We start from the raw sequence: 57671 nt of genomic DNA, 5'->3' as shown, positions 1-57671 counted from the left end.
AGTCGTCGCTCACCCGGGCCGGCGTCGCAGCCGCACTCGAGCGGGACGGTCGCCGAGTCACCGTGTTCGCCCCCGGCACCCACCCCACCGACGCCCTGTCCGCCACCAGCTACCGCCCCACTGACGTCATCGTGGTCGACCAGTGCGAGGAGGCCCTCGCCCTCGACCCTGGCTCACCCGAGCGTGTCGAGTTCTTCGACCGGCTCGCCGCCTTCCAGCGCGGGGCAGTCACCGGCCCGGCCCCACGGGAGGGTGGCGCGCTCGTCCTCTCGATCCGCGCGGATCGGCTCGGCGAGCTGTCCGCCCACCCGGAGTTCGCCCGACTCATCCAGCCCGGGCTCTACCTGCTCGGCGCCATGACCGAGCCCGACCTGCGGCTGGCCATCGAGGGACCTGCCGCCCAGGCAGGGTTGCGGCTCGAGCCCGGCCTCGTCGACCTGCTCGTCCGCGAGGTCCAGGGAGAGCCGGCGGCCCTGCCCCTGCTGTCGCACGTCCTGCGCCAGACGTGGAAGCTGCGCGAGGGCAACACCCTCACCGTCGCCGGCTACAGCGCCACCGGCGGGATCCGCGAGGCGATCTCGCAGTCCGCCGAAGGCCTCTTCCGAGATCTCACGTCTCGCCAGCAGGGTGTCCTGCGTGACCTCATGGTGCGGCTCGTCGCACCCGACGACCTCGGCGAGCCCGTCCGACAGCGGGTCCCCCGCCGTTCGGTCGCGACCGACGAGGACCACACCCTGCTGATCGAGCGACTGGTCGGTGCCCGCCTGCTCAGCACCGACGGGGACACCGTGGAGATCGCCCACGAGGCGTTGGCGGTGGCCTGGCCGCGGCTGCGGTCGTGGCTGGACGACGACGTCGACGGGCTCCGGATCATGCGCCACCTCTCCGTCGCGGCGACCAGCTGGGACGACCTCGGCCGCCCCGACAGCGAGCTGTACCGCGGCGTGCGGCAGGCGCGTGCGGCGGAGTGGCACGAACGCGCCGACGCCACACTCACGGACACCGAGCGCGACTTCCTCCACGACTCCGCCGCGCTGGCCGAGAAGGAACAGCAGGCCACGCAGGCCCAGGTGCGACGGGAGCACCGGCTCAACCAACGCCTGCGCCTGGGACTGGCCGGTGTCGCCGCTCTCCTGGCTGTCTCGATCGTCGCCGGGGCGCTCGCCTTCACCGCAGCCGACCGCGCCGACCAGGCGGCGGCCGTGGCAGCAGAACAGGCTCGCGCAGCAGACGCCCGCCGCCTCGGAGCCGAGGCGCTGCGGTCCGAAGCCCTCGACCGGTCCCTGTTGCTCGCCGCCGCCGGCGTCTCGCTGGACGACTCGGTGGACACCCGCAACTCCCTGCTCGCCACCCTTGGCAGGGCGCCATCGCTGGTCGCCAGCGCCCGCAGCGCAGCGCAGATCGTGAGCCTGGGGGTCAACACGGCCACAGGTCACGTGGCAACCATCGCGCTCGGGGACACCGGTCTCGAGCTGCGGGACGGCCGAACCCTGCGATCGGTGTCGCTCCCGGAGAAGCTGCTGGGCGCCTCCGTCTTCGCCAGCCCGGACGGGCGGAGGTACGCCATGACCGTCCGCAACGAGCTGGTCGAGGAGCAAGCCGAGCCACCCGTCCTCCTGCTGGACGCCGACGGAGCCAGGTCGCCGGTGCAGCTGGGCGGCTTCCCGCCCCGGTACTTCGTCTTCGACAACCAGGGCTTCGGCCCGATCAGCCGTGACAACCTGGAGTTCAGCGCCAACAGCCGCTGGCTCGCGGTGGCCATGCGAGACCTCGACGGTCGCAAGCCCGACACCACCGTCGTCTGGGACCTGAGGTCGCCCCGTCGACCCGTGGCGACGGTGCAGCTGGGCGAGGTGCGGGCGCCGACCGTGAGCCCCGACGGCCGCACGCTCTACTCCGTGAGCACTGGTGAACGGCGCCTGCTCGTGACCGACCTGCCCAGTGGCAGGACGCGCCGGACCCTCGCGGCCAAGGACCTCGGCGTACGACACCTCGACGACATCCTGGCGCAGAGCCGGGATGCCCGGACGATGGCGATCGGAGCCGGAGTCGAAGCGGTGCTGCTGGACACCGCGACGTTGAAGCCGAAGGCCTATCTGTCCGGGCAGGGTGCGACGACCGGTCTGGCCTTCTCCCCCGACGGCACCCGGCTGGCTGCAAGTGGGGACCACCTGACGGTCTGGGACCTCAGCGCCAAGGACCCCGTGCGGCTCCTCGTCCAGGAGGGCCAGATGGACCACCCCGCCTTCAGCCGGGATGGGAAGACGCTCTACACGAGGACCTACGCCGGTCTGGTCCAGGAGTGGGACCTCGCCGGTGACCGACGGTTCCTCGCGGCCCGACCCGGCGATCCCCTCGGCTGGAGCGAACCAGCGGCCAGGATCTCGCCTGATGGCAGCAAGATCGGCTACGTAGCCCTCAAACCCGAGTTCCGCGTTCGCGACGTGGCCACCGGCAAGCTCGGTCCCGTGGTGCCGGGGGGCATGGCACAGGGGCGCTACCTCGACATCGCCTGGCACCCGGACAGCAGCACCCTCAACATCACCTCCGGCGACCCGCTCGTCCGGACGTGGAACGGCGCCACCGGCCAGCTCATCGCCGAGCGACGGCTGGCGCCCGCGCCCTCCACCGAGGGCGCCGCGATCGCCTTCTTCAGCCTCGACGGCAAGTACCTCCTCGTCGGCACCACGAAAGGCCGGCTGCACGTCCTCGACGCCCGAACTCTGGTCCCGGCGCGGGACCCGATCCAGGTGTACGAGGACAAGGCGGGAGAGGTCGGCGTGTTCTCACCCAGTGGGGACCGCCACACGGCCTACCTGCCTGACCGCATCGTCGACTACGTCTCCGGGACGGTCCGACCCATGCCTGACCTCGGCGTCGAGGTGAACGCCGTGTTCGCGTCTCCCGACGGGAGACGGCTGGTCGTCGACACGGGCGCCACCGGAGTCGGGCTCCTCGACACGGCCACGATGCACTGGATCTCGCGGCCCAGCGCCGCCGAGGTCGGCCTGGTGGGGTGGTTTGCGCAGTTCAGCGACGACGGGTCACTCTTCGCCAGCGTGAACGAGGACCGGCTGAGCCACTGGGACGGCCGCACCGGCACCTACCTCGGCACCATGACGGTCGACTACGACGGGTTCCCCGCCTTCTCCAAGGACGACAGGCAGCTCGTCTTCGCAGGCATCACCGGCTCCGTCCTGACCTGGCAGCTCGACCACCGGTCGTGGGTCGCGGCGGCCTGTCGGCTGGCCGGTCGCGACCTGACCCATCAGGAGTGGCGCACCTACCTGCCGGGCCGCCCGTACCGTCCTGTCTGCGCGTCCTGATCGAGGTCGCGCAGCGCCTGCCGCAGGACCTCCTCGGCCGAGACACCCTCTGAGCGCGCCTCGGCGACGAGGGCGAGCAGCCGCGCCGCGAGGTCGCCCTGCGCGTCGCCCACGGCAGTGAGGTCGCCACCGGTCCGCTCCCAGCGCGCCAGCACCTTGTCGGCGGCGAGCAGGCTGGGCAACGACCTGGGTATGCCGTGGAGCAGCCCCTGGTGCCCGTCCTCACCGCCACCGTGCGGCGCCTTCTCGGCGCGCTCGGCGGCCTTGATCTGCTCCCAGGCCTGCTCCACCTCCGCGGGGGTCGAGGCGGAGCCGCCGGCGAAGACGTGGGGATGCCGGCGGACCAGCTTCTCGATGATCGCGCCTGCCACGTCGTCGACGTCGAAGGGCTGGGTGTCGTGCTCCTGCCCCACACGAGCCTGGAAGACCACCTGGAGCAACACGTCCCCGAGCTCCTCGCGGATGTGGTCACGGTCGCCGGACTCGATCGCCTCGGCTGCTTCGTGGCTCTCCTCGATGAGGTACTTCACCAGCGACTCGTGGGTCTGCTCGGCATCCCAGGGGCAGCCCCCGGGCGACCGGAGCCGGTCCATGACGGCCACGAGGTCGAGCAGCCGCGAGCCCGGCACGTCCCAGGACGCCACGAGCACCTCCACCTCGGGCGGTGACCCCAGCCGGGAGACCTCCGAGGCGATCGCGTCGGTGAGCCCAGGGTCGCCGTCCGCCGAGGACACCCAGACCACGTCGACCTCCGCTGCCTGGTCCATGAGGGTGCGCGCCAGCTCCGGCGGGGCGACGTCACCGAGGTGACGCACCGGCATACCGGCCTCGGACACGGCGTCCGCCAGCGGCTCGGTGTCGTCGCGCGCGAGGATCTGGTCGGCGGCGTCCAGGGCCCGCCACGCGGCTCGGGTGAAGAGGCCGGCTGCGATCCGCGGGCTGCCGACCAGCAGGGTCAGCCGACCCGGCACCTCGGGCTCAGCCCGCGGGGGTGGTGGCAGGTGCGGCCGGCTGAGCCGGCTCGGCCTTGATCCAGTTGGGCTGGCTCACGCCGAAGCTGACCTCCTTGGAGTCGAAGGTGCCGTAGCGCGGGTTGAGCGTCACCTTCGCCTTGGAGGCGAGCTCGACGACCTTGCCCTGCTCGACGCTGGTGAGCTGCTGGGAGGACAGGCTGGACTTCACGAGCTCGAGGGTGGCCGGCACCGGGTCCTCGATGTTCGCGATGGCGGCCCTGGCCGCCGAGTCGGACAGGCCCTTGCCGGACTCCTCGGCGACCTGGTTGATGAACGAGGCCATCACCAGGCTCGAGAGCGCACTGGCCGTGTTGAGACTCGAGTCGGGGTAGGCCTTGGTGATCTGGGTGGTGGCGTCCTGGACCTCCTGCTCGCTGATCCGGTGTCCGTTGACGACCGCCGCGGTGTCGGCGGTGGCACAGCCGGCCACAGCCAGCACCCCCACCACGACTGCCGTCACGATCGACCCACGCAGCGCACTCAATGCCTTCACGGACTACATCCTTCACTCGGTACAACGTGGTGGGGCGTACGGCGTTCTCTTGGTACCGCGTCTTTCGCCGTGCAACTTCTCTCGTGGAACGGGTGACTCAGCGGGCCGAGACCGCGCCCTGACCGGTGCCGACCCGGGCTGCGTCGGCGACGCTGCCCAGCAGCACGCCCCGGATGAGGTCGCTGGCCCACTGCAAGACTGCCGTGTCGCGCAGCGGTTGGCCACCCACCCGAGCCGTCGTCGGCTTCGGCACCAGAATGGTATGTAGCGCGTCCTTGACGAGCGACTTCGGGTAGAGCCGCTGCAGCCGCAGCTGCGCCGACTCGGGGAGGTCGACCGGCCCGAACCGGACGAAGTTGCCCTGCACCGAGATGTCCGCGACGCCTGCCTGGCGGGCGACCGTGCGCAGCCGAGCGACCTCCATCAGGTTGCGGACCGGCTCGGGCAGCGGGCCGTAGCGGTCGACCAGCTCGGCCTCGATGTCGGCCAGCGCCTGCTCGTCGAGGACGCTGGCGAGCTTCTTGTAGGCCTCGAGGCGCAGCCGCTCCCCCGGCACGTACTCGTGCGGCAGGTGGGCATCGACAGGGAGCTCGATCTTGATCTCGCCGGGTGCCGTCTCACCGTCTCCGCGGAAGTCCGCCACCGCTTCGCCCACGAGGCGGACGTAGAGGTCGAAGCCGACCCCGGCGATGTGGCCGGACTGCTCGCCGCCGAGCAGGTTGCCGGCGCCGCGGATCTCGAGGTCCTTCATGGCGATCTGGATGCCGGCACCGAGGTCGGTGTGGCTCGCCATGGTCTGCAGCCGGTCGTGGGCCGTCTCGGTCATCGGCTTCTCGGGCGGGTAGAGGAAGTAGCAGTAGGCCCTCTCGCGGCCTCGGCCGACCCGGCCGCGGAGCTGGTGCAGCTGGGAGAGCCCCAGCACATCGGAGCGCTCGACGATCAGTGTGTTGGCGTTGGAGATGTCGAGGCCGGTCTCGACGATCGTCGTGCAGACCAGCACGTCGAACTTCTTGTCCCAGAAGTCGAGGACGACCTGCTCCAGCTTGTGCTCGCCCATCTTGCCGTGGGCGGTGGCCACCCTGGCCTCGGGGACGAGCTCGCGGACCCGACTTGCGGCGCGCTCGATGGTCGACACCTTGTTGTGGACGAGGAAGACCTGCCCCTCACGCAGCAGCTCGCGCCGGATCGCGGCCACGATCTGCTTCTCGTCGTAGGCGCCGACATAGGTCAGGACCGGGTGCCGCTCCTCGGGAGGCGTTGCGAGCGTTGACATCTCACGTATGCCGGTCACGGCCATCTCGAGGGTGCGCGGGATCGGGGTGGCCGACATGGCGAGCACGTCGACGGCGGTCCGCAGGGTCTTGAGCTGTTCCTTGTGCTCGACGCCGAAGCGCTGCTCCTCGTCGATGACCACCAGCCCGAGGTCCTTGTATCGGATCGTGCCGCCGAGCAGCCGGTGCGTGCCGATGACCAGGTCGACACTGCCGTCCGCGAGGCCGGCGATGGTCTCGCGGGCCTCCTTGTCGCTCTGGAAGCGGGACAGCGGCCGCACCACGACCGGGAACTGCTGGTAGCGCTCGGTGAAGGTCTGCAGGTGCTGCTGGACGAGCAGGGTGGTCGGCACCAGCACCGCCACCTGCTTGCCGTCCTGGATCGCCTTGAACGCGGCGCGCACGGCGATCTCGGTCTTGCCGTAGCCCACGTCGCCGCAGATGAGCCGGTCCATGGGCACGGTGCGCTCCATGTCGGACTTGACCTCGTCGATCGAGCTGAGCTGGTCAGGGGTCTCGACATAGGAGAAGGCGTCCTCGAGCTCACGCTGCCAGGGGGTGTCCGGCGCGAAGGCATGGCCCTTCGTGGCCATCCGGGCCGAGTAGAGCTGGATCAGCTCGGCCGCGATCTGCTTGACGTACTTGCGCGCCCTGCCCTTGGTCTTGGCCCAGTCGCTCCCGCCCATCTTGTTGAGCGTCGGCATCTCGCCACCGACGTAGCGGGTCACCTGGTCGAGCTGGTCGGTGGGCACGAAGAGCCGGTCTCCCGGTTGTCCGCGCTTGCCGGGGGCGTACTCGATGAGGAGGTACTCACGGGTCGCGGCGCCGACGGTGCGCTGCACCATCTCGACGAACTTCCCGACACCGTGCTGCTCGTGGACGACGTAGTCGCCGGGCTTGAGCTGGAGCGGGTCGACCTGGTTGCGCCGCCTCGAGGGCATCTTGCGCATGTCCTTCGTGGACCCGCCCTGCCCGGGCGTGCCCGTGAGGTCGGTCTCGGTGATGAGGGCGAACTTGCTTGCAGGAGAAAGGAACCCGCTGCCGACGCTGCCGGTGGTCAGGTGCACGACACCGTCGCCGAGGTCGCTGAGGTCGGCGTCGAGACGGGCGGCGACCGACTCGTCGGCCAGCACCTCGGCGACGCGGCGGGCCAGGCCGGGCCCCTCGGTGACGACCACGACCCGCCAGCCGTCGGTGACCCAGCGCTGGAGGTCGGCGACGGCCTCCGGAGTGCTGCCGCGATACCGCGGAGCCTCCTCCAGGCCGGTGTTGACGACCACGGAGTCGCCCTCGGCGAGCTCCTCGTCGGCGACGAACGGGCCGAGGTCCCACCACGGCATACCGGAGCCCTGGGCGTGGGCACGGAGGTCGGCCAGGCTCCAGAACGACGCGGTGCCGAGGATCCCCTGGAGGTCGATCGGCACGGTGTTGCCGACGGCGGCGTTGGCCCAGCCGGCCTCGAGGAACTCCTGGCTCGTGGCGACGAGGTCGTGGGCCCGCGTGCGCACGCGTTCGGGGTCGCACAGGACCACGGCGGTGCCTTCACGCAGGGTGTCGAGGACGCTCTCCATGCCGTCCACGAGGGCCGGCGCCAGCGACTCCATGCCCTCGACGGCGATGCCCTCGGCGAGCTTGGCCAGCAGGTCGACCGCGCCGGGCAGCTGGTCCATCAGCGCGGCCGCGCGAGCGCGCACCGAGTCGGTGAGCAGCACCTCGCGGCAGGGCGGCGCCCACAGTCCGTGCTCGGCGACCTCGAGGCTGCGCTGGTCGGCGACCTTGAACCAGCGGATCTCCTCGACCGTGTCGCCCCAGAACTCGACCCGCACCGGGTGGTCCTCGGTCGGCGGGAAGACGTCGAGGATGCCGCCCCGCACCGCGAACTCGCCGCGCCGCTCCACGAGGTCGGTGCGGGTGTAGGCCGCGGCCGCGAGGTGCTCGACGACCTCCTCCAGGGGCGCGTCGTCGCCGGCCCTGAGGGCCACCGGGGCGAGGTCACCGAGGCCCTGGGACACCGGTTGCAGGACGGCCCGCACGGGGGCCACGACGACGTCGAGCGGGCCGTAGGTCGGATCGGAGGGGTCCGGGTGCTTGAGCCGGCGCAGCACGGCGAGCCGCTTGCCCACGGTGTCGCTGCGCGGACTGAGCCGCTCGTGGGGGAGGGTCTCCCAGGCCGGGAACTCGGCCACGCGGTCGCGGTCGAGGAAGCAGCCGAGAGCCGCGACGAGGTCCTCGGCCTCGCGCGTCGTCGCCGTCACCGCCAGGATCGGCCGACCGCTGTCACGCGCCAGCGCGGCGATGAGGGCCGGCCTGGCGCCGGCCGTGACGGCGAGGTCGGCAGCCGGTTCGCCCGCACGGGCGACCGCGAGGGCCCGACCGACGGCGGCATCGGCACCGAGGAGGTCGAGCAGCGGGGCGAGGGTCATGAAGGGGCTCCTGGAGACAGCTGGGTCCGGGCACGGCGGCTGCGTGGACAGCACGAAAGCCCCACAGCAAACGACGTGCGGGGGTCACCGCGAGTGGGGTGTCCACCACTCTAACCGCCGCCACCGACCGCCCCTCCCACGCACGGCGACGTGTGCCGGGTGGTCACCGCCCGGCACACGTCGCACGTGGCGCGGGGCCGGCGCGCCACCATCGTCCCCCGAGGGTGGCGCGGGCCCCGCTGGCTCTACCTCGTGTCACCCTCGCTGCGGTGACGTCCCGGTTCGCGAGGGGTGTCCTGGGTGTCCTCGGCCGCGTGGGCCCGCCGCACTCGCGCAGCGACGGTGATCGCCGCGGCCCCGGCTGCCGCCGTGGCCAGCCCGATCCCGGCGACACCGGCGGTGTCGCTGCCGGTGAAGGCCAGGGACGAAGCGGACTGCCCGTTGCCACGTCCTGCGGCCGAGCCTGACGAGAGTGAGCCTCCGGAGGAGCTCTCGCCCGAGCCCGAGCCCGGCGGCGCCCCGGACGCGGCCGAGGCCGAGTCCATCGAGACCACGGTCACGACAGGCACGAGCCACACCGCGCCCGCCGCTGCCGCAACACCCCTGAGGACGACTCTTCGGTCAGGTCCTCCACTGTCATTGTCTCCCTGCATGCCCTGCTCCTGCCTGCTTGGCACCGCAGGAGGGCGACGTCCTCGCGGACGCAGTCCTCCTGGGTAGGCCGATCGTAGGCGCCGGCATGGCACTCGCACAGGGTGCTTTTGGCTGACCACGCTCTACGACATCAGCCGTAGGACAACCGCCCTGAGGTCACCTAGCGTCATAAGTCATGGGGGCAGGAGGGCCGGACGCGTGAAGACCGTGGAGCTGTTGAACGCTCGGCTGTCCGCCCTGACCTTCACCGAGCTGCTCACGGAGTTCGACAGCGGTTTCGTGGTGTTCCACAACCTCGACACCCTGCGCAAGCTCCAGGACCACCGGGACTTCCGCGACGCGTGCGCGACTGCGCAGTACCAGCTGGCCGACGGACAGATCGTGGTGCTCGCCTCGCGGCTGCTGGGGAGCCCTGTCCCCGAACGGATCTCGGGCAGCGACTTCCTCGGCGCCTTCTGCCGGCACCACCGCGCGGACGACGACGTGCGTGTCTTCCTCCTCGGTGCCGCGCCGGGAGTCGCTGCCGAGGCCGCCCGCCGGATCAACGACCGCGCCGGCCGCGCTGTCGTGGTCGACTCGTTCTCCCCGGCCCAGGGCTTCGAGCGCGACGACTTGGCCAGCACCGAGGTCGTCGACCGCATCAACCGGTCGGGCGCCACGGTGCTCGCCGTGGCACTGGGCGCGCCACGCCAGGAGCTCTGGATCGCCGCCCACCGGGCACGGCTGCCCGAGGTGACCCGCTTCCTGCCCGTCGGGGCGACGCTCGACTTCGAAGCCGGACGGGTGCGTCGGGCCCCCGCGTGGGTCAGCCGGGCGGGGTTCGAGTGGCTCTACCGACTCGGCACCGAACCCCGACGGCTGTGGCGCCGCTACCTCCTCGAGGGCCCTCGAGTCCTGGTGCTGCTCTGCCGCCAACGCGTCGGCCGGTACCGCGACCCCTTCGCTGATCCACCGGACGCGCCAGCCACCGAGTCGTTCGCCGATCCGTTCGGGCCCGGGGATGCCCTTCACCGCACACGACACACCTCGAGGAGCAGCCATGCGTGAGCTGTCACAGATCATCCGGGACTCGGTCGCGGTGAAGGAGGCGATCCTGTCCGACCGGGAGCTCCTCGTCACCATCTCCGAGGTCTCCCAGATGCTCGCGGAGACCCTCGGCGCCGGTCGCAAGGCACTCTTCTGCGGCAACGGGGGCAGCGCCGCCGATGCCCAGCACCTGGCTGCGGAGTTCTCCGGGCGCTTCCTCTTCGACCGCCCCCCGCTCTACGCGGAGGCGCTGCACGTCAACACGTCCTACCTGACGGCCGTCGCCAACGACTACTCGTACGCGGACATCTACTCCCGGATGCTGCGCGGGTCCGGGCGGGAGGGCGACGTGCTCTTCGGGCTCACCACGTCGGGCAACTCGCCGAACATCCTCCAGGCGGCCCAGGTCGCTCGCGAGCTCGGAATGGTCGTCGTCGGCATGACCGGCAGGACCGGTGGCAAGCTCAAGGAGTACTGCAGCTACCTCATCAACGTGCCCTCCGAGACGACGGCCCACATCCAGGAAGCCCACATCACCATCGGCCACGCGATGTCGGAGTTCGTGGAGGAGACCTTGTTCTCCTCCTACAAGCCTCAGGTCGAGTCGTCCACGACCCACGTCGAGGCCTCCATGACCCAGGTCGAGGTCTGAGCGGCGCCATGCCCACCGAGGTGGAGACGGACAGCCGGCTGCTGCCGTTCCGGATGGACCGCACCTGGACGGTCTTCCTGGACCGTGACGGGGTGCTCAACCGTCGGGTCGAAGGCGACTACGTCCGCTCGGCTGACCAGTTCGAGCTCCTCCCCGGCGTCCCCGAGGCCGTGGCGGCGCTGTCGGGGGTCGCGGGACGAGTGGTCGTGGTGACCAACCAGCGCGGGATCGGCCTCGGCCTGATGACCGCGACAGACGTGGCGGTCGTGCACGACGAGCTGCGCCGCCAGGTGACGGCGGCGGGCGGACGGATCGACGCCGTGGTCGTCTGCCCCCACACGCTCGAGGACGGCTGCCGTTGCCGCAAGCCGGGACCGGGCCTGGTGGAGCAGGCCGCAGCGACCGACCCGGGCATCGACCTTCGCCGCGCCGTCGTGGTCGGCGACTCGGTCAGCGACATGGGGCTCGCGGCCGGCCTGGGACTGCCCGGCGTGTGGATCGGGGGTCCACCACCGGCGGACGCCACCGGTGCGGTCGCCGGCTTCGACGACCTCGCCTCGTTCGCCACGGCCGTGCTCGCCGCGTCCTTGCCCGCCACGGCCGTGCTCGCCACGTCCTTGCCCGCCACGGCCGCACACCCGGAGGAGGGGCTGCCATGAGGGTCAGGGCCCGCGCACCGCTGCGGCTCGGTCTCGCTGGTGGTGGCACCGACGTGTCGCCGTACTGCGACCTGCACGGTGGACTGGTGCTCAACGCCACGATCGACAAGTACGCCTACTCCTCCATCGATCCGGCCGAGGACGGCACCGTGACCTTCGTCGCGGCCGACCGTCAGGAGCGGGTCAGCATGGGCGCGGACGAGTTCTCGGCCGACGGCCCCATGGCCCTGCACCGCGGGGTCTACAACCGCGTCGTCAAGGAGTTCAACAGCGGCCAGCCCATCCCGCACACCCTCACGACGTACAGCGACGCCCCGCCCGGATCCGGTCTGGGGTCGTCGTCGACGCTGGTCGTGTCGATGGTCAAGGCCTACACAGAGCTGTTGAGCCTGCCGCTCGGGGAGTACGACATCGCGCGGCTGGCCTACGAGATCGAGCGGGTCGACTGCGGGCTGGCGGGCGGGCGCCAGGACCAGTACGCCGCGACCTTCGGCGGGTTCAACTTCATGGAGTTCCTGCCGGGCGAGCGGGTCATCATCAACCCGCTTCGCGTCAAGGGGTGGATCCTCAGCGAGCTCGAGGCCTCCCTCCTCCTGTACTTCGGAGGTGTCTCGCGGGAGTCCGCCGCGATCATCGACGAACAGGTCTCCAACGTCCGGCGCGGGGACCTGAGAGCGGTGGCAGCGATGCACGCGCTGAAGACGGAGGCCCTGGCGATGAAGGAGAGCCTGCTCAAGGGCGACTTCGACGGGCTCGTGGAGTCGATGCAGATCGGGTGGGATGCCAAGAAGCGCATGGCTCGCAGCATCACGAACCCTGCCATCGAGGAGGCCTACCTCCTCGCGGAGTCCGCAGGGATGCGCGCCGGCAAGATCTCGGGGGCCGGCGGTGGAGGCTTCATGATGATGCTCGTGGATCCAGTGCGTCGTATGGACGTCATCCGCGGCCTGCAACAGACCTCCGGCGAGGTCATGACGTGTCGCTTCACCAAGGCCGGCAGCGAGAGCTGGCGGCTGCCGTGACGCAGGCAGCGACCACCGGGGGGCCGACACCCGTTCGCCTGCCGCCGGCGGTCGTCCTCGCGGGTGGGCTGGGTACCCGCCTGCGCCCGGTCGTGGAGGACATGCCCAAGCCCATGGCCCCCGTCGGCGGCCGGCCGTTCCTGGCACTGGTCCTCGACGAGCTCGTGACGGCAGGGGTCCCGCTGGCGGTCCTGGCGGTCGGCTACCGCCACGAGGCGATCGTCGAGCACTTCGGCGACGAGTACCGCGGCATGCCTCTGGCGTACTCGGTGGAGGTCGAGCCCCTCGGCACCGGCGGCGCCGTGCGGGATGGCTGGCGGATGGCCGACGCCGACCAGGTCCTCGTCCTCAACGGCGACACCCTGCTCGGACTCTCCTTCACCGGGCTGGCCCAGACCCACGCCCACGTCGGAGCTGCCGTCACGATGGTGGTTCGGCACGTGGAGGACACCAGCCGTTACGGGGCGTTGGACCTGGTGGCCGGCAGGGTGTCGGGATTCCAGGAGAAGGGGCGTCCGGGGCCCGGCCACATCTACGGCGGCGTCAGCCTGCTCGGCGCGGCCTGCCACCCGCTGCTGGAGATCCCTGGGCCCTTCTCGCTCGAGAACGACGTCCTCGTGCGCTCCGTGGCGACCCTTCGCCCGGCTGCGCACCTGACCGACGGCTACTTCGTCGACATCGGGATCCCGGCCGACTACGCTCGGGCGCAACAGGACCTGGGGGGCCCAAGCCCGGTGAACCAGCCGGACACGTACGCCCTGGAGCGATTCTGATGCTCCGCCGCTCGAGCGCCACCAGCAGTGACCCCACGGTGGTCGACTGCTCGGTGCTCATCGTGTCCTACAACAACCCGGATGACCTGGCCCGGCTGCTGCAGAGCCTCGACACCGCCGCGGGTGACCTGTCCGTGGCAGTGACGGTGGTGGACAACGCGAGTACCTGCGACGTGGGCCCGATCGTCGCCGCCCATCCGGGAGTCGGTCTGATCCGCTCGGCCGCCAACCTCGGCTACTCAGGTGGTGTCAACCTGGCCGCTCGCGAGGCGCCCCGAGGTCGATGTGTGTTGGTGCTCAACCCGGACGTGGTGGTGACGGCCGGCTCGTTGGAGGCCCTGACCGAGGCGGCCCTGCGCTACGGGGCCGCGGTCCCGGTCATCCGCGGTTTCGATGGGCGCCGCGAGTGGTCGCTGCGACACGAGCCGAGCGTGCTGCGCGCCCTGGGCGAGGCGCTGCTCGGCGACCACCTCCCGGGACGCCCCGCGTGGCTGTCCGAGATCGAGCGCGGCTCCCAGGCCTACCTCGCAGACCGATCGGTCGACTGGGCCACCGGGGCCGCGGTCATGGTCAGCGAGGCGGCCGGCGATGCCGTGGGCGAATGGGACGCGCAGCGCTTCTTCCTCTACTCCGAGGAGACCGACTACTGTCGGCGCCTTCGCGAGGCGGGGTATGCCGTGCGGTTCGTTGCCGGGGCCGAGGTGGTCCATCGCGGTGGAGGTTCCGGAAGCTCCCCCGACCTTGCCGCCCTCCTGGCAGTGAACCGGGTGCGCTACTACCGCAAGTGGCACGGGCGCCCGGCGACGGCCGTCTTCGCGGTCGTCGTGGTCGTCCAGCACCTGCTGCGGGCCGCGCGCGCGGGCGACCGGCGCGCCCTGGCAGTCCTGACCTCGAAGCGGCGCAGGGGCACCCTTCCCGGTGCCGCCACGGCGCCCCGATGAGCGCCAGGGCGCTGGGGTCGGTGGTGATCCCCGCGCACAACGAGGTGTCACTGGTCGGGCGCGCACTCGCGGCCATCGAACCCGTGGCCCTGGCCGGGCACGTCGAGGTGACCGTGGCCTGCAACGGTTGCACGGACGGGACTCCCGAAGAGGCGCGGCGTTTCGGCTGGGCCACGGTCCTCGAGGTGCCCGTGGCTTCGAAGGTGGAGGCGCTACGGGCGGCGGACCGGGCCACGAGTGCCCTGCCCCGGGTCTACCTGGACGCCGACATCGTGCTCCCGGCAGAGGCATTGGCTCTGCTCCTGCGGACACTGCGCTCCGGCGAGTACCTCGCAGCCCGACCGCCGCTGAGCTACGACACCCGCGGGGCCGGCCCCGTCGTGCGGGCCTACTACCGTGCCCGCGAACGCGTGCCGCTGCTCACCACCTCCTTGTGGGGTGCGGGGGTCTACGGACTGAGCGAACGGGGCCGCGCACGGTTCGGTGAGTTCCCCGACGTCACGGCCGACGACCTCTTCGTCGCCCAGCTGTTCTCGTCCTCGGAGTTCGTCGTCCTCGAATGCCCCCCGGTCTCGGTCGTCACGCCCCAGCGCGTCACGGACCTGCTGAGGGTCCTGCGCCGGACGTACCGGGGACAGTCCGAACTGGGCGCTCGCGCTTCCGCAGCCGCGACCTCGTCGACCTCCACCACCCTGCGGCAGCTGTTCGGCACGGCGCAGAGCAGTCCGGCTGCCTTCGTGGACGCGGTCGTGTACGTCGCGCTCACGCTCCTCGGCCGTCTGGGTGCGCGTCTGGTGCGACGCGCCACCTGGGAGTCGGACCGAGCACCTGCAACGCACTGACATCCCCGCCGGAAGCCGTAGCGGCGCCCAGCGGGGATGTCAGTGACCGCGGCGGAGACGGGGGTGGGACGGCCGTCCCACCCCCAGTCACCGGTTCAGCAGGAGATGGTTCGGTGCTCGTAGCTGGCCAGCGTGACCGACGTCGTCCCACACGGGGTGGTCAGAGTTGCCGTCTGCGACGTCGTCGCCATGTTCACGATGACGGCACCGGACGTCTTGCCCAGCACCCGCACGTTGCCGTTCGTCGACGACGCGGTGGCGTCGGCCTGGTTCAGCAACGGCGCGACGGCCGCGATCTGGTCCGAGACGACGTCGACGCGCGCCTTCACCGCGGCTGCAGCCGAGTCGCGAAGCAGTGCATCCTCCCAGCCGCCACCCCCGCCGAAGTCGTGGATGAACAGCTCGATGCCATCTGCGCCGGACGCGAGCAGGGTCCAGACGGCGACCTCGTACTGAGCGGGGGTGATCCGCGTGGAGTCGAAGGGACGGGTGGTCTCAACGAATCCCCACAGGGGCTTGTCGTTCCCACACGCCGCCTTGAGGGCATCCATGCCCTCCGCGTAGCCGACGGCTCCAGGGCGTCCTTCCCACGGGTCGGTGAATCCGTAGTAGTCCACGGAGGCGATGTCAGCCGACGCGCAGTAGGCCCGCTTGTCCGCGGCAGTCACGGCCACGCCGTTGTTCCAGCCGTTGACGATGCCCTTGGAGAAGTTGACGTACGTGGGCCGGTTCGGGTCGCCCGCACGGGCGGCGGACGCCTTGCTCGCGAGCTGCGCGGGGGTCGTGCCGTTCATGTCGGGCTCGTCCGCGAGGATGTGCCCGCGCACCGTGCTGCCGTTGGGCTTGGCCTCCATGGCGGGAGCTCCCGTGTCCCAGTTGGCGAGGGCCTGCGCACCGGCGGCCCCGAACGCGTTGAGGACGTCCTGCGCGTGTCCCGGGTAGGCGCCGGCGTCGGTCGGCCACGACCAGACACCCACGTACGTGTTGACCCCGAGCGCCTTCCACTGCGACGTGGTGTCAGCCTGCCTCGTGGGGTCCTGCATCCACACGCCGATGGGGAACTGCGAGGCGCTGAACTGCGGTCCCTTGGACCACTTCTTGTAGTAGTCCAGGATGGGCGTAGGCCCGGAGGGGACCGGCACTGAAGCCGTTGCCGGGGCGGTCGGCGTCGTGGAGGACGACGTCGTCGTGGTGGTCGTCGACGGCGCAGTGCTCGTCGTCGAGGTCGCCGTCGTCGAGCTGGACGTCGTCGACGACGGGGTCGTGGTCGAGGACGTCGATGTCGTGCTCGTCGGCGCCGTGCTGGCCTTGCGAACGGCGTTGAAGCGCACGTCCGCGTAGTAGTTCGTGTTGTTGCTCGTCAGGGTCGGGAAGCCGCTTCCCGACTTGTACACCCCACGAAGCGCCTTGAGGTACGGCGTCTGGTAGGGACCGGGGGCGAAGTAGCCTGCGTCGGCGGCGGAGTGCCCCGACGTCGTGTACGAAACGGTGTACGTCGATCCGGCGCTCACGGTCAGCGCTCTCGGCAGCGCTGCCTGCTGCCAGCCCGACGCGGTCTCACCGGTGAAGGTGACGCTGGCGAGGCGCTTGCCGGCCGCGTCGTAGACGTTTCCGACGTGCGTCCCCGTGTTCGTGGCGGCCTTGTAGAAGCGCACGTGGGTGATCTTGCCGCCGACCCGGGGAACGATCACGGAGCCCAGCTCGAGGCTACCGACGGCCGCGCTGGCGGGAGTGGCCGGGACGGCCGACCCCCACAGCGTGACACTGGTCTGCGAGCTGACTCGTTTGCCGTTCACGGCCTCGACCGGGCTGGCGACCATCGCGGCGAGCGCGATCACGCTCATCACGGCGGTGAGGACGACAGCGACGGACTTGCGTGGCAGGGGTATGACTCGACTGTGGGGCATGCGATGGGAGGGCAAGGCGAACTCCTTGGCGTGGCCGGAGGTCGGGGGGGTCCGGGCCACAGACTGCTGCCATCTCGACAGGCACGGGCCGACGCCGCTCCTGCAGGGAGCCAAAAGTACGCCAGCCCTGCAGCTCCGGCGTACCCTGCCACACTCGCTGGGTCAATTTCCAGTTACTGCGGTTTCGTGTCTCAGAATTCGGGCCCAATGCCTTGTTTTGTGATGTTTTGCCCCAGAAAATTGTCCGTCATTTGTCCGAGGCGGACCAGGATTCATCCGCCCACGGGTGCCTCGAAAGCCTCGTCGGGCATTGGTCTCGGCTGACATACTGGCTCCGGGGTGAGCACCTCCCCCGAGAGGGGTGAAGGACATGGACGCCAGGGGATGTGGGCAATGAGGTACGCGCGGGGCGCCCGGAAGCTGTTCGACCTCGTCCAGGCTGAGCTGCGCAACCGTCCGTATGTCCCCGCGGGGCACTACTACTCGCCGCGCACGTCGGGCGAGGACATCGCCCGCGCGAAGGCCGGCCGACGGCCGCCAGTCGGGATCGACCTCAACGAGGACGCCCAGCTCGATCTCGCCCGGAGGCTGAAGTTCACCGTCCCACCGGTCCGGCGGTGGACTCCCGACGAGAACGACATGTACGGCCCCGCCGACGCCTCGGTCCTGCGGTCGCTGCTGTTGGACAGGCGACCGAAGAGGGTCGTGGAGATCGGGTCGGGATTCTCGACCGCGGTCATGCTCGATGTCGCGGAGCAGGAGCTGCCCGAGCTCACGGTCACCTGTGTGGAGCCGTATGCCGACCGGTTGCGTTCACGCCTGCGGCCCGGTGACTCAGAGCGCCTCACGTTGGTCGAGAAGCCGGTACAGACCATCAGCCCCGAGGACCTGGCTTCCATGGTGGGGCCTGGAGACATCTTCTTCATCGATTCCACGCACGTGGTCAAGGCCGGCTCCGACGTGGCTCACCTCTTCCTGCACACCCTGCCGCTCCTCGCCCCCGGCGTTCTCGTCCACGTGCACGACGTCTTCTGGCCGTTCGAGTACCCCGACGGTTGGCTCGACCACCGGCGCGACTGGACCGAGCTCTACCTGCTGCACGCGTTCCTGCTGCACAACGACGCGTGGCGGACGACCCTGTTCACCTCGTGGCTCTGGCAGGAACACCCCGAGCTCGCAGCTCCGACGACCCCACACGAGCGTCCGGGATCGTTCTGGTTCGAGCGGGTCTCCTGACGACCGCTCGGCCCTGAGGCGAGGTCAGCCCGGTAGGCCCAGACCAGTGCTCGGCTGCCGACCAGTGCTCGGCTGGACGACGCCAGCCAGGCTGGGGCTAGCGCCCGCCGCCACCGCCCTGGTCTCCGCCGCCACCGCGGCCGCCACCGCCCTGGTCTCCGCCGCCGCCTCCAGTGCGGGGCGCGCCCGAAGCCGCGTGGGCAGAGGCCATCGCCACCACCTGGACCACCGGCACCACCCAGGCCGTCGCGATCCCGACGCCGGCAGCCCGCAAGGTGGTGCGCCGGCTCACGGTGAAACTGCGCTGCTCTTCGGCTGACCGGTCCATCGAAATCCTCCGCTGCTTAGGGCCAAAACAAGGCGTGTGCCCACGATAGGGAAGGTTTGCCTGCGCCACAGTGGGCAAACGACCGAGATGAGGCTCAACCAGATGACGTAGCAACGACGTAGGGGGCCGGCGCTACAGTGACGTCAATGGATGCAGACGCAGTGCTGGCGACGACGCCCACCAGCTCGGCCATGGCCGTCGGTGACGAGCTGTCCGTCTTCGACACCCGCTCTGGACAGGCCGTGTCGTTGAACCGCACCGCGGCCGCGGTCTACCAGGAAATCGACGGCATCAGGCCCGTTCGAGACATCGTGACGCGCGTCGCCGCGACCTTCGGCCAGCCGGAGCACGACGTCGAGGCAGACATCCTGGCTGCCTTGGACGCCATGGCCGAGGCCGGCCTGCTGTCCGACGGCTGAGGCCCGTCACGGCGAGGCGCCCGTTGCCTCACCGCCCGCGCGCCCGGGCCTGCTCCACCACTGCGTCGACGAACTCGGCCACGCCCTGATCCCCACCGTCCGGGCGCAGCGGCGAGTCGACGTTCGTCGGGTCGAACAGACCGCTGTCCGGCGTGAGTGGACCACCCTCGCGCGTGCGCATCCACGACAACGACTTGCCGACGGCGCGCGCCATGCTCAGTCGCGGCGAGGCGCTGGTCGCCCGTGCCAGCAGGCGACCCACGGACCCGGTGTCCACGACCGCCTCCGGCGGCCAGACGCCGTCGACGCCGCCCACCACGACCCTCCACAGTGAGCGTCCCCCCACCTCGACGACGAGGCCAGCGGGCAGCTCGATGTCGAGCGTGCGACTGGCCCTGGTCAACATCAGCTGCGTGGCTGGCCCGGCATGCCAACGCCGCGCCCGCGCGGGCAGCAGCTCGACCTCTGGTTTCGTGAGGGCGGCCAGTCCGCCCCGGATGTCCGCGAACCACAGCAGGCGGTTGCCCCCGGACTGTGCCGCGTGCAGGGCGAGGTGGACGAGCGTGTCCAGCCGATCGAGGGTCAGCACCCTGGTGCCCTGCAGGTCGATGGCACGGCCCCGAGCCAACAGCTCGGCGACGGGAGGGCTCTGGTCCCTCTCGGGCCGGGCGTACCCCAAGGACCAGTGCAGGTCGACCGCCCCACCGGCGGGGCCGGTCAGGCGCAGCTCTTGGACGCCCTCACGCGAGAGAAGGGGCCAGTTCGCATCCACGAGCGTGAAGCCGCCACGTCCGAGCGACTCCAGCGCCGCCGGCAGCTGCCTGGGTCGCACGAGCAGGTCGAGGTCGACGTAGGCGCGGTGCAGTGGATTGGTGTGGCAGGTCCTGGCAACCGCGGGACCCTTCACCACGATGAAGTCGACGTCGGCGCTCCCCAGGGCCGCGGCCGCCTCTCGCAGGTTGGCCCCCACCTGCTGCTGGCGTGCAGCCACGCGGTGCACGGCGGCGTCGATGCCGGGCACCGTGATGCCGACAGCCGCTCCCGCCTCGCGCACCCAGCCCTCCACGCCGTGCGCGACAGCCGCGCCGCCGAGGTCAGGCGGGGGCGCCCCGCCAGAGCTCCAGGTGCTGCTTCGGCGCTCGGCTGGCCGTAGCGCGTCGACGAGCCAGCCGCGTACCTCGCGGCCCATTCTGGTCATGACAGCACCTCGTTGCGGTCTGCCTCCTCGTCAAGCGCTGCGGTGCGCCAGACCTGGTAGCGGCTCGACCAGGAGTGCGCCTCCAGGAACGCCTGGCGGTCCGCTTCAGGCTGCGGGGGCAGCTGCGCCGCACGTCGGATCCGGTCCGTCATGGACGCGCCGCACGGGACCAACAGGCAGCGCTCGCTGACGCCTCGCATCGGCTCGAGGTCCGACGCGACCACGGGGCGGCCGGATGCGAGGTACTCGTAGAGCTTCAAGGGGCTCATTGCCCGCGACATCGGGGTCTCCCGGTGCGGGATCAGGCAGACGTCGGCGACAGCCGCGATCGCGAGCACCTGGGGACGAGGCACGGCCGGCCGAATGTGGACGTTCGGCGCCGCGGCCAGGTCGGCGAAGCGTGCAGGGTCCGTCATCGGCCCCACGAGGAGGAAGGACCAGTCCCGCATCTCCGCGGCCGTCCTCGCGAGGCTCGCGACATCGACCCGCTCCTCGAGCGCACCGGCGTAGAACGCGATGGGACCCCGAATCTCACCGATCCACTGCGGAAGGGGCGGGAGCGCATGGAAGCTCTCGGGCGCGACCCCGTTGGGCACCACCCAGGACCGTGGCGCGCCGATGTGCTCGACCACTGCCCGGCTGACGCCGATGACCTTGACGTCCCGCTCGGCCATCTCTCGGTAGCTCCACGCATACAGGTCGCGTGACGGGGCGAGTGGCGGGTACTCCAGCCAGTCGTCCCAGGCGAAGTAGACGACGTCGCGCCAGTTTCGGCGGTCCGCCACAGCGGCATGAACGGGGTGACAGGTCACCAGCACGGACCGCGGCCCGCCACCACCACGGCGCACGAGCCAGTCGTCGAGATGCCGGTAGGCCTGGGCCGCCCCCAGGTCCACCCCGTCGCCCCGTGCCCAACGACGGGGATGCACGAGCGAGCGCCTAGCCATGGCCGGGAACCCCCGGTTCGGGGGCAACGCCCTCCGCTTCACGCGTCCGAGGTGGTTGCGCAGTGGGTCGGACACGACCACTGAGGGAACCGTGGAGTCATGCACGAGCTGGTGTGCCATCTGGTCGGCGGACCACGAGAAGTCACGGGCCGCCGCATCCGCCCACGTGTGGAAAGCCAGGGCGAACGTGACCGGGGGCGCGGGGGGGCCATTCACGAGGAGGCCGCCGGTGCCGCGGCACGGTGATCCGCCGAACCCACAGCGCTCAGGGCGGCATCCACCGCTGCCGCCTCCTCACGCGCTCGAGCCAGCCCCCACAACGCGCCGGCACATCCCACCAACAGGGCGAAGGTGAACAGGGTCTGTCGGAAGGAGAACTCGTCGAAGGCACCAGCGGACACCGCGATCGCCGCGATGGCGGCGGCCAGCGCCTGTCCGAGGCCTCGATCGTCGGGACGGGTCGACCGCTTCCTGTAGCCGCGGGCGATTCCCATGCCCACGACGAACAGCGCGCACAGCATCAGGGCCCCGAGCAGGCCGCCCTCGAGATAGGCGAGGACGTACTGGTTGTCGACGTAGAAGTAGGACGTCGGCGAAAAGGTCCCCAGGCCGCGTCCGAACAGTTCGTGACCGCTGATGAGCTGCGGGATGTGGGCGTAGTCCTCGGTCCTCGCCGAGATGCTGGAGTCCGCCGAACCAGCAAAGACGAAGTCGCGCAGCGTGCCGAGGAGACCGGGCACCGCCGCTCGGAACAAGCCAAGTCCCACCACGCCGAGGATGGCGGCGTTCAGCCGAGCACGCGGGCTCAGGTGAACGGCATACACGACGATGGCCACGGCCATGCCGAGGAGGCCGGACCGGGACACGGTCATCGGGGTGACGGTGACGATGGCGCCGAGTGACAGCCAGGAGATGACCCGACGCGACTTTCGCGCCTGCGTGAGGGCGAAGTGCATGGCGATGGGGGCGACTGCGCCCAGGGCGACGGCGTACTCGATCGGATGGGTGGCGGCAGCCTGGACCCGCACGAAGCCCGCCCGCGTGTCCACATGCCCCCCGATGTCGGAGGTGAGCCCCGGCAGGTGCATCAGCGAGCGGAAGTCCAGCCCCACGCTGAACTCCGCGATCCCGATGAGGGCGGACAGGCCGACGAGGACCACCAGGCGGAAGAGCACGTCGTGGACGGCCTCTCGCGTGGGCAGCCCGTCCACGGCGAGGAGCAGGATCCCCAGGGCAGCCGCCAACGGGAAGAGCTGCCGCATGGACCCCGCGCTCTCCTCGGGCAGCAAGACGCGCAGCGTCCCCGCGACGAGGGACACCAGGGACGTGATGGCCCAGCCGAACGCCAGCCAGCGGACCGGGTGCCCGACGCGCGCCGGGAGGAGACCGAGGACCCGGGCCGCCGCCCAGAGACCGAATGCGAACAGACCCAGCAGGACCGCGGGGTTTCCCACGGACTTCAGCGGGCCCACGAAGACGTAGCCGCCGGGAAGGAGGTACAGCGCTGCCAGCAAGGTGCTGAGTACCGTGACGGCGTCCCGCCGCGACAGTGACACGACACTCAGCAGGAGAGCGACAGAGATCATCCCGATGGCCACGATCGGGGCGCGCAGCAGCGGCGACGCCAAGAGGCCGACCAGCCCGAGGAGGGCGGTTGTCGTGGGCGCGGCCGCTCGGAGCCGACGAGCCACCCCGGCGCGTTGCACGGCTACCCGATCGTCTTGACCGGATCAGCGGCGAGTTCGCGCTCCGTATCAGCGGCGAGTTCGCGCTCCGGATCAGGGGCGAGTTCGCGCTCCGGGTCCCCGCGACGCACCACCGGACCGTTGGTCGAGTGAGGTGCCGGCCCATCCGGGGCGGCCGACGACGCCGCGCCGTTGGCGGGCGGGGCCGCAGGCTTGTCGGGCGGGGCCGCAGGCTTGTCGGGCGGGGCCGCCACCATGTCGAGGGGAGCAGCGGCGGGCTCGGTCCCGTCTTCAGGATCGGTGCGACGTGCCGCGCGGGTGCGCTTGCGTCGGGCGCTGATCCGGTCGACCACGAGGGACACCGCTGCGCCTGCCATGAGCCCCACCGCCGACACCGCCAACAGCAGCTTCACGCGCGACTGGGGCGGGACGACCACGACCTGGGTGGGCGACGTGACGAACGTCGTGTACTGGGATGCCCTGGGGGCGCCCGCGAGGGTCTGGATCTGCGCTGCCTTCTTGGGAGCTTCGGAGAGGACGAGGTTCACGACCTCCTCCACGCCGACCCGGCTCGGACCCCAGGTCTCGACCACGTAGGCAGAGGTGCCCTGTGACGGCAGGGCCACGGAGTACGACGAGTCCGTGTTCGGCCTGCCGGGGCCGTCTCCGCTGTTTCCCACCCCGCCGTACTCGAGCTGCGCCTGACCGGACATGAAGTAGGAGATCAACGACTCGCCGATCAGCGCTCCCCCGTTGGCCGCAAGGGGGTTCGCATTGCGGGGGTCCGGCTCGTTCGGCCGGATCGAGTCGCCGTTCTCGAAGACCAGCGCGTAGGTGGCGAACGCGTGGTAGCTCGGCTTCTGGGCCTGGACGAGCCCCATCCCTGCTCCCGCGGTCAAGCCGAGGACAGCCAGCATGATGTACCACCGCTTGAGGCACACTAGGACGACATCGAGAGAGTCCACGCTGCACCCCCCTGCCCTGTCGCCGGCCCGTTGGTCCATTCACCATAACCACGCCGCCTCGTGCAGGCCCAGCGTTTGCCCAGATCGATACCCCCGCATCCAGTCATGGTCAGGCCCGCCTCGCCCGCACGGACTGACGGATCCGGATGCGCCACTCGCCCACGATGACTCGACTCTGGCGGTCGCGCAGCAGCCACCTGCCGACGACACCCAGGCAGCGCAGGCGCGCGGTGGCGCCGAGCGGGGTCGTCAGCACGGCCCTCAGGTAGCCGATGGCAAGCCGGGTCTGGGTGAGCGGGAACACCCGACCCGCTGCGGGGTCGTAGTAGGCGGCCACCTGTTCGGGGGTGGTGCCGATCATCGATGACGCGGAGTGTCGGCGGTTGGAGAAGAGTCGTTGGGGCACCGAGATCCATGGCCCCCGGAGCGCCATCTCCACCAGCATGATCGTGTCCGCGCTCGGCGTGGAAGTCATGAGACCGGTCCGCAGGAGCACGTCCCGCCGCATCAGCCCGTACATCGGGTAACACATGTGCAGCAGGGTCTGGTCGGTCGAGCGCCCGAGCAGGCTGCGAAGCCGGGTGACCGGTGACGTGTTGTCGAAGGGCAGGTCTGTTCGGTAGTCCGAGACGACGGTTCCCTCGTCGTCGATGACGCGCGTGGCCGGCCAGGCGAGCACCATCGTCGGGTTCGCATCCAGGGCCTCCGCGCAGACTTCGATGCACCGCTCGTCGAGGAGGTCGTCATAGGCGAACCAGCGAAAGTACGGAGCCGTGGCCTCCCTGGCGACGAAGCTGTGGTTGAAGCCGGTCCCACGGTTCACCTCATGGCGGATGTAGCGGATCCGCTCGTCCCGCTCGGCGAAGCCCCGGCAGATGGCCGGTGTGTCGTCGTGGGACCCGTTGTCGCTGATGATGATCTCGAGGTCCCGGTGCGTCTGCTGGACGAGGCTGCGCAGAGCTTCCTCGAGGTACGCCGAGCCGTTGTAGACCGGCAACCCAACTGAAACCCTCGTCATGCCTGTCCCATCCCTCTCAGAAGTAGAGCACTCGGTGCGCGAGACTGCCCTGGACGTGTCCGACGATGGCGCCGGCGGCCGCCCACCAGCTCATCCGGCGCTCCAGACCGAGGGCGACATAGGGGCTCCTGCTGAGGATCCACCAGAGTCGGCGGACGGCCTCCTGGAGCCCGCTCCGGCTGGCGCCAGAAGCGCGGTATCGCAGGTACAGCACCGCCTCTGACGCCTTGTACCGCCGGATCTGCGTGTAGAGCTCACGCGGGGAACCGCGGTACCGGTAGTGGACGACGGCTCGCTCGGCGAACTCGAGGGTGGCGCCGCGGAGCTGCGCCCGCCAGCTGAAGTCGACGTCCTCGCAGTACGGCAGCGTCTCGTCCCACCCCCCCAGGCTGTCGAAGGTCTCACGCCGCAGGAAGAGGTTGCACGAAGGGGCGAAGGGAAGGAACTCGCAGGGTCCCTGCAGGAGCGACTGTCCGTATCCGGCACCACCTCGTGCCGTGAGCAGCGCGGGGCGGTTCAGCAGTGTGACGTCGCAGGGGCCCGTGACGAGATCACCGGCCCCGCGCGCATCCCAGAGCCGTGCCAGCCAGCCGGGACTCACCACGTCGTCACCGTCGCAGAAGGCGAGCCACTCTCCTCGCGCCTCCGAGGCCCCGACGTTGCGGGCGTGAGCAGGACCGCGGCGTGTCTTCGCGTCGACGAGGCGCAGGTCCAACCGGTCGACGAAGTCCTGGACGACGACGAGCGAGCCGTCGGTGCAACCGTTGTCCGCCAGCACGACCTCCCACGGCACCCCCACGGCCTGCTGGGCGGCCAAGGCGTTCAGCTGTTCACGCAGCAGGGCCCCCAGGTTGTACACGGGGATCACGACAGTGATGTCGGGAGTGGCGCTCATCCCCGCCGCCTCGCGATGGTGGCGAGTGCGTCTGCCGTGCCGAGGGGACGCAGCCAGCCGATCAGGACGCCGTAGACCACGGCCCCGGTCGCTGCGCCGGCGAGCAGCTCCGGCAGGCTTCCGCCGCCGCTGCGCCGCACGAGCCAGGCGGCGGTCATCGCGCACACGACCATGACCAGGTTGATCGCGAGGTGGGGCAGGAGGCTGCGGGTGTAGTGCCACAGGCGCAGCCCCACCGGACGAAAGGCCAGCATGAGGGAGAAGGGCGTGAGGAGCGCCACTCCCGCCCCGAAGGCGACGGTCACGCCCACCAGGCCCCAGCGGACCCCCACCAGCTCGAACGTCGTGAGGACGACGCAGTAGACGACTCCCCACCGGTATGACGTGTCGCTGCGTCCCTTGGCGAGCAGCAGCTGGCTGGAGTTGAAGGTGACCGACTGGAGGGCCGCCACCGGCGCGAGCACCTGGATCACGGGAACGACCGCCTCCCACCGGGGGCCGAAGACGACTGCGACGGCCGGGCCTGCCAGTGCAGCCAGACCGAAGGTCACCGGGAAGGTGATGAGGGCGATTGCCGCGGACGCCCGCGTGAAGCCGTTGCCGAGTGCCTGGTGGTCGTCCTGTCGTCGCGAAAAGGCGGGAAAGGCCACCTCGCCGACCGCTTGGCCGACCGCCTGCACGGGAGACAGCACCGTGCGCTGGGCGATCGTGTAGGCGCCGAGAGGGGTGGCGCCGAGGAAGTGGCTGATGATGACCTTGTCGACCTGGTTGAAACCCAGGTAGAGGATGTTGGAGAGGAACAGGTGGTAGCTGTAGGACCAGATCGAGCGCAGGCTCGACAGGCTGATCGACCACGACGGCCGCCAGCGGTCGTACACCCACACCAGGGCGGTCGAGGCCACGGCGCCCGCACCTGTGCCCCAGACGAGTGCCCAGAAGCCGAAGCCGGCGAACGCCGTCGGGATGGCGACGAGGGCGGTGACCAGCGAACCGACGGTCATGGCGACGGCCAGCTCGAAGAACCTCAGGTTCCGCCTCAGCAGCGAGTGGTGGATCTGGCCCAGTGAGGTGATCAGGGTCACGAGGGCGAACGCCCGGAGCGCGGGCTCCGCGTCCGGGTTGCCCATGAGCCTCGCGACGACACTGGCCAGTCCGAACATGGCAGCCGCGAGGACGGACCCGAGGAAGAGGTTCAGGTAGAACACGGAGTTGAGCAGCCGGTCGTCCACCTCACGTCGCTGGATCAGGGCCGAACCCGTTCCCATGTCCTTCACCTGGTCGAGCAACATCGTGACGACCAGCGCGATGGCGACGACCCCGAAGGCGTCGGGTGTGAGGAGGCGGGCAAGCACGACGTTGGTGCCGAACCGCAACACCTGCGTAGCCGCCTGGGCGATGGCGGAGTAGCGCGTCCCCCGTGCCACCGCGCCGGTGTCGGCCACGCCTCCGGTGGCCTCTGGGGCAGGCACCTCCGCTTGCACCCTCACTCCACTCTTCTCAGCCACGCCTCGCGCCACATCGCGATGAACGAGCGCGGGCAGAGGCTGTGGTAGACCCCGGCGCACCCGATCATCCCCTCGACCACCACCAGATCCTTCTTGACCGTGAGCATCCGACCCGACTTCTCGTCGACCAGCCGCTCGACGCGGTGGTGCACCCGACCACGACGACCACAGTGGGCGAGCATCTCCTCGTCGAACCACAGCCCGCGGTTCTTCTGGGACCCGTCCAGCGTCGCTTCGATCTCTTCGCGACTGCGCACCTCGACCAGGTCCCCCGGTTCGAGGTTCAGCGGCTCGGTCATGGGCCACTGACCGTCGACGACGCGCCCACGGACGCGGGGAACGCGCCGTCCGTCGAACAGCCGAAACACCCGGGGGAGGCGTTGCGACGCCTGCTGGTAGCGGTTCAGGAGCGCGAACGCGATGCCCTTGATGAACTTGGACAGGGGCACGTTGCGTGTCCGGAGGTCATCGACGTAGTGCGAATGACCCGCGAGCGGGCTGGACGCCCGGAGCAGCTCCGTTGCCTGGCACCGGTAGACGTTCTCGCCCGCATGGGCGAAGTCATCCAGTCGGGCCGTCACAGCGCGCTGCTGCTCCGTCGCCGGGACGGGCTCGGTTCCGTCGACGGGGTCCGTCCCATCGGCCGACTCTGCCCCCTCGACACGTTCCAGCCAGTCCTCCTTGAAGAACAGCAGGCAGAAGGCCTGGCAGCCCCCGTGTCCCCCTCCATCGCAGCGAGCCCCCTCGAGGTGGACGGTGCGGGTCATCTTGCGGTTCATGCCGGTCATGTCGACGGTGTCGCAGGTCTTGTCGGCCCGCGCGGCGACGGTGAGCTCACGGCCGGCGAACCCCCACAGCTCGGACATGAAGGGAAGCGCGTCGGTGCGGCCTTCGGCGTCGAGGGTGGCGGCGATCTCCTCGGCACTCTTGAGTCGCACACGGTCTCCTCGCCTGAGCTCGAGGTCGCGCTGCTGGTCCTGGACTGCGGTCATGAGCTGAACCCCACTGTTGCCTTGTTGACGACGAATCCCTCGGCATACCGAGAGCGACACTCCACCCCACGAAGGCGCAGGATCGACAGGAAGGTCTCGTCGTCCCACCAGTCCCGGTCCTGTTGGGACGGGTATGCCTTGGTGAGCAGTTCGACCTTGCGGCGCGCCAGCTCTGCGGTGAGCGGGACGTAGTGCGTGACCGCGCCGAGGTCGCCATCCCACTTGGGAATCTCGTAGTGCAGCACCAGGCTCCGTCGCCAGACCGTCGGGACGAGTTCCGCGATCAGGCGGTGGTCCTGGTGGGCGTCGTCGGGCCGCGGGCAGAGGATCAGGTCCGGCGTCGCCCCCGCGGCGGCCTCGTCCTCCAGGGCCTGCTTGACCTGGTCCCACTGGGCCGGAAGCCTGCCGTCGCGCAGGCCGACGAACGTTGACGTGGCTCCCGGCACGAAGAGCTGGGCTGCGTCCTGCGCTTCCTTCACCCGTTCCGCCGATCCGGTCATCACGACGCTCCTGGCCCGGACGGCATACCTCTCCGAGAGGGCGAGCAGCGTTCCGCCACAACCGATCTCGATGTCATCGGGGTGAGCGCCGAGACAGAGTACGTCGGCACCCCTCGGAAGACTCAGGGACAGCATGCGTCAAGCCACGGGTGACGGAGACATGGCAACATCCGGCACGTCGACCGATGGCAACCGACGGGCGCCGTTCGCCGGCGTTCGCCACAAGGTCCAGGGCGAGGCGCCGGTGCGGTACAGGTCCTCCAGGTAGGCCCTCTCCTTGAGGGTGTCCATGGGCGCCCAGAAGCCGTCGTAGGCCACCGCCCGGAGACGCCCGGCGGCGGCCGCCCGAACGCACGCGTTCATGACCAGGTCCTCGCCCTCATGGAGGTAGTCGAAGATCCCTTGTCGCAGCGTGAAGAACCCACCGTTGATCCGCAGGTTCATGTCGCCGGCGGGGAGGAACCCCGTCACCAGCTGGTCGTCCCCGATCCCCACGATGTGGAACGAGTCCTGGGGACGCACCGCGAGCAGGGCGCCCACCGAGTCGGTGCGCAGGAAGTCGGCGATGATGGTGTCGAGGGGAGCGTCCGTCAGGACGTCCCCGTAGCTCGCCAGGAAGGCCTCGTCATCCTCGAGGTAGGGACGGACGCGGCGCAGGCGCTCGCCGATGGCAGTGTCGATCCCGGTGTCCACGAACGTGATTCGCCAGTCGCTGATGTCGCTGCCCAGCATCTCGATGCTGGCGCCTCCCTTGGACAGGACGAAGTCGTTGCTCTCCGTCTCGCGGTAGTCCAGGAAGTAGTCCTTGACGGCCTTGGCGCCGAAGCCGAGACAGAGGATGAACTCCGTGTGACCGAAGTGCGCGTAGTAGCGCATGACGTGCCACAGCGCGGGCCGCGAGCCGATCGGCATCATGGGCTTGGGCAGCGAGTCGGGTCCGGACCGCATCCGCATGCCCAGGCCACCACAGAAGAGGACGACCTTCACCTGGCCACCGCCTCACCGACTGCCGCGGGGACCTGGTCGGTCAGCCGCAGGTCGTCATCGAGGCGCCCCTGGGCGACCAGTTCGCGGATGCGGGCCAGACGCGTGAACCGGGACCCTTCGAACTGCTCCGCGGTGAGCTCGAAGTCACGCATGTGCCCGCTGAGCTCGACGATCCCCTGCGGGACCGTCCACGCGGGGCTGAAGGCGGGCAGAACCGCGCCGATCTTGCTGAAGTCCACGCGGTAGTTGCGGGTGTCGGGCCCGGCACCCTCGGCGAAGGTCACCGGGGCGTCGAGGTGGCTGGCAACCTGCAGCGCGATGTCGCGGATCTGCATGACGTCCTCGTCCCGGCCGACGTTGAACGCCTGGTTGTGCACGAGCTCCCGCGGGGCCTCGAGTGCGGCGACGAACGCCGAGCAGATGTCGCGGACGTGGACGAGGGGCCGCCACGGCGAGCCGTCCGACTCGAGCCTGACCTGTCCCCGCGTGAAGGCGGTGCCCGTGAGGTTGTTCACGACGATGTCGGCCCGAAGCCGAGGCGAGGAGCCGTATGCCGTCGCGTTGCGCAGGTAGGTGGGGCTGAACGCGTCGTCGGCCAGCTTGCTGATGCCCTCTTCCGCGATGACCTTGCTCTCGCCGTAGGGCGTCACCGGGTTGAAGGTGGCCTCCTCGGTGACGGCCTCGTCACCCGCGGCGCCGTAGAGCGAGCAGGAGGACGAGAAGAGGAAGCGCGGCACACCGGCGGCCTTGGCCATGGCGGCCACGTGGACCGCGGCGTGACCGTTCACGTCATAGGTGGCACCCGGGTTGAGGTGACCGATCGGGTCGTTGGAGATCGCGGCAAGGTGGATCACCGCGTCGAAGCCCTCGAGGTCGCCGCTGGTCACGTCCCGGATGTCCCCGACCCGCATCTCGTAGTCGGCCGACACCTCACCGAAGTCGCAGCCCTCGTACCACTGGGCGTCGAGCCCGACGACCTCGTGACCGGCCTCCCTCAGCACCGGCACCATCACGGCACCGATGTACCCGCGGTCTCCCGTTACCAACACCCGCATGCGGACCCCCTCGGTCCTCGTATCTCTCTGCCGCGACACACCACCGGCGTGCCACGAACGCCCCATCGCGACGCACACCTCACTGTCTGCCCTCGCGGTGCTGCGGCGCCTCATGCAAGTGCAGGAGGTCGAGCTCCGCCAGCGTCCAGTGGTCCGGTCAGCAGGATCCGCCGGTCCGGTCAGTAGGCTCCACGGCCACGGATGACGGCGCGCGCCGTGCGGGCCAGGATCTGCAGGTCCAGCGCCAGGCACCAGTTGTCCACGTACCAGAGGTCGAGCCGCAACGACTCGTCCCACGTGAGGTCGCTGCGTCCACTGACCTGCCAGAGGCCGGTGAGGCCGGGCTTGACGCGGAGGCGACGCACTGCGTCCGGCTCGTAGCCCTCCACCTCGCGCATCAGTGGGGGCCGAGGGCCCACGAGCGACATCTCGCCGCGCAAGACGTTGGCGAGCTGCGGCAGCTCGTCCAGGGAGAACCGGCGCAGCACCCGCCCGACCCGGGTCACCCTGGGGTCGGCCTTCATCTTGAACAGGACGTCGTTGCCGGCGTCGCCCTGCAGCTCGGCAAGGCGAGCCTCGGCCTCGACGCACATGGTCCGGAACTTGAGCATCTGGAACTCTTCGCCCCTGGCGCCGACGCGGGTCTGACGGAACAGCACCGGCCCGGGCGAGTCGAGCCGGATGGCCACAGCGACGACCACGATGCCCGGAAGGGCCACGACCACCAGCAGGGCAGTGAGGGCCTTGTCGACGACTGACTTCACGACGCGACGGGCTCCGGACATGACCGGGCGCTCGATGTGCAGCAACGGCATACCGGCCGTCGGTCGGATGGACAGGCGCGGACCGGCCACGCCGAGGAGCCCCGGCGACACGACCAGCTCGACCTCACGCTCCTCGAGCGACCAGGCCAGCCGGCGCAGTTCCGGTCCGTGCAGGTCCGGGTCACTGGACACGGCGACGACGTCGGCGTCGAACAGGTCGACGGCCGACATGGCCTCCTCCGGGTAGCCGAAGACCGGCACCCCCTCCACCTCGGAGGGGGTGTCCCCGCTGAGGTCGAGGCCGGAGACACAGGCCGCGACGACGCGCAGCCCCTGCTGGGGCGCCCGCTGGATCTCACGGATCATGGGCAGCACGGACTTGGCGTTCCCGATGATGACCGTCGCCTGGGTCTCGGTCCCGGCCGAGCGCCGCCGATACAGGTCCTTGCGCACCACCTGACGCGAGTAGATGCCGAGCACGAACAGCAACGTCACCGCGACGAGGCTGGTGCGCCTCGGGACGTCGACGTGCGCGGCGTACGACAGGAACGCGGCGGCCCCGACGAGGTACAGCGACGACCGCATCACCGCGCGGTACTCCTCGGGACCGGATCCGGCGAAGCGGCGCTCGTAGCCGTGCGAGAGGGCGAGCACGGAGAGCCAGAGGACGGGCAGTGCCAGGGTGACGAGGATCCGCGCCAGGGTGGTCGTGCCCGGCATGGCGACCAGAACGGTGGTGATGCCGGCGACGGCGGCGACGAGCAGGTCGCCGACGATCGCGCGGCGACGGTAGGCGACGTTCCAGGACGACCGCTTGGTCCTGGCCGGCAGTGCGGTCGCGGTCCGCTGAGCCCGGTGGGTCTCGATCGGCCCGTCCGTCTCGTTCGCCCGGTGGGACACCAGCGGCGGCCGGGTGGACAGGCCGGCCCGGCGAAGGCGTCGGGACAGAGCTGCCCCGTTGGCCCCGACGTACTCCGTCATGCCCATTCCCTGCCGCCCCGCTCCCGCAATCTCCGCCATGACCGTCTCCCCCGCACCACCGTTTCTGCTGGCACCGTAGACCCGCGACGCGGAACTCCAACAGACCCAACAGAGTGATGTGTACCCTGTGAAATAGGTTAGGCCGCAACGGATTTCGCTACCTACGCCCCGCAGGCGAGGGCCTTCTGGACGGGCCTACTACAGCACCGTGCGTAGCCTTCTCATACGGGTGACGGAGCCGTCCGGGCAGCAATCACCACGCCAAGGTCCGGACGGTTCCGACAGCGTCCATTCGCCATTCCGCACGGGGTGGACACGATCGCCCGAGGCGCCGCGAACGGGGGCCGAAAAATGGTCAGTGACTAGTCACTGACCATTTTCAGGCGGGGCTGTGGAACTTCTGCTGGGCCGCGACCAGTCCGTGCGTCACGACCATCTCGACAGCGTCCGCCGCATCGCCGACCAGGAACGGCAGCTCCTTGCGTTCGGCGGTGCCGAAGTCGCGGAGCACGAAGTCGGCCGCATCCATCCGACCGGGCGGGCGGCCGATCCCGACCCGGACCCGGAGGTAGTCCTTGGTGCCGAGGGCAGAGCTGATCGAGCGCAGTCCGTTGTGGCCGCCCTCTCCCCCGCCCTTCTTGAGCCGGACGTCGCCGGCCGGGATGTCGAGCTCGTCGTGGACGACGAGGAGCCGGTCGACCTCGACGGAGAAGAAGCTCATCAGTGCCTTGACCGGTCCACCCGACTCGTTCATGTAGGACGAGGGGACCGCGACGACGGCGGCCGGTCCGGGCGCCCCGCCGGGCAGCATGCCGATCCGTACCGTGGCAGCTGCCGCGCGGGCCTTGTGCGCCGAGAGCTTCGAGCTCGCGCGCGACGCGAGCTCGTCGACCACCATGGCGCCCACGTTGTGCCGGTTGCCGGCGTACTTGGGACCGGGGTTGCCCAGGCCCACCACGAGCCAGCTGCCGTCGTCACTCACGGGGCGCAAGTATGCCGGAAGGCCAGGTCCCCCATGACACTGCTCAGGGGACCTGGCCTTCCGGCATACAACGGTGAGCGGGACTCAGGCGTCCTCGGACTCGGCCTTCTCGCCCTCGGGGGCCTCGCCCTCGGCACCCTCGGCGGCTTCGCCCTCGGTGGCCTCGGCTGCGCCGGGCTCCTCGTGCTCGATGCCGGCCTCGGCCTCGGCCTCTGCCATCTCGGCGTCCAGCGCCTCCTGCGAGATCTGCTGGGTGATGTTGACGACCAGGGTGTCCGCGTCGACGACGAGGGTGGACCCGGCCGGGAGCTGGAGCTCGGACGCCTTGATCTGCGTGCCGGCCTCCAGGCCCTCGACGGAGACGACGACGTTCTCGGGGATGTGGGTGGCCTCGACCTCGAGCTGGATGGTCTGGGCGTCCAGGGTCACGATGGTCTCGGGAGCGGCTTCGCCCTCGATGTGAACCGGCACGTCGACGGTGACCTTCTCGCCCTTGCGGACGATGACGAGGTCGATGTGCTCGATGACCGGCTTGATCGGGTCGCGCTGCACGTCCTTGGCCAGGGCCAGCTGCTCGTCACCGTCGATGACGATCGTGAGCAGCGCGTTGGCGACCTTGAGGGCCATCATCGTGTCGTGGCCGGGGAGGGTGATGTGCACGGGCTCGGCGCCGTGGCCGTACATGACGGCGGGGATCTTGTGGTCGCGGCGAATCTTGCGGGCAGCGCCCTTGCCGAACTGCGTGCGCGTCTCTGCGACGAGCTTGTTGTCAGACACGGAAATCTCCTGTGCGGTGGGGGACTCGAGGATGCGGTGGGCCTCGACGCGGGGCGCAGCACGGAGACCACACCGCGTCGAATTACGGACGTGACCGGCCCCCAGGTGGTGGCAGCCGTGCAGTGTCCCTCGCCGAGGCAACCCGCAGAGTCTAGGCGACGCCCGCGGGGAGAGGGAAATCCGCCTCGTCGACGGCCGCGGTGGCCCTCGCCGAGCGGTCCCGGCGCAGCTCCCCGAGCCGGACCGCGACGACCCCGCCCACGATGCAGGCGCCACCGGCCAGCTGCATCAGACCCGGGAGCTCGTCGAGCAGCACCCACGCGAAGACCACGGCGAACAGCACCTCGGTCAGGCCCACGAAGGAGGCGACCGTGGAACCCAGCACCCGGGCTGCCGTCACCCCGAGCAGGTATGCCGCGGCGGCGGCGATGAGGGCCAGCTCGCCGATGGCGACCCACCACGGGGCCTCGCGGCCCATCAGCTCGACGGGAGCCGAGGCGAAGGTCAGCGGGATGACGCCGACGGCCCCCAGCATGCCGAGGGCGAGAGCGCCCGCACCCATCCCCAGGCCCGCGAGCGCCACCGGCGGCAGGCTGCTCTCCTCGGCGGCGAGGACGAAGAAGGTGGCCAGCCCGGTGGCGGCCACCAGACCCCACGCGACCCCGACGAGGTCGGGTCGGGCCTGCCCGGAGAGGTCGAGGACCAGCACCAGGCCGAGGATCGCGAGGACGACGCCCAACCCCGTCAGGGGGCTCGGCGTCCGCCTGGTGCGCAGCCAGACCCACAGGACGACGAGCACGACGCCGAGGTACTCCAGCAGGAGCGCCACACCGACGTCGAGCCGCTGCACGGCGTAGAAGTAGGCCACCTGGCAGCCGGCCACCGCGACCGCACCGTAGGCGAGTACCGCCGGCAGGTTCTCGCGGACGAGGGACCAGCGACCGCGCAGGGCGAGGATCGTCGGCACCGCCAGGACGAGCGTGGCGCCGGCGACCCGGAGCAGCACGATGGCTCCGGAGCTCCAGCCCTCCACCAGCAGCGACTTGGCGAACGGCCCACTGCTGCCGAAGGTCGCGGCGGACGCCAGTGCCAGCCAGAGGCCGAAACCCGTCGACCGTGCCCTCATGACCCCACTCCGTCCCACAGTCTCCACCATGTCCCGAACTCGCAACTGTAACCAGCAAACCGTCTTATACTCGTGACACTACCGATCCAGCATGTCAGGAGTCAAGATGCTGTTTGCCCATGACACGGAGGTGGCGCTCCGCGGTGCCGCCGCCCTGGTCAACACGGCCGCGACCCTGCCGGGCGACAGCGAGGACCTCGCCACCGTCGCCGACCTCGACGCCTTCGTGCAGGAGTGGGAGTGGACCGGCTCGCACGCCCACGACGACGCCGAGCTCGCCAGCGTCCACGCCCTGCGTCCCAGGCTGCGCACGCTCTGGACCGCCGATACCGACGAGGCGGTCGAGCTGGTCAACGACCTGCTGGCCGAAGCGGGAGCGCTACCCCAGCTCGTGCGGCACGGTGAGTGGTCCTGGCACCTGCACGCCACGCCGCCCGAGGCGCCGCTGGCCACCCGCATGGCGGTGGAGGCCGCGATGGCGATGGTCGACGTGATCCGGGCGGACGAGCTGGCCCGGCTCCGGGTCTGCGCCGCCGACGACTGCCAGGACGTCGTCGTCGACCTGTCCAAGAACCGGTCCAAGCGGTTCTGCGACGGAGGGTGCGGCAACCGCGCCAACGTCGCGGCATACCGAGCCCGCAAAGCCGTCACCACGCGCTGACCCCCGCTGACACCCCTAACTTCTGCTAGCAGAACTCAGGGGACGAGCCGCGGGTCAGGCGTGGCCCTCGAACAGGCTCGTCACCGAGCCGTCCTCGAAGACTTCCTGGATCGCGCGGCTGATCAGCGGCGCGATCGAGAGCACGGTGAGCTTGTCGAACTCGTGCGCCTCGTCGATCGGCAGCGTGTTGGTGACGATGACCTCTGCGGCGCTGCAGTTCTTGAGTCGGTCGATGGCCGGCCCGGACAGGATCGCGTGTGTCGCGGCGATCACGACACCCGCGGCGCCCTCGGCCATCAGCGCGTCAGCCGCCTTGGTGATCGTGCCCCCGGTGTCGATCATGTCGTCGACGAGGACACAGACCCGGCCCTTGACCTCACCGACGACGCGGTTGGCCACGGTTTCGTTGGGGCGGTTGATGTCACGCGTCTTGTGGATGAAGGCCAGTGGGGCGCCACCGAGTCGCTGCGACCACTGCTCGGCGACCTTGATCCGGCCGGCGTCCGGCGAGACGACGGCGAGCTTCTCGTTGCCGTACTTCTCGGCGACGTGGTCGGCGAGGATGGGCAAGGCCATCAGGTGGTCGACGGGTCCGTCGAAGAAGCCCTGGATCTGCGCCGTGTGCAGGTCGACGGCCATCAGCCGGTTGGCGCCGGCGGTCTTGAACAGGTCGGCCATCAGGCGCGCGGAGATCGGTTCACGGCCCCGGTGCTTCTTGTCCTGGCGGGCGTAGCCGTAGAACGGCAGGACGACGGTGATCCGCTTGGCACTGGCCCGCTTCAGCGCGTCGATCATGATGAGCTGCTCCATGATCGCCTCGTTGATGGGCGTGGTGTGGCTCTGGATGACGAACGCGTCCGACCCGCGCACCGACTCCTCGTAGCGCACGTAGATCTCGCCGTTGGCGAAGTCGTAGGCGCTGGTCGGGACGAGGTTGGTGCCGAGCATGCTGGCGACCTCCTCGGCGAGCTCGGGGTTGGCCCGCCCTGAGAAGACCATCAGGTTCTTCTCGGTGGTCTTCGTGATGCCGGTCACGCGTGGGCCTGCCCTTCCGTGGATTCCTCGGTATGCCGCGCGGCTGGGTCGTGGGCCGCCGTCGCGTCTGGTGCCGCGCTGACCGCGGGGCCCGCCTTCGCGGTTGCCTCGTCGGCCGCCTTGGCGGTCTTGGTGCCTGCTCGGGCCCTCGCGACCCAGCCGTCGATGTTGCGCTGCCGCGCGCGGGCGACGACGATCTGGCCCGGCTCCACGTCGGCGGTCACGGTGGACCCGGCCGCGACGTAGGCGCCGTCGGCGATCGTCACCGGTGCCACCAGGACGGAGTCGGAGCCGACGAAACTGTGCCTGCCCACCGTGGTGTGGTGCTTCGCCACGCCGTCGTAGTTGGCGACGATGGTGCCCGCGCCGATGTTGGCGCCCTCCCCGATGGTGACGTCACCGGCATACGTGAGGTGTGGCACCTTGGCCCCGTCGCCGATCTTGGCGTTCTTGGTCTCGACGAAACCGCCGATCTTGCCCTTCGCGCCGAGCTCGGTGCCCGGGCGCAGGTAGGAGAACGGGCCGACGTTCGCCCCGGCGCCGATCACGGACAACAGGGCCTCGGTCCGCTTGACGACGGCCGAAGGGCCGACCTCCGTGTCGGTCAGCGTGGTGTCCGGGCCGATCGTGGCGCCCTCGCCGATCGTCGTGGCGCCGAAGAGCTGCGTGCCGGGGAGGACGGTCGCGTCGCGGCCGATGGTGACGTCCGTGTCGATCCAGGTGGTGTCTGGGTCGACGATCGTCACCCCCTCGCGCATCCAGCGCTCGGTCGTGCGGCGGTTCAGCTCCTTGCCGAGCCGGGCGAGCTGGACCCGGTCGTTGACGCCCTCTGTCTGCCAGAGGTCGGCGATGAGGTGCGCGCTGACCCGGCCACCAGCCTCGCGGGCGATCGCGAGGACGTCGGTGAGGTACTTCTCGCCCTGGACGTTGTCGGTGCCGACCTTGCCGAGCGCCTCGACGAGCACCGTGGCGTCGAAGGCATAGATCCCGGAGTTGATCTCGGTGATGGCCCGCTGCTCGTCGGTGGCGTCCTTCTGCTCGACGATGCCCTCGACCCCACCATCACGGCCGCGCAGGATCCGGCCGTAGCCAGTCGGGTCAGCGAGGTGGGCGGTGATGACGGTGACCGCACTCTGGGTCGCGACGTGCTCCTCGAGCAACGACTGCAGGGTGTCGCCCGCCAGCAGCGGCACGTCGCCATACGTCACCAGGACGGTGCCCTGAAGGCCCTGGGGCAGGGCGTCGAGGGCACACTCCGTGGCGCGGCCGGTGCCCATGACGTCGTCCTGGTCGGCGATCACCGCCTGCGGGTCGACCTCGGTGACGTGAGCCGCCACGAGGGCCCGCTCGTGCCGGACCACGACGGCGAGGTACTCGGGGGTCACGGCACGGGCCGCGGCGATCGCATGCCCCACGAGGGTCCGGCCGCCGATCCGGTGCAGGACCTTGGGGGTCGCGGACTTCATCCGGGTGCCCTCACCGGCGGCGAGGACGATGACAGCGGCACAGCGGGGCGAGCCGGTGGTGGTGTTCACGCGCGAGGCTCCAGCGATCTGGTCGGGTGCGACGGGACGGCGTCATGCTACCCGCCGGTGATCCGCCACTCCTTCACGCCACAGCCACCCACACGCCGGCCACCGCCGCCCGGCTCCCTCCCGCGACCCGGAACCGCGCCGCAGGAGGGTCGACGCCACTGGGTCAGGGCAAGGGCCTGGTCATGTCGCCGCCGATCTCGGCCGGGGTCAGGGCCCGGTTGTAGATCCGGATCTCGTCCAGCGTGCCGCTGAACCACTCGCTGAAGACGGTGTTGCCGCCGAACCTCAGAGGCTGACCCGACTGGCTCAGCTTGCCTGAGCTGGCGACGGCCGCCACCTGCGTGCCGTTGACGTAGAGGCGATGGGTGGTGCCGTCGAACGTGGTGACCAGGTGGCTCCAGACGCCGATGGGGAGGGCGCTGGGACCCGCGATGGAGACATCCGACTTGAGCCGCAGGTAAGAGCTGGGACGACTCGCGGCGTTGCTCGCGTACAGCGAGTAGGCGCGTCCCTTCGGCCGCTCCTTGACGACGACCGAGCGCCAGCCCGTCGTGGTCGTCGGGTTGACCCAGGCCTCGATCGTCATGCCGCCGCTCAGGGCGAGGCTCGCGGTGTTCGCCACGTCCACACGGTCGTTGACGCCGTCGAACACCAGGCCCCCGCCGTACCGTCCGCCCGTGGTCCAGGTGGCTCCGTTGACCACACCGTTGTTCCCTTGTCCGGACGAGTCCGCCGCGGTCGTGCCGCTGCCCGCGTTGAACCCCCACGCACCCACCAGCCCGGCCGGTGCCGGCGCTGAGTTCTGTACCTGCACTGCGACGTTCGCCGCGGTGGTGGAGTTGCCGGCAGTGTCACGGGCGGTCGCGGCGAGGGTGTGCTGCCCGTTGGCAGCCGTCGTGGTGTTCCACACCGTCTCGTACGGCGCCGCGGTGTCAGGAGCGCCGAAGGCAGCGCCGTCGAGGAGGAACTGCACCGACTGCACCCCGACGTTGTCGGCCGCCGACGCGGCAACGGTCACGGCGCCAGCCACCGTGGCCCCGGCGGCGGGAGACGTCACGGCGACGGTCGGAGGCTCGGTCTCGCCGTTGAAGGGCTGGAGGCGCACGGCGCTGATCGCGTTGTCGAAGCCGGCGGGCAGGGACGTCGGCGCACCCGGGAGCAGGGTGGTGCAGGTGGTCATGGCGTCATCGGCGCAGACGGTGGCGCTCCACCCCCGGGCGATGTCGATGGAACTCGCCTGGTCGTGGCCGACCTGGGCCAGACTCCCGCGAGTCGCGCGCCAGGTGCCGGGCTCGAGCTGCTGCGCGACGCCGCTGCCGTTGAGGCCGGTGTAGATGATGGCTGCCGGGCTGCCGCTGCGGATGCCCGCGCCCTGGAAGCTGCCCGGGGCCGGAGCCACCGCGGACAGGATCGGAGCCACGGCCGGCACGCCGTCGATGTCGACCACGAACAGCATGTAGTAGCCGGGCGGCGCCTCGGCCGGGTTGGGCGGAGCGGCGAGGGTCAGGACGTCACCCGCCCGGGTGAACGACAACGGCAGGTAGCGCTGCCCCTGGTCCTCGGAGTGGGTCGGTGCACCGAGTCGGATCAGGCCGACCTTGGCGACGCGGGCCGCATCTGGTGATGTCACCTGGAAGGACTGGTCCAGGGTGATCTGGGTGGGCGCCGACGCGACGACCGGTCGGGGGGCCAGGGCTCCGCTGCCATCCTTGGCAAACAGGTAGGGCGGCGAGAACACCTCGATGTCCTTGCGCAGGTATCCCTGCGCCTGGCACGACCCGCAGATGCCGCCACCACCGGTCATCACCCTGCCGTCGGGGAGCAGCATCGCGGTCGAGTGGTACTGGCGGACCACCGCAGCGCTCGAGAGCGTGCTCCACGAGTCCGTGGCCGGGACGTACCGCTCGGCTGCGTAGACGGCGTTGCCCAGGCTGATGAGTCCGTCACCCGTGACGGACTGTCCACCGGTGGCCAGCAGGGAGCCGTCGGCGAGGATGGTGAGGTTGTGCTGCCGACGGCGGTTGGCCATCGGTGCCGCTGCACGCGTGGCCATCGAGCCACCTCGGACGTCGACGATGACGTTGGAGCTGTGGGGAACCGCGGCGCCGTTGACGGTGGTAGACCCACCGCCGGAGACCAGCGTCAGGCCGGGCTCGTAGTTGGCATAGCTGCCGTAGCTGCGGTCGATGCCGTCGCGTGCGGCGGCGGCTTCCATGGACCCTGCGCCGGTCACATCAAGTCGGCGTATGCCGTTCGCCGTGCCGGACAGGAGCACGCGTCCGTCCTGGCTGCTCTGCAGGAACGGGTACACCCGGCTCGAGGGGTCGGTGATCCCGGGCAACGTCCGGATCGACCCGTCCGCGCCACGGATCTCCGCAAAAGTGGGCCCGCCGGCGGCGACCAGCGCCTGCCCGTCCATGAGCGCGGCAACCGAGGGGTACCACCGCTCACCGGTCATGTCAGGACCGCGGGTCCACGACAGGGTCTCCCAGTCGAAGATGTGGGTGAGCTTGATGCCGTTGAGGGACTGGTCCTTGTTCCCGCCCGCCACGAAGACCCGACCATCGGACAGCTGGACGAAGCCGGCGCAGAAGATGTTCGCCCCCTCGACGTCGATGCGGGTCGAGACGCCGGTCGCCGGGTCCCAGACCGCCGCGCGGGTGAAGCTCTGGTCGGGGTACGACTCGGTGGCGTTGTCGCCGACCGAGTCCCACATCAGGACCTTGCCGTTCGGCAGGAGTGCAGTGAAGACCGGCACCACCGCAGCCGGGACGACCGGACCCCAGGAGCCGGACACCTCGGGTCCGGCCGCGAGTGCGGCAGCGGCTTCGCGCGCGGCGGGACCCGACTTCGGCCGGAGCCCGACCGCCGGGTTGGCGCCGCGCTCGAGCTCGTCCATCGAGACGCCCGCGAGGTCGGTGTGCGCGTGTTCCACACCGGAGTCAGCAGCATGGCTCTGCTCGGTCGCCTGGCTCGGCGCACTCGATGCGGCTGCGATCCCGTCGGCCGCGCCACTCACGAGGGTGGCAACTGCGGCCACCATCATGACGACGGCGACCCGGACGGTTCGGACGAAAGAGCGGTGGTTTGCAACACGCATTGTGTCCCCCTCGGACAGGTCGGACCCACGGAGGTCCGACTAGGACGGTAGTCGCCATTTCCCTTTCACAGCAAGGAAATTCGCGAGATACAGCCGCTTTGGTACGTAGTTCATATCGATGACGGGGAGGGCCGTCCCGCCGTTGATGGGCGGGCTCTACGACATTCGGGTGAGTCCGGCCGGCTCGACCGAAAACCGTTCGAGCGCCTCATGCAATAGACGCAGGCGGCCCTAACGCGAGTGGGCGAAGACTGGCTCTGGGCCGGCCACGACACTGAAGGCCCAAGACCACAGCAAGGAAGGGAAGGGTAATGAGAACAATCTCCTTCAAATGGCGGGTACCGGCGGTGCTCTTGGCCATCGTCACCGCTGTCGGACTGGGCTTCCTGTCCACGACGACCGCCCAGGCCGTCGACACCAAGGTCGTCCACGTCGGCAACCTCGCCGGCCACGCCGCCGACTGCCCTGGCGGGCTGGTGGGCGCCCACTTCGTGATCACCCAGATCGGTTCAGCCGCACCTGCAAGCATCTCGGTGGTCGCCGGGGGAACGTTCACCGTGCCTCTCGACAAGGTCACCGGCGGCACTGCTCACTACGTCCTCGCGACCGCGGTGAAGGTCACCGACGCCACGGCCGTGGTCCCCGTGACCTGGTCGGGCAACTTCAACCTGTCCGACTACCGGTGCACGCCGACCACCACCACCTCGACGACCCCGTCGTCGTCGTCCACCACTCCGTCGTCGTCCACGACGACCTAGCCACACCCTCGACGCGAGGTGCCCCCGGGGGCGAAGCACCCCGGGGCATCTCGCGCGGCCACGTACACGTCGCCTACGTCAAAAGCCGGATCTGGCCAGTCCCCCCAGATACGAAGATGGGCAGCGGTGAGGCATAGCCCCACCTCCGGTGCGCTGCGCCGAACACCCGCCTCGAACCCGTAACGCAGGGGTAGCCACCATGGGGACACACAGATCCCACCATCCGACCCCGTCTGCCTGGGGACGCCTCGTCGTCGCCATGGTGCTGGTCACCACGTCGCTCGCGAGCTGGCTCCCCGTCGAGGCGGCCCATGCCGCGCCAGCCACGCCGGCATACGTCCAGGGTCGGGCCAACGAGGCGACCAGCGGGACCACGAACTCGGTGGCCTTCACCGCCGCCAACCGCGTGGGCGACCTCGTGGTGGCCTACGCCATCTGGGACACGGGCGCCACGGCCACGGTCACGGACACCAACGCCAACACGTACGCCCCCGTCGGACCTCCGACGTCGTGGAACGGCGGGCGCTGGAGCTCACAGGTGTTCTACGCCAAGAACGTCGCCGCCGGGGCCAACACCGTGAGGCTGACCCTCAGCAGCGCGGTGACCTCATGGAGCGTCCTCTACGTCCACGAGTACTCGGGCATTGACCGAACCTCTCCGCTGGACGTCTCGGCGGCCGCCATCGGAAGCACGACCGCGATGGACAGCGGCGCCCGCACGACGACCAACGCCAACGACCTGATCTTCGGGGCAGGCGCGTCCGACTCCCAGGTCAACGCCACAGGCACCGGATTCACGACCCGGCTGACGGCGTACGGAAACCGCACCGAGGACCGGAATGTCACGACGACCGGGTCCTACAGTGCGAGCGCGAGGCAGAACCACAACGCCTGGGTGATGCACCTGGCGGCTTTCAAGGCAGACCCCGGCTCCACGGACACCACGCCACCCACGGTGCCCACAGGCCTCAGCGCCACGGGTTTCTCCTCGACGCAGGTGAACCTGTCCTGGAACCCCTCGTCGGACAACGTCACCGTCGCTGGATACCGCGTCTACCGCAACGCCATCCAGGTGGGCTCGCCGGGGACCACGCTCTACCAGGACACCGGGCTCCTCCCTGCCACGACGTACTCGTACACGGTCGCGGCGATCGACGGAGCCGGCAACGTGTCCGCGCCGTCCGCCCCGGTCAACGGGACCACGCAGAACGCACCACCCGACGGGACACCTCCCACGGTCTCCATGACGGCACCGGCGGGTGGGGCCACCGTGCTCGGAACGACAAGTCTGACCGCGTCTGCTTCTGACGACACCGGAGTGCTGGGGGTGCAGTTCCTGCTCGACGGGGCGAACCTGGGTCTCGAGGACACCACCGCCCCCTACTCGTTCGCCTGGGACACCACGGCCGTGCAGAACGGTACCCACGCGCTCGCCGCACGAGCCAGGGACGGAGCCAGTCACCTGACCACGTCGACACCCGTCACGGTGACCGTGAACAACCCCGCGACACCCGCCGGGTTGCTGGCCGGCTACGCCCTGGACGAGGGGTCGGGGACGACCACGGCGGACGCCTCCCCCAACGGCCTCACCGGCACCCTGCTGGGCGGAGCGACCTGGGCCACCGGGCACTTCGGACAGGCGGTGTCGCTGGACGGCGTCAACGACAACGTGAGCCTTGGAGCGCCTTCCTCGCTCCAGCTCAGCGGCAGCATGACGGCCAGCGCGTGGATCTACGCGACGGGCGCGCCGGGCGACGACGCTGTCATCGTGTCGAAACGGGGGAGCATCGGGTTCCAGCTGGACACCACGATCGACGTCGGGCCCAGGGTCGTCGGCTTCAAGCTCACCGACAGCTCCGGACGCGACATGATGCGCTACGGCACGACGCCCCTTCAGACCAACACCTGGTACTACGTCACGGGTGTCTACGACGGCTCTGCCCAGACGATGAGCGTCTACGTCAACGGCACCCTGGACAACGGCCCTCTGGTCGGCACCGTGTCCGCCACCCAGCAGAACACCGCTGCCAACCCTGTGCTGCTCGGCCAGCGACCCAGCGGCGGCTTCAACTTCATCGGCCGCCTCGACAACGTGCGCGTCTACGGGCGGGCGCTCTCGCCCACCGAGCTGCAGTCGGACATGAGCACGGCCCTGGGCTCTTCGCCGGCCACCGACCCCACACCACCGACCGTGTCGCTCACAGCACCCGCCTCGGGGGCCACGGTCAGCGACATCGTCAACGTCACCGCCAACGCAGCCGACAACGTGGGCGTGGTGGGGGTGCAGTTCCTCGTCGACGGTGCGCCCACGGGGGTCGAGGACCCCGCGGCCCCGTACGCCCTCGCGTGGGACACCCGAACCGCGACGAACGGTTCGCACACCGTGTCGGCCCGAGCCCGCGACGCGGCGGGGAACGTCACCACCTCTGCCGCCGTGACCGTCAACGTGAGCAACACCAACAGGTTCCAGAACGAGACGCTTGCGACCGGGCTCAGCCTGCCCACCGCCATGAAGTTCCTCCCGGACGGGCGGCTCCTCGTCTCCGAACTTGCCGGGAGCATCCGCGTCCTCTCCTCGCCCTACCTCACCGTGGGCGCGACGCCATTCCTGCAGATCAGCAACATCGGTTCGGCGGGCGTGCAACAGGGCATCTACGACTTCGCCCTCGACCCCAACTTCTCCGTCAACCGCTACTACTACGTCTTCTACACGCGCGGGACACCCAACCGCGACCGGCTCAGTCGCTTCACCGCGAACACAGCCCTCGACGGCACCGTCGCCGGGAGCGAGCTACCGCTGTATGACGACCCGCAGGACGCCAACGCCGAACACCACGGGGGTGCGATCGTCTTCGGCAATGACGGCAAGCTGTACTTCACGACTGGCGAGCACTTCCAGGCCGGACTCGCCCAGGACCTCACCAACCCTCGGGGCAAGGTGCACCGGATCAACCTCGACGGAACGGTGCCGACCGACAACCCCTTCTACGACGGCTCCGGCCCCCACTGGGACTCGATCTGGGCGTACGGGCTACGCAACCCCTTCCGCGCGTTCTACGACGCCCCGAGCAGTCGGATGTTCGTCGGCGACGTGGGCGGCAACGACTACGCGACGGCGAAGGAGGAGGTCAACGTCATTGCCAGGGGGGCCAACTACGGGTGGCCCACCTACGAGGGCACCTGCCCGGCGCCGTGCACCAGCCCCATCACCTCCTGGCCGCACAACGGGCGTGACAGTGCGGTCGTGGGTGGCTTCGTCTACCACGGGAACGCCTTTCCGGCCGGCTACGAGGGCAGCTACTTCTTCGCCGACTACACCCAGAACTGGATCAAGCGACTGACCTTCGACACCAGCGGCAACGTCAGCGGTGTCGTGAACTTCGAACCGACGGACGGAAGCGTTGACGGGCCCTACGGAGACATCGTCTACCTCATCGAAGGGCCCGACCAGAACCTCTACTACCTCGACCTGGGCTACTCGGACATCAGCGGCACCTATGGGGTGAGCAAGATCCGCAGGATCAGGTACGTCACCTCCAACCAGCCACCTGTCGTCAACGCCAGCGCCAACGTCACCTCGGGAGCGGTCCCCCTCGAGGTCACCTTCTCCAGCGCCGGGTCCTCGGACCCTGAGGGCCAGCCACTCACCTACTCCTGGGACTTCGGCGACAACCTGACCTCCACCGCCGCCAACCCTGTCCACACCTACACCGCCGCCGGCAGCTACACGGCACGGCTCACGGTCTCCGACGGCGTGAGCACGTCGAACTCGGTTCCCATCACGATCGCGGTGGGCAGCCCACCCTCGGCCACCATCACCTCCCCCACCGACGGTGACCGTTTCGTCGCCGACCAGGTGATCAGCTACAGCGGCGCGGCATCCGACCCCGTGGACGGCACCCTTCCTGCGAGCGCGTACACGTGGAACATCGACTTCCTGCACGAGGGGCACGTCCACCCGGGGACCCCGATCACCGGAGTGAAGAACGGCAGCTTCACGATCCCGAGCTCGGGCCACGACTTCAGCGGCAACACCCGCTACCGCATCACCCTGACGGTGACGAACTCCAGCGGGCTGACGGACACCAAGACCGTGTACGTGTGGCCGACCAAGGTCAACCTGACGTTCTCCACGGCGCCAGACCCCGGGCTGACCCTGTACCTCGACGGGATCGCCAAGACGACTCCGTTCGTCCACGACGCCCTCGTCGGCTTCCACCACACGATCGAGGCGCGAGACCAGTCCGCCAACGGCAAGTCCTACGGCTTCGCCTCGTGGTCCGACGGAGGGTCGCAGAGTCACGAGATCGTGGTGCCGCCCAACGACGCGCCCTACACCGCGACCTATGCCGTGATGACGAGCGCCGCTCCGATCGGCTACCGCCAGGTCGCGGCAGCCACACCACAGACGGCACAGTCCACGGTTCCCACGACGCTCACCCAGGCCCAGACCGCAGGCGACCTCAACGTCGTGGTCGTCGGCTGGAACGACCTGGTGTCCAACGTCTCGGCGGTCACGGACAGCGCAGGAAACACCTACCAGCTCGCGGCCGCGACCCGGCGTGGCTCTGCCACGAGCCAAGCCGTCTACTTCGCCCGGAACATCAGGGCGGCCAGCTCGAACACGGTGACGGTCACCTTCGACAGGGCCGCTGCCTACGTGGACGTGCGGGTCGCGGAGTACTCCGGCATCGACACGACGAGCCCTCTGCTCGGCAGCACCGGCGCCTCGGGCAACGGCACCACCGCCTCGAGCGGCACCCTTGCGACGACTGCCACCAACGTGCTCCTCGTGGGCGCCGGGACGACCACGGGTGGCTTCACCGGCGCCGGGGCCGGGTACACGTCAAGGCTCATCACCTCACCGGACCTCGACATCGTGGAGGACCGCGTCGTGGCGACGGCAGGCAGCTACGCAGCCACGGCTCCCCAGTTCGGGAACTACGTCATGCAGGTGGTCGCGTTCAAGGGCGCCGCGCCCTAGTGCGGATGCTCGATCCGGGCCGGCCCTGGCTCACGCGCGTCGAGCGGCAGGGCCGGGCTCGACGGGGTCCTGAGCCGGCGAGTCGAGTGGGCGACCGGTCAGGACGCGGGAGCGGCCGTGGGAGCAGGCCCCTGGTACGACCGGGCGACGGTGGTGGCCTCGGACGGCATGAGGATCCACAGGATCGGGTAGATGAGGATCTGGCTGCCGGGGATCACCATGAGCAGCAGCACGAACAGGATCCTCGCCGGCCACGGCGCGATGCCGAAGCGCCGTCCGAGCCCGGAGGCCACACCGCCCAGGACACGTTCGCCACGCGGTCGGACGAGACCCTGCTGGGCGAAGCTCGAGTGGATGTCGTTCATGGGTGGAGCACTTCCTTCGGTTGGCGTCCGGGCCTCTCCCGGACGACTCCACTGTGGCTGACGGCGGCCCTGCGGCCCATCGGGTGCAACCCTGACGTGGCCCCGGTTGTCCGGCCCTGCCCTCGGGGTCGGCGGTGCGACGAGCTCAGGGTCGGAAGGTCCAATGGCGAACTGAGCCCCTCCGAGCTGAGTGGACGCCTCGGCCCGGCAACAGGAAGGACCCGACCTGGGGTCGGGTCCTTCCTGTTGCGTGCTGGGCGGAGGCATCCGAAGAGTCCCCGGCGCCGGTGGTCAGACGGTCGTGGTGACCACCGTCAGGGTCAGCAGTCGGCGCTGGCCGTTCCACACCGCGTACAGGCCGCCCTCGCCCGCGCCGGTCTGCGTCACGGAGGTGACGGCTCCGAGGCCACTGTTGCCGGGGCAGCCGGCGCCCACGGCGGGCACGGCCTGGCCGCTCCACGTCCCGGTACCGAACCCGGTCAGGTACCAGCCGGTCATCGGGCCCTGCTTGCCGCTGCTGTTGGTGCGGGCATCGCTGCCGAGAGTGGCCAGGACGCCCGTCGTCTTGGTGTTGGTGATGGTGTGGTGGTTTCCGCTGGGAGTGTCGAACTCACACACCACCTCGTACGTGGAGACGCTGTCGTAGACGAAGGTGACTCCTCCGACGTTGTCCTGCATCGCCTTGTTGTTCCAGCCGTAGGCGCTCTGGACCTCGCCCTTGCCGACCCAGCCCACGCCGGACGCGTCAAGCGTGTAGGCGGACGCCGAGCCCGCAGCGGCCAGCAGCATGCCGGCCCCGAGTGCGGCTACTGCCGCAAGCTTCCTGAACATGATCGTGTGATCCCCTCGTCCGCGGGGCGGACCCTGCGTCGCCCCTGCACCGCCGAGCATGGCGTCAGAGGTAATGGAATGGTCAAGAACAGGTCAGGTTCGTGCAAAGTCCGCCCGATTGGGCGATGACATAGGTGATCAATGGGACACGCGCTGCCGGCAACCGCCAACACCCCCCGCCCGAACGCCAACGCCAACGGCACGGTGACGGTGACCGTGAGCGTCGACCACCTGTCCTGCCGCGAGTAGCAACCCACCGGCGTCCACGTCCTGCCGAAAACCGTTGTCCGGTTGGCCCGACAGGGTGGTAGACACCTCCAGTGCACACTTCGCTGGAGTTCCCCGACCTGCTGGCGCTGATCGACGAGCGGTCGACCGCCTTCTGTGCGGCGGTCGCTGCCGCGCCCAGCCTGGACGTGCAGGTGCCATCGTGCCCGGAGTGGACGCTCTTCGACCTGGTGCAGCACCTTGGCGAGGGGCGTTTTGCGTGGGCAGCCACCGTCGCAGCCGGGCCCGACGCAGCCGGAAAGTCCGCGGGAGACGGCGGGCCGGCGCCTCGTGACCGCGAGGCCCTCCTCACCTGGATGTCCGCGTCGACACAGCAGCTGGTGGAGGCTCTGCAGGATGCCGGCCCGGATCGCGGTTGTTGGATGTGGTGGGGCGACTCGCAGTCACCCCCGACCAGCGGTGCCGTCGCCCGGCACCAGCTGCAGCAGATGGCGGTGCACACCTACGACGCCCAGCTCACCGCGGATGCCGCACAGCCGCTGTCCGACGAGGTGGCGCTCGACGGCGTCGAGGAGTTCCTGTTCACCTGCTGCGCCACCACCGCCGCCTGGCCGCACGAGCCCGCCGTGGTCGACTACCACGTCACCGACGGCCCCTCCTGGCGCGTCTGGCTCTCCGCCGACGGTGCGCGGATCGCCCGCCTCCCCGACGCCGGCAGCGACACCCCGGACACGGTGGACGCCTCCGCGCGGGGCACGGCCAGCGAGCTGGTCCTCTTCTTCTACGGCCGCATCCCGCCGGAGTCGCTCGAGCTCGGCGGTGACCCACGGGTCTTCGACCAGCTCTTCGCCTGGGACCCGGGTGCGTAGGACGTGACCTCAGGCCTCTGACCTGCACGGTGGGTCGGCACGGTGGGCTCCCCGGGTAGGAATCGAACCTACGTCGCTTGTCCTGATTCAAAGTCAGGCGGGCCCTACCAGCAGACCAACCGGGGAACGCCCCCTGCGGGGACCCGCCAAGGGTAGCCAAGCACGCGGCATACCTCGGCATCGCCGTCGACAACCGGTGACAACCTACGGTTCCGTAGGTTACGGTTTCGTACGTTGTTGATGCCTCCGTGGCGACGAACCGAAGGAAGGTTCCCCCTGCGATGACGCCCCCCAACTCTTCCGCGCCGACCGCGCCAGCGCCCGCCCCCGCCCCCGCCCCCGCTCCCGCGACGACCACGCGGGACCAGACCCCCGCCGTGGCCCCCGAGCGGAAGGCCCGCGGCGAACAGGTCGCGCTGGCGCTGTTCATCGGCATCCCGTTCCTGGCACTCGTCGCAGCCGTGCCCGTCGCCTGGGGCTGGGGGCTCGGCTGGCACGACATCGTGATCGCCGTCGTCATGTATGCCGTCGCGGGGCACGGCATCACCGTGGGCTTCCACCGCTACTTCACGCACGGCTCGTTCAAGGCCAGCCGCGGGCTGAAGGTCGCCCTCGCGGTCGCGGGCTCGATGGCCATCCAGGGACCGGTGGTCCGGTGGGTTGCCGACCACCGCCGCCACCACGCCTTCTCCGACCGTGACGGTGACCCGCACAGCCCCTGGCGCTACGGAGAGACGATCCCGGCGCTGGCCAAGGGCCTGTGGTGGGCGCACACGGGCTGGCTGTTCGACGTCGAGCAGACTCCGCGCAGCAAGTACGCACCCGACCTGATGGCAGACACGGACCTGCAGAAGGTCGACCGGGCGTTCCCGCTGATCGTCGCCGCCTCGATGCTGCTGCCTGCCGTCGTCGGCGGACTGTGGTCGATGAGCTGGCAGGGGGCGCTCACAGCGTTCTTCTGGGCTTCGCTGGTGCGGGTCTCCCTGCTGCACCACGTCACCTGGTCGATCAACTCGATCTGCCACACCATCGGCGAGCGCCCGTTCAAGAGCCGCGACAGGTCCGGCAACGTCTGGTGGCTGGCGGTCCTGTCCATGGGCGAGTCCTGGCACAACCTGCACCACGCCGACCCGACCTGCGCCCGCCACGGGGTCGAGAAGGGTCAGGTCGACTCGACCGCGCGGGTCATCTGGGCGTTCGAGAAGTTCGGCTGGGCCACCGACGTCAGGTGGCCCGTGGCCAAGCGCATCGACGCCCGGCGCCTCGCCGCCTGAGTCCTCGCCTGAGGTCCTCGCCCGAGGTCGTCGCCCGAGTCAGGGCGCCGTCGTCAGGAGCGCCCGGAACCGGTCGACCTCCGGCTGCTGCCAGTCGCTGTGGTCGTTGTGCCAGCCTTCGAGGTCGCGAAAACCCTTGGCGTCGTTGGCCATCGCATGCCCGATGACGTCCGCGTCCGCAATCGGGAACCGTCGCTGCAGGTCCTCGACGAGGGCCACGCCCGCGGCAACCTGCGCCCGGCGGCGCAGCACCTGCTGCACCGCCCAGCGCGAGTCGTGACCACTCGAGGACTGCACGAACTCGACCCCGATGGCCAGGTGGTTGAGCCCCACCGCGTGCCGGCAGATCACGGTCGGCGGGACCAGCTCGTGGATGGTGCCGTCCTGGTCGACGACGTAGTGGGCACAGGTTCCGGGGCGCTCGCCGCGGTTGGGGGCGTCGGCCTCGAAGAGCGAGCGGGTCGAGGCATAGGTGTCACTCTCCGTGTAGTGCAGGACGATCATCGTCGGGTCCAGCCGCCAGGTGCGGGTCCCATAGTGCCGCTGCGCGTATGCCGCGGTCTCGGCCTTGCGTACCGGGCCGAAGGTCAGGTGGTCGGCCACGATCCGTGGCGCCGTGGGGATGTCGAGGCCAGGCACGGCCGTGGTCACCGACCGGACCGGCGAAGAGGGTGACGGGGCAGGCGTGGGGACGGTCTCGGCGCGGCCCTGGAGCCCTCGGTCGAGGGCCACGCCGAGCAGCACCAAGGCGACCACGGCGGCAGCCGCCATCGCCCACCGCCGCGCTCCCCCGGCATACCGGGCACTGGCCTTCACGACCACCACGCTACGCACGCGGCATGATGGGGCGCGTGACCGACGCCCACGACAAGACCACCACCCCCGGCTCCCGCGCCCGCATGACCGGCAAGCAGCGCCGTGAGCAGCTCATCCAGGTCGGTCGGAAACTGTTCGCGGACAAGGGATTCGAGGGCACGACGGTCGAGGAGATCGCCGCGAAGGCCAGCGTGTCCAAGCCGGTCGTCTACGAACACTTCGGGGGCAAGGAGGGTCTCTACGCCGTCGTGGTCGACCGCGAGATCGCCGCACTCCTGGGGGGCATCACCGGTGCCCTGAGCGCCGAGCTCAACAGCCGCGAGACGCTCGAGCGAGCCGCCGGCGCCCTGCTGGACTACATCGAGAGCAACACCGACGGCTTCCGGATCCTGGTGCGGGACAGCCCCGCCGGACAGTCGACCGGGTCGTTCGCCAGCCTCATCTCCGACGTCGCCAGCCAGGTCGAGCACATCCTCGCTGCCGAGTTCAAGCGTCGCAAGCTCGACCCCAAGACCGCTCCGCTCTATGCCCAGATGCTCGTCGGCATGGTCGCCCTGACGGGCCAGTGGTGGCTGGACTCGCGCAAGATGAAGAAGGCCGATGTCGCGGCCCACCTGGTCAACCTCGCCTGGAACGGCCTCGCCGGCCTCGAGAAGAAGCCGGCACTGATGAGCGCGGACTAGCCTGTCAGGCATGCGCTCGTTCCTGGTCACAGACGCAGTTCGCGACTACGCCGCCGCGCACAGCTCGTGGCGGCCCGACCCGGTGGTGCGTGAGCTGCAGGAACGCACCCACGCCCTCGGCAGCCCCGCCGGCATGCAGGTCGGCGACGACCAGGGCCAGCTGCTCACCATGCTGGCCCGCCTCGTCGGAGCGCGGTCGGCCGTCGAGGTCGGGACGTTCACGGGCTACTCGAGCCTCTGCATCGCGCGCGGGCTCGCCGACGGCGGCAGGCTCGTCTGCTGCGACATCAGCGAGGAGTGGACGGCGATCGGCCGGCAGGCCTGGCAGGAGGCCGGGGTCGCGGACCGCATCGACCTGCGGATCGCGCCGGCGCTCGACACCCTGCGCGCCCTGCCTCCCGAGCCCACCATCGACCTGGTCTTCATCGACGCCGACAAGGGCGGCTACGTCGACTACTGGAACGAGCTCGTGCCCCGGGTCCGACCGGGCGGTCTGTTGCTCGCCGACAACGTGCTGTGGAGCGGCGAGGTCGTCGACGAGGACGCCTCGGACGACAACCTCGACGCGCTCCGGGCCTTCAACGACGTGGTCGCGGCGGACGAACGGGTCGAGACGGTCGTGCTCACCGCCTTCGACGGACTGACCATCGCGCGCAAGCTCTAGCTGGTCGCCGCAGCCCGCTCAGCGGCCGAGCTGACAGTCCGAGGGACAAACGTGCCGGCGGCGGCCCGTTTGGACCTGGACCGGCCGCGTTGATCCATGCCACCAGTGTCAGGACTCGACGCAGAGCCTTCCGGGACGCGCTGGGGAGCAACCCGGTCCGCTCAGTCGCCGGGTCGGTGGGCCACGACGAAGATCCGGCGGAACGGGAAGATCACGCCCATCGGCGTCCTCGGGTATGCCGCGCGGAGCCTCGCGTCGTAGTCGGCCAGGAAGACGTCGCGCTCGTCCGCGTCGGTCAGGGCCTCGAGGACCGGCCGGAGCCCCGTGCCCCGCACCCACTCGAGCACCGGGTTGGCCTGCCGTGCTTGGGGATCGAGGACGTGTTGGTAGGTCGTCTCCCACCCGTCGACCTCGAGGCCGACACTCCCGAGCAGCTCGACGTAGACCGCAGGAGCCTCGACGGCCAGGCGCTCGAGGGCGGGTCGCAGCCGGTCTGCCGCGGGGTGGCCTTCGGCAACCTCGCGCATGAGGGCGTGGGAGGGCGCGTCGAGGTTGCCCGGCACCTGCATGGCGAGCCATCCGCCAGCCGCCAGGGCCGAGGCCCAGCGCGTCAGGAGCTGCGAGTGGCCCGGGACCCACTGGAGGGTGGCGTTGGTGAGGATGACGTCGGGGGCGGCCCCTAGCGTCGTCGGATCCCATTGCGCCACATCGGACTCCACCCACTCGACGCGGCCGGCCGGGTCCAGGGCCCGAGCGGCTTCGAGCATCTGGGGCGAGTGGTCGACCCCGACGATGCGGGCGTCGGGCCATCGCTCGGCGAGCGAGAGCGTCAGGGGTCCGTTGCCGCAGCCGAGATCGACGACCAGGGACGGGTCGACCACCCCGACCCGGGCGAGGAGGTCGCCGAACGGCCGGGACCGGTGGTCGGAGAACTTGGCGTACTGCCGGGGATCCCACGTGGTGCTCATGACGACGACCTCTCGACGACCTCAGGACGGTTATCTTGATATCAAGATACTTGACGGAAGGTACAGTTGTCACCATGTCGACTCCCCCGCCCGACGACGTCGACCACATCGTCGAGGCGTGGCGGCGCGAGCGGCCGGACCTCGACGTGGCGCCGCTGCAGATCCTGTCCCGCGTCTCCCGGCTGGCCCGACGGCTGGACCTCGACCGCGTCCAGGCCTTTGCCCGCCACCAGCTGGAGGGGTGGGAGTTCGACGTGCTGTCGGCCCTGCGCCGGGCCGGCCAACCCTACGAGCTGTCGCCGGGGCAGCTCATCCGACAGACCCTCGTCACCAGCGGGACGATGACCAACCGCGTCGACCGCCTCGAGCGCCGCGGGCTGGTCGGTCGCACGCCCGATCCCACCGACCGTCGCGGGGTCATCGTGCGACTCACTCCTGCGGGTCAGCGCACCGTGGACGACGCGATGGCCGACCTGCTCGACCGCGAGCGCGACCTCCTGGCGGAGCTCTCCTCCGGCGACAGAGACGAGCTCGCCGCGATGCTTCGACGACTGCTGTCCCCCTTCGAGACCTGACCTCAGCCGACGATCTCGGCCGCGGCCAACCACTCGAGCTCGAGCGTCTCGCGCTCGTCGACGATCGCGCGCAGCTGCCCGTTGAGAGTCAGCACCTTGGCGTGGTCGGTGGCCGACTGCGCCATCTCGGCGTGGATCCGTTCCTCACGCTCGACGAGCCGCGCCAGCTGCTTCTCGACCCGCGCCATGTCCTTGCGGGCCTCCCGCAGCTCGGCGGGCGAGACCCCGGGCGAGGCCCCAGTCGAGGCCCCAGTCGATGCGAGCGGCGATCCGCCGGGCGACGCGTCGATGGACCCGGTCGACGCACCCGACCCGGACTGCCCGGTGGGCAGGGTGGCAGCCGGGGCGGCCCGGCGCAGCTCGAGGTACTGCTCGACGCCACCGGGGAGCTCTCGGATCCTGCCGTCGTCGAGCAGGGCGATCTGCTTGTCGCAGGCTCGTTCGAGCAGGTAGCGGTCGTGCGACACGACGAGCAGCGTGCCCGCCCACCCGTCGAGGACGTCCTCCAGGGAGGTCAGCGTCTCGATGTCGAGGTCGTTGGTCGGTTCGTCGAGCAGCAGGACGTTCGGCTCGTCCATCAGCAGCCGGGTCAGCTGGAGCCGACGGCGCTCACCACCGGACAGGTCCGAGACGCGGGTCTGCTGGCGACCGCCGGTGAAACCGAGCCGTTGGGCGAGCTGCGACGCGCTGACCTCCTTGCGGCCCAGACGGATGTACTTGCGGACGTCCTCGATCGCCTCGATGACGCGCCAGTCGGCATACCGCTCGAGCTCCCGCACCTCCTGGGTGAGGTAGGCGAGCTTGACGGTCACGCCTTCCTTCCGCTTGCCCGAGGAGAGCGGGAGCTGACCGGCGATCGCGCGCAGCAGCGTCGACTTGCCGGAGCCGTTGACCCCGACGATGCCGACCCGCTCGCCGGGCGCGAGGTGCCAGGTGACCCGGTCGAGGAGCAGCCGGTCACCGAGGGTCACCGATGCGTCCACCAGGTCGACGACGTCCTTGCCCAGCCGGGTCGTGGCGAACCGCATCAGCTCGACGTCGTCGCGCGCCGGAGGTTCGTCGGCGATGAGGGAGTTGGCCGCGTCGATGCGGAACTTCGGCTTGGTGGTGCGCGCCGGTGGACCGCGGCGCAGCCAGGCGAGCTCCTTGCGGAGCAGGTTGTCGCGCCGCTCGGCCGTGACCGCCGCCATCCGCTCGCGCTCGGCCTTCGCGAGGACGTATGCCGCGTAGCCACCGTCGAAGGCGTTGACCTTGCCGTCCACGACCTCCCAGGTGGTGGTGGCGATCTCGTCGAGGAACCACCGGTCGTGGGTGATCGCCACGACGGCGTTGTCCGGGCGGGCACGGTGCCGCACCAGGTGTTCGGCGAGCCAGGCCACGCCCTCGACGTCGAGGTGGTTGGTCGGCTCGTCGAGGAACAGCACGGTGGGGTCCTGCACCAGCAGCGCGGCCAGCGCGAGGCGCCGGCGCTCCCCACCCGACAGGGGCCCCACGAGCGCGTCGAAACCACCGACTGCTTCGGCACCGATCCCGCCGAGCAGCCCCGTGAGGACGTCGCGGATGCGGGGGTCGCCCGCCCACACGTGCTCTGCCAGGTCGCCGAGCACCGCTTCGTGGACGGTGTGACCGGGGTCGAGGACGTCGTCCTGGGCGAGCACGCCGACCCGCGACACCCCCGCGTGGGTCACCCGTCCCGAGTCCACCTCGAGGTGGCCCGCGAGGACTCGCAGCAGGGTGGTCTTGCCCCCACCGTTGCGTCCGACGACGCCGATGCGGTCACCGCCGAGCACCCCGAGGGAGACCTCGTCGAGCACGTGGGCGGTGCCGAGGGCGAGGGAGGCGCGCTCGACGCTGATGAGGTTGACCATCTGCTGCTCAGCCCGGTCGTGGAGCGCTGATGACGTGGGCTCCGTGCGCCGGACCGGTCGCGCGGCGGACGTCCTGCACGGCGCCCGAGGCCGTCAGGGAGACCGCGAGGTCGAGGGCGGCCTCGTTGGACTCGGCGATGAAGGCGACCGTCGGCCCCGAGCCGGAGATGATGCCTCCCAAGGCACCGAACTCCAGCCCCGCGTCGAGCACGTCACCGAGGGCCGGCCTGAGCGAGATCGCCGCTGCCTGGAGATCGTTCGACAGTGCGGCACCCAGCGCTCGCGCATCGCCAGAACGCAGCGCCGTCATCATCTCGGCGCTCGGCGAGGGGTCGGGGACGGGGCGGTTGCCCCTGAGACGGTCGCACTCGGCATACACGGCCGGGGTCGACAGGCCGTCCTCGCTGAGGGCGAACACCCAGTGGTAGCTGCCCCGGGCCAGCACCGGCGCCAGCCGCTCGCCGCGCCCCGAACCCATCGCGGTGCCCCCGCCGAGCAGGAAGGGCACGTCGCTGCCCAGTCCCGCCGCGATCTCCTCGAGCTCGGGCCGGGACAGACCGGTCCCCCACAGCAGGTCGCACGCGACCAACGTCGCCGCCGCATCGGCGGAGCCACCGGCCATGCCACCCGCCACGGGGATGTCCTTGCGGATGGTGATGTGCACGGGTTCGTCGATGCCGCCCACCTCGGCCAGCCGCTGGGCGGCGCGGGCGGCGAGGTTGGTGCCGTCGACGGGCACGCCGAAGGACTGCGGTCCTGACACGGCCAGCCCCCACCGGGGGGCGCTCATCACGGTCACCTCGTCGAACAGGTTGACCGCGTGGAAGATCGTCGACAACGGGTGGTACCCGTCCTCGCGGGGCGCGCCCACGAGCAGCTCGAGGTTGACCTTCGCCGGGACGCGCACCGTCACCGACGACGGCGGCAGGGCGGCTGAGGTCATGGCCGCCACCCTAACGGGGTGAACGGGTTCAGAGCGGACCAGCACATCTGCACAGAACCTTCACACCATCTACCCCTCCCCCACCGGGTCACTCTCCTAGTCTCGAGAATGTGAGCACCAAGCCCCGCGTCCTCGTCGTCGAGGACGAACCC

At 70.1% G+C, this 57671-nt stretch carries 49 protein-coding genes and 1 tRNA gene (2 of these 50 running past the window's edge); 19 read left to right on the top strand and 31 right to left on the bottom strand.

Going from position 1 to position 57671, the window contains the following annotated elements; genetic code table 11:
• Positions 1-3326 carry the 3' portion of an nSTAND1 domain-containing NTPase gene (locus AC1DVZ_RS00755; protein ID WP_477616270.1) on the top strand. 901 nt of this gene lie to the left of the window's left edge, so only the last 3326 of its 4227 coding nucleotides appear in the window; its start codon lies off the left edge, out of view; its stop codon occupies positions 3324-3326.
• Here the strand turns inward: AC1DVZ_RS00755 and AC1DVZ_RS00750 are convergent.
• The 4 genes from AC1DVZ_RS00750 to AC1DVZ_RS00735 form a co-directional block, all read right to left on the bottom strand.
• The gene (locus AC1DVZ_RS00750) at positions 3284-4297 is read right to left on the bottom strand and encodes a MazG family protein (RefSeq protein WP_477616269.1); all 1014 of its coding nucleotides are present in this window, start codon (positions 4295-4297) and stop codon (positions 3284-3286) included. The genes AC1DVZ_RS00755 and AC1DVZ_RS00750 overlap by 43 nt on opposite strands.
• A gap of 7 nt (positions 4298-4304) precedes the next feature.
• A complete protein-coding gene (locus tag AC1DVZ_RS00745) occupies positions 4305-4832 on the bottom strand; it encodes a SurA N-terminal domain-containing protein (RefSeq protein WP_477616268.1) in 528 nt (175 codons plus the stop codon).
• A gap of 97 nt (positions 4833-4929) precedes the next feature.
• Positions 4930-8526: a transcription-repair coupling factor gene (gene mfd / locus AC1DVZ_RS00740; protein ID WP_477616267.1), complete on the bottom strand. Its 3597-nt coding sequence runs from the start codon at positions 8524-8526 to the stop codon at positions 4930-4932.
• Positions 8527-8771: 245 nt separating this feature from the next.
• Complete coding sequence (locus AC1DVZ_RS00735) at positions 8772-9179, bottom strand: hypothetical protein (protein ID WP_477616266.1); 408 nt, start codon at positions 9177-9179, stop codon at positions 8772-8774.
• 199 nt (positions 9180-9378) lie between these two features.
• Here AC1DVZ_RS00735 and AC1DVZ_RS00730 point away from each other — a divergent pair, with 199 nt between their 5' ends.
• From AC1DVZ_RS00730 to AC1DVZ_RS00700, 7 genes are read left to right on the top strand one after another with little or no spacing between them, the layout of a single operon-like run.
• On the top strand, positions 9379-10227 hold the full coding sequence (locus AC1DVZ_RS00730) for a WecB/TagA/CpsF family glycosyltransferase (protein ID WP_477616265.1): 849 nt from the start codon (positions 9379-9381) through the stop codon (positions 10225-10227).
• Positions 10220-10858: a D-sedoheptulose-7-phosphate isomerase gene (locus AC1DVZ_RS00725; RefSeq protein ID WP_477616264.1), complete on the top strand. Its 639-nt coding sequence runs from the start codon at positions 10220-10222 to the stop codon at positions 10856-10858. The genes AC1DVZ_RS00730 and AC1DVZ_RS00725 overlap by 8 nt, the downstream gene beginning before the upstream one ends.
• 8 nt (positions 10859-10866) lie before the next feature.
• On the top strand, positions 10867-11517 hold the full coding sequence (locus tag AC1DVZ_RS00720; RefSeq protein ID WP_477616263.1) for a D-glycero-alpha-D-manno-heptose-1,7-bisphosphate 7-phosphatase: 651 nt from the start codon (positions 10867-10869) through the stop codon (positions 11515-11517).
• Complete coding sequence (locus tag AC1DVZ_RS00715) at positions 11514-12539, top strand: GHMP family kinase ATP-binding protein (protein ID WP_477616262.1); 1026 nt, start codon at positions 11514-11516, stop codon at positions 12537-12539. The genes AC1DVZ_RS00720 and AC1DVZ_RS00715 overlap by 4 nt, the downstream gene beginning before the upstream one ends.
• The gene (locus AC1DVZ_RS00710) at positions 12536-13312 is read left to right on the top strand and encodes a nucleotidyltransferase family protein (RefSeq protein WP_477616261.1); all 777 of its coding nucleotides are present in this window, start codon (positions 12536-12538) and stop codon (positions 13310-13312) included. The genes AC1DVZ_RS00715 and AC1DVZ_RS00710 overlap by 4 nt, the downstream gene beginning before the upstream one ends.
• Positions 13312-14253: a glycosyltransferase family 2 protein gene (locus AC1DVZ_RS00705; RefSeq protein ID WP_477616260.1), complete on the top strand. Its 942-nt coding sequence runs from the start codon at positions 13312-13314 to the stop codon at positions 14251-14253. Before AC1DVZ_RS00710 ends, AC1DVZ_RS00705 begins: the two co-directional genes overlap by 1 nt.
• Positions 14250-15095, top strand: coding sequence for a glycosyltransferase family 2 protein (locus tag AC1DVZ_RS00700; RefSeq protein ID WP_477616259.1), 846 nt, complete (start codon positions 14250-14252; stop codon positions 15093-15095). Before AC1DVZ_RS00705 ends, AC1DVZ_RS00700 begins: the two co-directional genes overlap by 4 nt.
• A 95-nt stretch (positions 15096-15190) precedes the next feature.
• On the opposite strand, the gene AC1DVZ_RS00695 is transcribed toward AC1DVZ_RS00700, so the two are convergent.
• Positions 15191-17002 carry a DUF4082 domain-containing protein gene (locus AC1DVZ_RS00695; protein ID WP_477616258.1) on the bottom strand — a complete coding sequence of 604 codons (1812 nt, stop codon included), beginning with the start codon at positions 17000-17002 and terminating at the stop codon, positions 15191-15193.
• A 393-nt stretch (positions 17003-17395) separates the two neighbouring features.
• Between AC1DVZ_RS00695 and AC1DVZ_RS00690 the strand changes: the two genes are divergently transcribed.
• Positions 17396-18238, top strand: coding sequence for a class I SAM-dependent methyltransferase (locus AC1DVZ_RS00690; RefSeq protein ID WP_477616257.1), 843 nt, complete (start codon positions 17396-17398; stop codon positions 18236-18238).
• A 97-nt stretch (positions 18239-18335) separates the two neighbouring features.
• Here the strand turns inward: AC1DVZ_RS00690 and AC1DVZ_RS00685 are convergent, their stop codons facing one another.
• On the bottom strand, positions 18336-18566 hold the full coding sequence (locus tag AC1DVZ_RS00685; protein WP_477616256.1) for a hypothetical protein: 231 nt from the start codon (positions 18564-18566) through the stop codon (positions 18336-18338).
• Positions 18567-18712: 146 nt separating this feature from the next.
• On the opposite strand from AC1DVZ_RS00685, the gene AC1DVZ_RS00680 reads away from it, so the two are divergent.
• Positions 18713-18985, top strand: a complete 273-nt coding sequence (locus tag AC1DVZ_RS00680) for a PqqD family protein (protein ID WP_477616255.1) — start codon at positions 18713-18715, stop codon at positions 18983-18985.
• A gap of 28 nt (positions 18986-19013) precedes the next feature.
• Here the strand turns inward: AC1DVZ_RS00680 and AC1DVZ_RS00675 are convergent, their stop codons facing one another.
• From AC1DVZ_RS00675 to AC1DVZ_RS00605, 15 genes are all read right to left on the bottom strand, one after another.
• Positions 19014-20183 carry a nucleotidyltransferase family protein gene (locus AC1DVZ_RS00675; RefSeq protein WP_477616254.1) on the bottom strand — a complete coding sequence of 390 codons (1170 nt, stop codon included), beginning with the start codon at positions 20181-20183 and terminating at the stop codon, positions 19014-19016.
• Positions 20180-21130 carry a glycosyltransferase gene (locus tag AC1DVZ_RS00670; protein WP_477616253.1) on the bottom strand — a complete coding sequence of 317 codons (951 nt, stop codon included), beginning with the start codon at positions 21128-21130 and terminating at the stop codon, positions 20180-20182. The genes AC1DVZ_RS00675 and AC1DVZ_RS00670 overlap by 4 nt, the downstream gene beginning before the upstream one ends.
• Positions 21131-21342: 212 nt before the next feature.
• Positions 21343-22821, bottom strand: coding sequence for an O-antigen ligase family protein (locus tag AC1DVZ_RS00665; RefSeq protein WP_477616252.1), 1479 nt, complete (start codon positions 22819-22821; stop codon positions 21343-21345).
• Positions 22822-22838: 17 nt separating this feature from the next.
• Positions 22839-23780, bottom strand: coding sequence for a hypothetical protein (locus AC1DVZ_RS00660; protein ID WP_477616251.1), 942 nt, complete (start codon positions 23778-23780; stop codon positions 22839-22841).
• A 109-nt stretch (positions 23781-23889) separates the two neighbouring features.
• Positions 23890-24798, bottom strand: a complete 909-nt coding sequence (locus AC1DVZ_RS00655; RefSeq protein ID WP_477616250.1) for a glycosyltransferase family 2 protein — start codon at positions 24796-24798, stop codon at positions 23890-23892.
• 16 nt (positions 24799-24814) lie between these two features.
• Positions 24815-25693, bottom strand: a complete 879-nt coding sequence (locus tag AC1DVZ_RS00650) for a glycosyltransferase family 2 protein (RefSeq protein WP_477616249.1) — start codon at positions 25691-25693, stop codon at positions 24815-24817.
• Positions 25690-27162, bottom strand: a complete 1473-nt coding sequence (locus AC1DVZ_RS00645; RefSeq protein WP_477616248.1) for an MOP flippase family protein — start codon at positions 27160-27162, stop codon at positions 25690-25692. The genes AC1DVZ_RS00650 and AC1DVZ_RS00645 overlap by 4 nt, the downstream gene beginning before the upstream one ends.
• Before the next feature lie 14 nt (positions 27163-27176).
• Positions 27177-28190 carry a hypothetical protein gene (locus tag AC1DVZ_RS00640; protein ID WP_477616247.1) on the bottom strand — a complete coding sequence of 338 codons (1014 nt, stop codon included), beginning with the start codon at positions 28188-28190 and terminating at the stop codon, positions 27177-27179.
• Positions 28187-28825, bottom strand: coding sequence for a PIG-L deacetylase family protein (locus AC1DVZ_RS00635; protein WP_477616246.1), 639 nt, complete (start codon positions 28823-28825; stop codon positions 28187-28189). The genes AC1DVZ_RS00640 and AC1DVZ_RS00635 overlap by 4 nt, the downstream gene beginning before the upstream one ends.
• 3 nt (positions 28826-28828) lie before the next feature.
• A complete protein-coding gene (locus AC1DVZ_RS00630; protein WP_477616245.1) occupies positions 28829-29677 on the bottom strand; it encodes a glycosyltransferase family protein in 849 nt (282 codons plus the stop codon).
• Entirely contained in the window at positions 29674-30732 is a 1059-nt protein-coding gene (locus AC1DVZ_RS00625; RefSeq protein ID WP_477616244.1) for an NAD-dependent epimerase/dehydratase family protein, read from the bottom strand. The genes AC1DVZ_RS00630 and AC1DVZ_RS00625 overlap by 4 nt, the downstream gene beginning before the upstream one ends.
• Before the next feature lie 179 nt (positions 30733-30911).
• Positions 30912-32516 (bottom strand): sugar transferase, encoded by a 1605-nt coding sequence (locus tag AC1DVZ_RS00620; protein ID WP_477616243.1) that lies wholly within the window; start codon positions 32514-32516, stop codon positions 30912-30914.
• A 340-nt stretch (positions 32517-32856) separates the two neighbouring features.
• Positions 32857-33459 carry an aminoacyl-tRNA hydrolase gene (gene pth, locus AC1DVZ_RS00615; RefSeq protein WP_477616242.1) on the bottom strand — a complete coding sequence of 201 codons (603 nt, stop codon included), beginning with the start codon at positions 33457-33459 and terminating at the stop codon, positions 32857-32859.
• An 84-nt stretch (positions 33460-33543) separates the two neighbouring features.
• Positions 33544-34236 (bottom strand): 50S ribosomal protein L25/general stress protein Ctc, encoded by a 693-nt coding sequence (locus AC1DVZ_RS00610; protein ID WP_477616241.1) that lies wholly within the window; start codon positions 34234-34236, stop codon positions 33544-33546.
• A gap of 151 nt (positions 34237-34387) precedes the next feature.
• Positions 34388-35362: an EamA family transporter gene (locus AC1DVZ_RS00605; protein WP_477616240.1), complete on the bottom strand. Its 975-nt coding sequence runs from the start codon at positions 35360-35362 to the stop codon at positions 34388-34390.
• A 106-nt stretch (positions 35363-35468) separates the two neighbouring features.
• Here AC1DVZ_RS00605 and AC1DVZ_RS00600 point away from each other — a divergent pair, with 106 nt between their 5' ends.
• Complete coding sequence (locus tag AC1DVZ_RS00600) at positions 35469-36023, top strand: CGNR zinc finger domain-containing protein (RefSeq protein ID WP_477616239.1); 555 nt, start codon at positions 35469-35471, stop codon at positions 36021-36023.
• A 54-nt stretch (positions 36024-36077) separates the two neighbouring features.
• Here the strand turns inward: AC1DVZ_RS00600 and AC1DVZ_RS00595 are convergent, their stop codons facing one another.
• From AC1DVZ_RS00595 to AC1DVZ_RS00585, 3 genes are all read right to left on the bottom strand, one after another.
• Entirely contained in the window at positions 36078-37058 is a 981-nt protein-coding gene (locus tag AC1DVZ_RS00595; RefSeq protein ID WP_477616238.1) for a ribose-phosphate diphosphokinase, read from the bottom strand.
• The gene (glmU, locus tag AC1DVZ_RS00590) at positions 37055-38593 is read right to left on the bottom strand and encodes a bifunctional UDP-N-acetylglucosamine diphosphorylase/glucosamine-1-phosphate N-acetyltransferase GlmU (RefSeq protein WP_477616237.1); all 1539 of its coding nucleotides are present in this window, start codon (positions 38591-38593) and stop codon (positions 37055-37057) included. The genes AC1DVZ_RS00595 and glmU overlap by 4 nt, the downstream gene beginning before the upstream one ends.
• Before the next feature lie 163 nt (positions 38594-38756).
• Positions 38757-41693, bottom strand: coding sequence for a LamG-like jellyroll fold domain-containing protein (locus tag AC1DVZ_RS00585; RefSeq protein ID WP_477616236.1), 2937 nt, complete (start codon positions 41691-41693; stop codon positions 38757-38759).
• A gap of 311 nt (positions 41694-42004) precedes the next feature.
• On the opposite strand from AC1DVZ_RS00585, the gene AC1DVZ_RS00580 reads away from it, so the two are divergent.
• Together AC1DVZ_RS00580 and AC1DVZ_RS00575 are read left to right on the top strand one after the other, a co-directional pair.
• Complete coding sequence (locus AC1DVZ_RS00580) at positions 42005-42451, top strand: hypothetical protein (protein ID WP_477616235.1); 447 nt, start codon at positions 42005-42007, stop codon at positions 42449-42451.
• 199 nt (positions 42452-42650) lie between these two features.
• On the top strand, positions 42651-47435 hold the full coding sequence (locus AC1DVZ_RS00575; RefSeq protein WP_477616234.1) for a PQQ-dependent sugar dehydrogenase: 4785 nt from the start codon (positions 42651-42653) through the stop codon (positions 47433-47435).
• A gap of 98 nt (positions 47436-47533) precedes the next feature.
• On the opposite strand, the gene AC1DVZ_RS00570 is transcribed toward AC1DVZ_RS00575, so the two are convergent.
• Positions 47534-47800, bottom strand: coding sequence for a PspC domain-containing protein (locus AC1DVZ_RS00570; RefSeq protein WP_477616233.1), 267 nt, complete (start codon positions 47798-47800; stop codon positions 47534-47536).
• A gap of 291 nt (positions 47801-48091) precedes the next feature.
• Entirely contained in the window at positions 48092-48631 is a 540-nt protein-coding gene (locus tag AC1DVZ_RS00565; RefSeq protein ID WP_477616232.1) for a hypothetical protein, read from the bottom strand.
• A gap of 320 nt (positions 48632-48951) precedes the next feature.
• On the opposite strand from AC1DVZ_RS00565, the gene AC1DVZ_RS00560 reads away from it, so the two are divergent.
• Complete coding sequence (locus AC1DVZ_RS00560; RefSeq protein WP_477616231.1) at positions 48952-49728, top strand: maleylpyruvate isomerase N-terminal domain-containing protein; 777 nt, start codon at positions 48952-48954, stop codon at positions 49726-49728.
• A 47-nt stretch (positions 49729-49775) separates the two neighbouring features.
• Here AC1DVZ_RS00560 and AC1DVZ_RS00555 read toward each other — a convergent pair.
• A tRNA-Gln gene (locus AC1DVZ_RS00555) sits at positions 49776-49854 on the bottom strand.
• A gap of 155 nt (positions 49855-50009) precedes the next feature.
• Between AC1DVZ_RS00555 and AC1DVZ_RS00550 the strand changes: the two genes are divergently transcribed.
• On the top strand, positions 50010-51002 hold the full coding sequence (locus AC1DVZ_RS00550) for an acyl-CoA desaturase (protein ID WP_477616230.1): 993 nt from the start codon (positions 50010-50012) through the stop codon (positions 51000-51002).
• 39 nt (positions 51003-51041) lie between these two features.
• Here AC1DVZ_RS00550 and AC1DVZ_RS00545 read toward each other — a convergent pair whose 3' ends face one another.
• On the bottom strand, positions 51042-51818 hold the full coding sequence (locus AC1DVZ_RS00545) for an N-acetylmuramoyl-L-alanine amidase (protein ID WP_477616229.1): 777 nt from the start codon (positions 51816-51818) through the stop codon (positions 51042-51044).
• A gap of 83 nt (positions 51819-51901) precedes the next feature.
• On the opposite strand from AC1DVZ_RS00545, the gene AC1DVZ_RS00540 reads away from it, so the two are divergent.
• Both AC1DVZ_RS00540 and AC1DVZ_RS00535 read left to right on the top strand, forming a co-directional pair.
• Entirely contained in the window at positions 51902-52501 is a 600-nt protein-coding gene (locus tag AC1DVZ_RS00540; RefSeq protein ID WP_477616277.1) for a TetR/AcrR family transcriptional regulator, read from the top strand.
• A 10-nt stretch (positions 52502-52511) separates the two neighbouring features.
• Complete coding sequence (locus tag AC1DVZ_RS00535) at positions 52512-53165, top strand: O-methyltransferase (protein WP_477616228.1); 654 nt, start codon at positions 52512-52514, stop codon at positions 53163-53165.
• Between the two features lie 161 nt (positions 53166-53326).
• Here the strand turns inward: AC1DVZ_RS00535 and AC1DVZ_RS00530 are convergent, their stop codons facing one another.
• Positions 53327-54133 (bottom strand): methyltransferase domain-containing protein, encoded by an 807-nt coding sequence (locus tag AC1DVZ_RS00530; protein WP_477616227.1) that lies wholly within the window; start codon positions 54131-54133, stop codon positions 53327-53329.
• Between the two features lie 74 nt (positions 54134-54207).
• Between AC1DVZ_RS00530 and AC1DVZ_RS00525 the strand changes: the two genes are divergently transcribed.
• A complete protein-coding gene (locus AC1DVZ_RS00525; protein WP_477616226.1) occupies positions 54208-54708 on the top strand; it encodes a MarR family winged helix-turn-helix transcriptional regulator in 501 nt (166 codons plus the stop codon).
• 2 nt (positions 54709-54710) lie between these two features.
• Here the strand turns inward: AC1DVZ_RS00525 and AC1DVZ_RS00520 are convergent, their stop codons facing one another.
• The gene (locus AC1DVZ_RS00520) at positions 54711-56576 is read right to left on the bottom strand and encodes an ABC-F family ATP-binding cassette domain-containing protein (protein WP_477616225.1); all 1866 of its coding nucleotides are present in this window, start codon (positions 56574-56576) and stop codon (positions 54711-54713) included.
• 7 nt (positions 56577-56583) lie between these two features.
• Entirely contained in the window at positions 56584-57519 is a 936-nt protein-coding gene (locus AC1DVZ_RS00515) for a 4-(cytidine 5'-diphospho)-2-C-methyl-D-erythritol kinase (protein ID WP_477616224.1), read from the bottom strand.
• A 110-nt stretch (positions 57520-57629) separates the two neighbouring features.
• On the opposite strand from AC1DVZ_RS00515, the gene AC1DVZ_RS00510 reads away from it, so the two are divergent.
• Positions 57630-57671: the beginning of a response regulator transcription factor gene (locus AC1DVZ_RS00510; RefSeq protein ID WP_477616223.1), read on the top strand. 648 nt of this gene lie beyond the right edge of the window; only the first 42 of its 690 coding nucleotides appear in the window; it begins with the start codon at positions 57630-57632; its stop codon lies off the right edge, out of view.

The sequence above is a fragment of the Pedococcus sp. P2_E5 genome (assembly GCF_056403895.1).
This window is presented reverse-complemented; position numbering and strand designations above follow the sequence as displayed.

Bases quoted from the DNA above. Each gene is read 5' to 3' on its own strand.
- AC1DVZ_RS00690 (WP_477616257.1), top strand. From the start codon at position 17,396: ATGAGGTACGCGCGGGGCGCCCGGAAGCTGTTCGACCTCGTCCAGGCT.
- AC1DVZ_RS00685 (WP_477616256.1), bottom strand. From the start codon at position 18,566: ATGGACCGGTCAGCCGAAGAGCAGCGCAGTTTCACCGTGAGCCGGCGC.
- AC1DVZ_RS00600 (WP_477616239.1), top strand. From the start codon at position 35,469: ATGCTGTTTGCCCATGACACGGAGGTGGCGCTCCGCGGTGCCGCCGCC.
- AC1DVZ_RS00705 (WP_477616260.1), top strand. From the start codon at position 13,312: ATGCTCCGCCGCTCGAGCGCCACCAGCAGTGACCCCACGGTGGTCGAC.
- AC1DVZ_RS00675 (WP_477616254.1), bottom strand. From the start codon at position 20,183: ATGACCAGAATGGGCCGCGAGGTACGCGGCTGGCTCGTCGACGCGCTA.
- AC1DVZ_RS00565 (WP_477616232.1), bottom strand. From the start codon at position 48,631: ATGTTCAGGAAGCTTGCGGCAGTAGCCGCACTCGGGGCCGGCATGCTG.
- AC1DVZ_RS00650 (WP_477616249.1), bottom strand. From the start codon at position 25,693: ATGAGCGCCACTCCCGACATCACTGTCGTGATCCCCGTGTACAACCTG.
- AC1DVZ_RS00585 (WP_477616236.1), bottom strand. From the start codon at position 41,693: ATGCGTGTTGCAAACCACCGCTCTTTCGTCCGAACCGTCCGGGTCGCC.
- AC1DVZ_RS00720 (WP_477616263.1), top strand. From the start codon at position 10,867: ATGCCCACCGAGGTGGAGACGGACAGCCGGCTGCTGCCGTTCCGGATG.
- mfd (WP_477616267.1), bottom strand. From the start codon at position 8,526: ATGACCCTCGCCCCGCTGCTCGACCTCCTCGGTGCCGATGCCGCCGTC.
- AC1DVZ_RS00715 (WP_477616262.1), top strand. From the start codon at position 11,514: ATGAGGGTCAGGGCCCGCGCACCGCTGCGGCTCGGTCTCGCTGGTGGT.
- AC1DVZ_RS00670 (WP_477616253.1), bottom strand. From the start codon at position 21,130: ATGGCTAGGCGCTCGCTCGTGCATCCCCGTCGTTGGGCACGGGGCGAC.
- AC1DVZ_RS00635 (WP_477616246.1), bottom strand. From the start codon at position 28,825: ATGCTGTCCCTGAGTCTTCCGAGGGGTGCCGACGTACTCTGTCTCGGC.
- AC1DVZ_RS00655 (WP_477616250.1), bottom strand. From the start codon at position 24,798: ATGACGAGGGTTTCAGTTGGGTTGCCGGTCTACAACGGCTCGGCGTAC.
- AC1DVZ_RS00625 (WP_477616244.1), bottom strand. From the start codon at position 30,732: ATGCGGGTGTTGGTAACGGGAGACCGCGGGTACATCGGTGCCGTGATG.
- AC1DVZ_RS00605 (WP_477616240.1), bottom strand. From the start codon at position 35,362: ATGAGGGCACGGTCGACGGGTTTCGGCCTCTGGCTGGCACTGGCGTCC.
- AC1DVZ_RS00735 (WP_477616266.1), bottom strand. From the start codon at position 9,179: ATGCAGGGAGACAATGACAGTGGAGGACCTGACCGAAGAGTCGTCCTC.
- AC1DVZ_RS00725 (WP_477616264.1), top strand. From the start codon at position 10,220: ATGCGTGAGCTGTCACAGATCATCCGGGACTCGGTCGCGGTGAAGGAG.
- AC1DVZ_RS00640 (WP_477616247.1), bottom strand. From the start codon at position 28,190: ATGACCGCAGTCCAGGACCAGCAGCGCGACCTCGAGCTCAGGCGAGGA.
- AC1DVZ_RS00580 (WP_477616235.1), top strand. From the start codon at position 42,005: ATGAGAACAATCTCCTTCAAATGGCGGGTACCGGCGGTGCTCTTGGCC.
- AC1DVZ_RS00520 (WP_477616225.1), bottom strand. From the start codon at position 56,576: ATGGTCAACCTCATCAGCGTCGAGCGCGCCTCCCTCGCCCTCGGCACC.
- AC1DVZ_RS00540 (WP_477616277.1), top strand. From the start codon at position 51,902: ATGACCGGCAAGCAGCGCCGTGAGCAGCTCATCCAGGTCGGTCGGAAA.
- AC1DVZ_RS00620 (WP_477616243.1), bottom strand. From the start codon at position 32,516: ATGGCGGAGATTGCGGGAGCGGGGCGGCAGGGAATGGGCATGACGGAG.
- AC1DVZ_RS00525 (WP_477616226.1), top strand. From the start codon at position 54,208: ATGTCGACTCCCCCGCCCGACGACGTCGACCACATCGTCGAGGCGTGG.
- AC1DVZ_RS00535 (WP_477616228.1), top strand. From the start codon at position 52,512: ATGCGCTCGTTCCTGGTCACAGACGCAGTTCGCGACTACGCCGCCGCG.
- AC1DVZ_RS00575 (WP_477616234.1), top strand. From the start codon at position 42,651: ATGGGGACACACAGATCCCACCATCCGACCCCGTCTGCCTGGGGACGC.
- AC1DVZ_RS00695 (WP_477616258.1), bottom strand. From the start codon at position 17,002: ATGCCCCACAGTCGAGTCATACCCCTGCCACGCAAGTCCGTCGCTGTC.
- AC1DVZ_RS00515 (WP_477616224.1), bottom strand. From the start codon at position 57,519: ATGACCTCAGCCGCCCTGCCGCCGTCGTCGGTGACGGTGCGCGTCCCG.
- AC1DVZ_RS00570 (WP_477616233.1), bottom strand. From the start codon at position 47,800: ATGAACGACATCCACTCGAGCTTCGCCCAGCAGGGTCTCGTCCGACCG.
- AC1DVZ_RS00550 (WP_477616230.1), top strand. From the start codon at position 50,010: ATGACGCCCCCCAACTCTTCCGCGCCGACCGCGCCAGCGCCCGCCCCC.
- AC1DVZ_RS00700 (WP_477616259.1), top strand. From the start codon at position 14,250: ATGAGCGCCAGGGCGCTGGGGTCGGTGGTGATCCCCGCGCACAACGAG.
- AC1DVZ_RS00530 (WP_477616227.1), bottom strand. From the start codon at position 54,133: ATGAGCACCACGTGGGATCCCCGGCAGTACGCCAAGTTCTCCGACCAC.
- AC1DVZ_RS00680 (WP_477616255.1), top strand. From the start codon at position 18,713: ATGGATGCAGACGCAGTGCTGGCGACGACGCCCACCAGCTCGGCCATG.